Below are 55,964 nucleotides of genomic sequence, written 5' to 3'. Positions count from 1 at the left end.
GAGGCCGGTGATCAGCCCCGACTGGGTGCCGGCGGAGCCGGTGGCGGTGACGATGTGGTCGATCACCATGCCGGCGTCGTTGGCCTGACCCACCAGTTCGAAGGCACAGTTGACGTAGCCGAGCGCGCCGGTGGCGTTCGAGCCGCCGCCGGGGATGGTGTAGACCGTCTTGCCTTCCTTGCGGAACGTGTCGGCCACCGCCTCCATCTCGGCGTGCATGTCGAGATCGGGACCGCGGGTCTCGGTGGTGGCGCCGTGCAGATGGTCGAGAAGCACGTTGCCGTTGCGGTTGTAGTTGTGATCCTTGGACCCGGTGCGATCCTCGAGCAGCAGGTGGCAGCGCATCCCGAGCTTGGAGGCGAAGGCCGCGGTCTGTCGGGCGTGGTTCGACTGGGTGGCGCCCTGGGTCATCACCATGTCGGCGCCCATGGCCTGCGCCTCGGCCATGAGGAATTCGAGCTTGCGGGTCTTGTTGCCGCCGGTCGAGAGACCGGTGCAGTCGTCGCGCTTGATCCAGATCTCGGGGCCGCCGAGTTCAGCGCTCAGGCGGTCGAGCCGCTCGAGCGGGGTGGGCAGATGGGCGAGATGGACGCGGGGAAACCGGGCCAGATGCATGAGACGCTCCCGTTCAATAAATTCGTCAAACGGATGTTGCGCCCGATCAACCCCCTATGCAAATGCGAAGTTTTCAATCTAATATGCAAGATATGCATATTGTGGAGACCCTTGCATGCGGTTGGAATGGTTGGAAGATCTCGTCGCGGTCGCCGAGACCGGATCCTTCTCCGAAGCTGCCGAACGCCGTTCTTTGACGCAGTCTGCCTTTTCTCGCCGCATTCGGCAGATCGAGGACTATGTCGGGGTCGAATTGTTCGACCGAAGTCGCAAGCCGGTGCAGCTGCAGCGCACCACCGAAGCGCAGCGCGATCGAATCCTACAAATCATCCGCACGCTGCGCCAGCTGGTCGCTGATCTGCGCAGCGGCAGCCAGATGGCCGACAACCATGTCGTGCTGGCGAGCCAGCACGCTTTGACCACCTCGCGCACGCCGCGGCTGCTGCAGGGCGTGTTGGAGCGTCACGAGGCGATCTCGGTCCGTTTGCGCTCCGCCAATTTCGACGACTGCTTTGGCCAGCTGCTGTCGCGCAAGGCCGACATCGCGCTGGTTTACCGGATCGAGGGGATCGCACCCGAGGTGCAGGCCGATTATCTGGAGACGGTCGAGGTGGGACATGACCGGCTGATCCCGGTGCATGCCACGGCGCGACGGGCCGATCACCTGCGCGACCGTGCCATGGGGCAGTTGCCGATCGTCTCCTATCCGGACGAGGTGTTTCTGGGGCAGGTAATGAACCTGCTGATCTTGCCGAACCTGCCGCCGCCGCTGCAATCGGTGCAGCGGGTCGAGACCGCGCTGACCCTGGCCGCGCAGGAAATGGCGCAGGTCGGCATCGGCACCGCCTGGATCCCCGAGAGCCTCGCGCGCGACCGGATCGCCGAGGGGACGCTGACCGATCTCTCGGACGACTTGCCAAGCTGCGGGTTGGTGATCACCGCGATGCGGCTCACCGGCCCCAAGCGGCGGGCGGAGCAGACCGTCTGGACCGAACTGGTCGCAGGGTCGGATGCAGGGGCCTGACGCGACTGGGCCAGCGGTTCGCGGATCGGGCCGAATTGGATCGATGCGGGGCTGGAGTGTGACCTGAATTGTATCCGACGGACCGACCAAAAGGGGGTCAATCGAGGCAAGCGTCTCGGGCCTCTAGCCATTTCGACAAGGGGATGGTTGCCCGGGATCGGGAAGGTGAGGCCGTCGGCGCGATGTATTCGCGCATACATTTCGCGACAATTCTCGACTGTAGTCCGTGCTGGAACTGCGCCATCTCATGGCCAACCCCGGCGCGGCGCAGCGTCGCGTAAACCGGGGGTGAAGTTCCATTCGCAAGGACGGCAAGAATGAAATTCGCGAGCAAGATCAGCATCATCACCGTGATCGCTACACTATCGACCATGGCCGGAAGCGCGGCTTCGGCACAACAACAGCCGCGCGAGATGAGCCCGCTTTTGCGTGCCGAGGCGTTGCGGCAGCCGCGCGAGATGAGCCCGCTTTTGCGTGCCGAGGCGTTGCGGCAGGCAGGCGAGCGGTTCGACGCCGCCGACAAGAACCATGATCGCCGGTTGAGCGCCGAAGAGGCACGCGCAGGTCGGCCCGAAGGCCGCCCTGGCAAAGGGCAGGGGACGGGACAGCAACAGCGGCCCGCGCCCCAGCCGCAGGGTGAGTTCAAGCCGATCTCCCGCGCCGAAGCTATAAAGCGCGAGGCCGAGCAATTCGACGCCGCCGACAAGAACGGTGATGGCGTGCTCGGTGTTGCAGAAATGCGCGAGATGCGTTCGCCGCGCAGGTAAGGCGCAGCTTCGGTGAGATGCCGGTCCGGCACCAGCCGGCCCACATTCCCGGCAGGACCGCTGGAAAGAAGCTGACGGATCCTGCCTGATCGGACGAGACATCGGGCTTCGGCCTTCTGAAGCCTCGGCTCTCTCCTGTCGTCGACACTCGGTTCTTGCACCCTTGAGATGGCGGGAAACGTACTGCCAGCCTACCTCCCTCACCGCGCCCCGGACGTCGGGGAGGTGGCCGGAGGCCGTACCGGCATCTTCAGCAAGGACCAGGCCCGCTCGTGTCGCGAGCGGGCTTTTGGGTATCTTGGAAACGGATCGCTCGGCTGCGGCCCTCCCACGGGATGTTGTCGCACATCTCAAAGGCGGGTTTTGTCAGAGCCACGCTCCGCCGATCTTGGGCAGATCATCGAGAACGCAGCGCAGATGTGCGCGCATCGCGGCCTCGGCGGCGTCGGGATCTTGCGATGCGATGGCCGCGACGATGGCTCGATGCTGGCTCACGAGCCGGTCGAGCGGAAACTTGGCCGCCGTCAGGTATCGCACCCGGTCCATGTGCATCTTGATCGGTTGCAGATGCGACCAGGCTCCGGCGCAGCCCGCTGCCTCGGCGAGGGTGCGATGGAACAGCTCGTCATGCTCCATGAACCCGGTGCCGTCGCGGGCGGTCTGCTCCTGCACGACGATCTGGCGCTCCAGTTCTTCGATGAAGGAGGCGTTTGCAGTCGTGGCGGCCAGCCGCACGATGTCGGCCTCGACCGCTTCGCGCACGAAACGCGACACTTCGACTTCGCCCGCGTCGATCTTGCACACGAAGGTGCCGCGCTGGGGGCGCACTTCGACCAGCTTCTCACCCGCGAGCCGGATGAAGGCTTCGCGCACCGGCTGGCGCGACAGGCCATAGTCGGTGGCGATGTCCTGCTCGGAGAGCCGGGTGCCGGGGGCCAGTTCGCCTGTGACGATCCGAGCGCGCAGATGCGCGATCAACTGCGCACCGATCGGTGCGGTGGCGTCGAGCGTGAGCGTGCGGTCGCTGGGCGGGGGTGTCATCTCGTGTCCTCCTTCCAAACCAATTATGCATACTACCATACTTGTCAACTGGAGACGACTCACCTAGGGTCATGAGGAGATCGAGGAGGGGCGACATGCGACAGACTTGGCGTTGGTTCGGGCCTAACGACGGCGTCGGCATCGACGAGATGATGCAGGCGGGGGTCGAGGGCGTCGTCTCAGCGCTGCACCACCTGCCCACAGGGGCGGTCTGGAGCGGGCAAGAGATCGCCCGGCGGCAACGCGAGATCGCGACGCGCGTCGACGGGTCCGCCTCGGGGCTGGCCTGGGAAGTGGTCGAGAGCCTGCCGGTTTCCGAGGACATCAAGAAGCAGTCGGGCGACTGGCGTGCGCATCTTGCCGCCTACAAGCAGAGCATGGCCAACCTCGCGCAGGCGGGCATCGAGGTGATCTGTTACAACTTCATGCCCGTGCTGGACTGGACCCGCACCGATCTCGCCTATCGGGTCCGGCATGGCGGCACTGCGATGCGCTTTGATCTGCATGATTTCGCGGCCTTCGACATTCATATCTTGCAGCGTCCCGGCGCCGCCGAAAGCTTTCCCGTGGGCGTGGCCGAGATCGCCGCCGAGCGCTTTGCGAAGCTGGACGATGCGGCGCGGCAGGCGCTCACGACGAACATCGTTTCCGGCCTTCCGGGCGCAGCCGAGCACTTCTCGCTCGACGACGTGCGCGCGCATCTGGCGCAGTATACGGAGATCTCGGCCGAGACGCTGCGCGGCCATCTCATCGATTTTCTCGCCGAGGTCGCCCCCGAGGCCGAGCGGTTGGGGCTGAGGCTTTGTTGTCATCCCGACGATCCGCCGTTTTCGCTGCTTGGCCTGCCGCGTGTCATGTCGACCGAGGCCGACTACAGCGCCGTGATGCAGGCGGTCGACCTGCCGGCCAACGGCATCACGCTGTGCTCGGGTTCTCTTGGCGCACGGGATGACAACGACATCCCCGGCATGATGGAGCGCTTGGGCGACCGCGTGCATTTCCTGCATATGCGCAACGTGACGCGCGAGACCCCCGGCCTGCCTTGCTCCTTTCACGAGGCGGAGCATCTGGGCGGCGACACCGACATGGTGTCCTTCATCGCCGCGGTGCTGCGCGAGGAGGCCCGCCGCCGGGATGCAGGCCGCAGCGATGCCTCGATCCCGTTCCGCCCCGATCACGGGCAGGACATCCTCGACGATCTCAATCGACGCCCGCAGCCGGGCTATCCGGCGATCGGCCGGCTCAAGGGGCTGGCGGAGCTGCGCGGCGTGATGACGGCGTTGTGCCATGCCGAGCATGGGCTGAGGCTGTGAGCGCGCCGAGCACCGCATCGATGGAAAGCCGGGCGCGGCTAGTCCTCGAAATAATCGGGATGGGTCTCACGGATCCGGTCGATCGTCGGGATCAGTCGATCGAGGTGGCGACGGATCGTTGTCTCGACCCGCTGCGCGTCGCCTGCCAACACACTGTCGAGGATCTCGGTGTGATCCTCGACCAGCTCCGCCATTGCCGTCTGGCTGGTGAGGCTGAGCATGCACAGCCGGTCGACCTGCGCCTTTATCTTCGAAACGGTGGTAAAGGCGAAGTCCGCCCGCGCCGCTTGGCACAGAAGGGCATGGAATTCGTAGTCGAGCCGATGGAACGCGTCGGGGTCGTTATCTCTGACCGCCTCGGCCTGCCGAGCGAGATTTTCGCAAAGATGCGTGTCGATGCTGGTGTCGCGATCGGCGCAGGCCTGACGCAGAACTTCGACCTCGACGGCGGTTCGAATGTAGCGGGACTGCCGGATCTCTGTCAGCGAGAAAAGCCTGACGCAGCTCGACCGCTGGGGGCGGATGTGCAGCAGTCCTTGGTCGCTCAACCTGATGAACGCGGCGCGGACCGGCTGGCGCGACAAGCCGAAGCGCTTGGCGATCTCGACCTCGGATATCCGGGTTCCGGGCAGGATGCCCAAGGTGATGATCTCGTCGCGCAGGGTCTCGAACACGAAATCGCCGCTCGTGGCCCTGTCTCCCATCGTGTCTTTCATGCGCGCTCCCTCCGGTCAGAACCCGTGATGACGCATACACCATCGCGCGCCCGGACGATCCCCGCCAAAGCCCTTTCGGAGGCGAACGACGCGACGACAATGACCTCGCGCGGCCGATCAGACCCGCTGATCGAAGCGCTCAGTGGCCCATCAATCGAAATCTATTGCCGGGACGATACTGGGATCCTAGTGTCCCCGGCAAGAGCGCCGTCGGGCCGCGATACGGAGGGCAAAGAGGGCGAGGCCGGGGAGGCGGCCATCGGTCTCGGGGCAAGCAAAGAGAGTGCCTTCGGGCGTTCGATCCGCTTCGCATCCTGCGCGCGCGGCAGTGCCACGCCAACGGGGCCGCTCATCCGATCCCGGCCACGACAGGTGCAATCAAGACGTCACGACTCTTCCGGGAATGGCCCGGCCGCGAAGAGACCGACCCCGTTCCGAGGCCTGAAGGGAGGACCGACAATGTCACACATCACTCTGAAAGCTGCGCTTGCGACCGCAGTCACGCTGGTCACGCTGGGCACCGCCCAAGCGCAGGAAATCACGCTGCGCGGTGCCAGCATGTTCGACGAGGAACACGCCTTCACCCGAACCCTGCGCAAGTTCGAGGAACTGGTCGCCGAGAAATACGACGGTGAGCTGGAATTCGATCTTCGTCTGAACGGCGAATTGGGCGTCGAGTCCGACTACGTGACCTATCTTAACCAAGGCGTCGCGGTCGATTACACGATCCTCGCACCGTCCAACATGGCCGTCTTCGCGCCCTCGCTTCCGCTGATGGACATGCCGTTCCTGTTCCGCGATCTCGACCACTGGAACGCAGTGCTGTCCACGGACACGCTGGCACCGCTTGAAAGCGAACTGCGCGAGAAGGCGAACATCGTCATCGTCGGCTACACCGGCGGCGGCGTGCGCAACATCATCTCGGCCGATCCCATCGCGAACCTCGACGAGCTGGCGGGCTTCCGCATGCGCGTCATGGGCGCGCCGATCCAGGCCCAGACCTTTGCCGCCGTCGGGGCCGCGCCCTCGGCCATCGCCTATAACGAGGTCTACAACGCGATCCAGACTGGCGTGATCTCGGGGTTCGAGAACGAGGCCGCCTCGATCCAGAACCTCAAGTTCTATGAAGTCGCGCCCTATGTGACGCTGACCCAGCACACGATCACCGTCCGGCCCATCGTCGTGTCGGGCAAGACATTCGACGCGCTGCCCGAGGATCTGCAGGCGGCGATCATGGAGGCCGGCGAGGAAGCGGGCGCCTATGGCCGCGAGATCGAAAGCCGCGAAGACGCCGAGAAACTTCAGGAAATGGCGGATGCCGGGCAGATCACGGTGGTCGAGTTCGAGGGGCGCGACACCATGCTCGAGCAGGTGAAGCCGGTGCAGGACGCCTATGCCGAAGAGCTCGGGGCCAGCGATCTGCTGGAAACGATCCGCGGCATGTGAGCCGCACGCCGATCTCCGGGGGCGCGCTCGCGCGCTTCCGGAACGGCGAGCCTGACCCTGCGCCGACAGGGCGCGCCTTCCGACGCCAGCCCACCACAATTCTGACAGGGGACCCCCATGGTCGGACGCTTTCTCGAACGGTTCTGCAACCTGCTGCGGGTGCTGCTCGGCCTTCTGACGGCGCTGCTCGCCGTGCCGGTCGCGATGCAGGTCATCTCGCGCTACACCGGGATCATCCCGACCTATCTGTGGACCGAGGAGCTCTCGACCTTCATCTTCGTCTGGGTCGTGATGATCGGATCGATGGTCGCGGTCTGGGACGGCACCCATTTCGACGTGCGCGTCACCCCTGACGCGGTATCGCCCTTGGGACGCCTGCTGCAGGACGGGGTGGTGCAGGTGCTGATCCTGTTCTTCGCCATCCTCTTCATGATCTACGGCATCGAATATGCCGAATTCGGCGGCATCCAGCGCTCCGTGATGATGCGGGCCAACCTGATGGTCACCTACATCTCGGTGCCGATCGCGGGCTTGGTGTGGACCGTCTTCGCAGGCTACCGGCTGTGGCAGAACATCGACGCCTTTCGCGCCTCCAGGAGAATTTCATCATGATCATCGGCACCGGTCTGGCCTGCGCCCTGCTTGTCGGCGGTTTCATCCTGCTGGTGGCGATCCGGGTGCCCGTCGCCTTCGCGCTCGGGATTGCGACCGTTCCCGTCGTCCTGCTCGAACTGCGGCTGACGCCGTTCATCGTGCTGGACCGCATGTTCCAGTCCTACAATTCGTTCATCCTGCTGGCAGTGCCGTTCTTCCTGCTGGCGGCCAACCTGATGAACTCGGGCAAGGTGACGGACCGCCTGATCGAACTGGCCCGCGTCCTGACCGGCTGGATGCCGGGGGGGCTCGGCCATGTGAACGTCGCGGTCTCGATGCTGTTCGCCGGGATTTCGGGCTCCTCGACCGCGGATGCGGCGGGCTGCGGCAAGATCCTCATCCCGGCGATGGAACGCGCCGGCTATGACAAGCGGTTCGCGGTCGCGATCACCGCCTGTTCGTCGGTCATGGGCGTCATCATCCCGCCGTCGATCCTGATGGTCGTCTGGGGCGGCGTCATGCAGGTCTCGGTCGGCGCGCTGTTTCTGGGTGGGGCCATACCGGGGCTGATGATCGGGCTGTCTTTGATGGCGACGGTCTACGGATATGCCAAGCTGCGCGACTATCCCATCGCCGGGCGTCCGAGCTTTGCCGAGTTCTGGGCGGCGCTGAAGGGCGCGGCCCTCGCCATGCTGACCCCGATCCTCGTGATCGGCGGCATCGTCGGTGGCATCGTCACGCCCACGGAAAGCGCGATCATCGCTGCGGGCTATTCGTTGATCCTCGGGCTCTTCGTCTATCGCACCGTCAAGCTCCAAGACCTCGGGCATATCTTCTACGACACCGGGCGCTTTGCCTCGATCTCGCTCTTTGCGATCGGCACGGCTTCGGCCTTCGGCTGGATGCTGTCGTTCTACAACGTGCCGCGCCTGATCGTCGGCACGATGACGGCGCTGGAGTTCGGCCCCTTCGGTACCGGCCTCGTCATCGCGGCGCTGTTCCTGATCTTCGGTCTCTTCATCGACGCCATCCCGACGATCATCATCCTCGGCACGGTGTTGATGCCGGTGGCGCAGGCGGGCGGGCTGGACCCGATCTCCTTTGCGATCATCGGCATCGTGGCGCTCGCCTTCGGTCTCGTGACACCGCCCTACGGGCTATGCCTGCTGATCTCCTCAGCAATTGGGGGGCTGAATGTCGTGCAAGTGATGCGCGATGTGACGATCATCCTCCTGCCGATGCTGGCGATCCTGCTGCTTCTCATCGTCTTTCCCGAAATCTCGCTGTGGCTGCCGCGGATTCTGATGCCCGGAGCCTTCCGATGACGCGTCTCGACCTGCACCAGCTCTCCCGGCTCCCGGCGGGCGTGGGCCCGGCCTACGCCCCGTCGGCGCATGGCGTCGGGGTCCTGCACATCGGGCTCGGGGCGTTTCACCGCGCGCATCAGGCGGCCTGCACCGACGCGGCCTTGGCCGCGGCGGGAGGCGATTGGCGCATTGCCGCGGTCAGCCTGCGGTCGACCGAGACGGTCGATGCGCTCGCGGCGCAGGACGGGCTGTTCACGCTGGTCGAGCGTGGCGCGGACGGCGACCGCGCGCGGGTGATCGCCGCCATCGCCGAGACATTTGCGGCGGCGCGCGATCCCGAAGCGGTGCTCGCGCTCTTTTCCCGCGCGCCGATCCGCGTCGTGACGCTCACCGTCACCGAAAAGGCATATGGCATCGATGCAAACGCGATGGATATCGATCCCGCCCACCCAGACGTCGCGGCCGATCTGGCGGATCCGCGCCATCCCCGAGGGGTGCTAGGCTTGCTGGTCGAAGGGCTGCGGCTGCGGCGCGCGGGCGGGCTGCCATCCCCGGCGATCCTGTGCTGCGACAACCTCCCCGAAAACGGGGCGCTGCTGCGCGCGGGCGTTGTCGGCTTCGCGCACCGGGTGGACGAGGATCTCGCGGGCTGGATCGCCGAAACGGTCGCCTTCCCGTCGTCAATGGTGGACCGGATCACGCCCGCCGCGACGCAGGGGACGGCACGCCGCGCCCGTGAGTTGACCGGCGCAGAGGACGCGGCGGCGATCGAGACCGAGCCCTTCACGCAATGGGTGATCGAGGACCGATTTCCTCAAGGGCGCCCGGCCTGGGAAGCGGGTGGGGCGATCCTGGTGCCCGACGTGGCACCGTTCGAACGGATGAAGCTCAGGATGCTGAACGGCGCGCATTCGCTGACCGCCTATGCCGGGTTCCTCGCCGGTCACCGCTTCGTGCGGGATGCGATGGGAGACGCGGCCCTCGCGGCCCTCATCGACCGGCACATGGCAGCGGCGGCGCGCACGGTTGGCGCGCTCGACGGCATCGATCTCGGGGCGTACCGCGCCGAGCTGACCGCGCGCTTTGCCAACCCCGCCATCGCGCATGAGACCTACCAGATTGCCATGGACGGATCCCACAAGCTGTCGCAGCGCATCTTCGCTCCGGCGGTGGAGGCGCTCGAAGCCGGTGACGATACGGGCACCTATGCCTTCGCGATCGCGGCGTGGATGCGATATGCGATGGGGCGCGACGAGGCGGGCGGCACCTACGCGCTGCGCGACCCGCGCGAAGACGAACTGCTGGAGGCGGCGCAGGCCGCGGGTGGCGAAGCGGCCGCGCTGGTGCGCGCGCTGATGGCGCTCCCCAACCTGTTTCCAGAGGCTCTGCGCAACAGCCCGGCCTTCGTGCGCGCCGTGACAGAGCGGCTCGCGATCATGCTCGATCTCGGCATGGCCGAGGCGATCGCAAGGGAGGTGTCATGACCACCAGTTTTGATCAGGGCGATGGCCAGTTGGCTGCCTCGCGCTTTGCCGCCCACTTCATCCCGGCTTGGCTCGATATCGCATTGCCGTCGGGCGACGGCCCCGCCCCGGTCGTCGAGGCGCTCGGCGACGACGGCCCTCGCACCACGTTGGCCCAGTGCCGGACGGCCTTCATGCTCGCGCATCTGCATCTGGTCACGGGTCGACAGGATCTCCTCTCGGCGGCGGTGCGCATCTGCGACTTTGCCATGGAGCATCTGAGAGATCCGGACGGCGGGTTTCGATACGCGGTCGCACCCGATGGCGGCCCACTCGATGCGCCCGAGACACGGCTGCGGCGCAGCTATGACCAGTCTTTCGCGCTCCTCGCGCTCGCAACACTGCACCGCGCCGACGCCACCCGGTTTCCCAAATCCATGCTCGACGCCTGCTGGCAATTCATCGAGACCTCGCTGATCGATCCTGCCACGGGAGGCCTGTGGGAGGATGACCGGGGTGCCGAAGCATCGGTCCTCCGGGCCCAGAACCCGCAGATGCATATGCTGGAGGCCACGCTGCAGGCCTTCGAGATGACCTCTGATCCGGTCTGGCTCGACCGGGCGCGGGGCTTCGTGACCTTGGCCTTGGAGCGGCTGATCGACCCCGCGACCGGAGCGGTGTGCGAATTCGTCGGACCGGATCTTCGGCCGATCGACGGCGCGGAGGGCGCGCGCCGGGAGCCGGGGCATCAGTACGAATGGGCCTGGCTGCTGCGCCGCTATGCCGATTTCGCGCGAGAGTCCGCCCCGCTGGCCGCAGCCGACCGGATGCAGGCCTTCGTCGAGGCGCACGGCCTGCGTCGGGACGGCCCCCTTGCCGGAGCCCCCTTTGACGCGCTCGACGCGGCAGGCCGGGTCACGGAAGACACCCATCTGCTGTGGCCGTTGACCGAGGCGGGCAAACTCTATGCCGCGCGCGCCATCACGACGAATGATGCCGCCTGCGCAGCACGCGTGCGTCAAATCGCCGATACGATCTTCGGTCGATACTTCGCCGCAGACGGTGCCCCGATCTGGACCAACCGCCTCGACGCGGAAGGGCGCGTGATCTGGGACGCGGCGCTGAGCCGGCTGCTGTACCACGTGGCGGTCTTCGTCACGGAAGGCAGTCGCGCGGGCCTTTGGACGCTCGAAGAATAGGTCGGGCAGATCCACGCCGTGCGGCGTCCATACCATATCGGGATCAAACCAGGTCGTCAGGAAACCGCGCTTCTTTAGCGCCGCGTTGTAATCGGACCAGTTCTTGGTCTTGGGGCTCAGCTGCGTCGGTCGGCTGCTCATGCGCGCCCGCTGCCGTGCAGACTTCCAATGGTAAATCCCGTCAGTCTATTTGCGCAACAGAGTCCCATCCGATCAAAGGTAGATCTGAAGCTCAGCTCAATAACGCAGCATAGCAAGTGATTTTTGCAGCAGTACTCCTAAAAAGCCTTGACTTCTATTGGCCAGATTTTAAGGAGTTGAGGTAAGCGATAGTCAAAGATTGTGATTGAGGGCGCGTCTCGGACTGTAGCCTCGTGAATGGGTTCTCCCGCCGCTTTATGCGGATCATGCTTTTTATTGAGTATTGGATTTTTGATGCGACTCACATATATTGATGGGTTTCGGGGCATATTTTTGGTTTTCATGATGATTATTCATGTCAACGATATCCTCCATACAACTTTTGGAAAGCTGAACCATCATTACTTTGGTTGGGTCGAAGATGCTCAGGGCTTCGTATTCCTGTCCGGACTCGTCGTCGGCCTCGTATACGGTGGGCGCTATATCAACCTTGGTTTCGAAGCAATGCAGGCGGGCATATGGTCGCGCATCAAAACAATCTACTCGCACCAGCTTGGGCTGATACTCGTATTTACATTTTCCGCGTTGGTTTTTTCCTCCAGTTCAGGGTATGTTCCAGGGATACTCGGTTCGTATGATCGCGACCCAGTCGTTTTTCCGCTGCTCTCTGCTTTGATGGTGACTGGGTCAACTCACATGGGCATTTTGCCCATGTATATATTCTTTATGATCATGACGCCGTACGCACTCCGGCTACTGATACAACGCCAGTACACTATCTACATTGTGATTGTTGTCGCGAGCTGGGCGTTTGCGCAGACCCGGCTACCGGATGCGCTTGTCTTAGGCGCAGAAAATTTTTTCTCTAAAGACGGCCATGCGGTTAACCTCGGCATATTCTTCAATATCCTCGGATGGCAGGCGCTTTTCTTTGGAGGGCTTTTCATTGGATTTCTCATGGCCTCCAAGCGACTTGATATCGAATTTCTGAAGACCTCGGAGATGCGCAGTGTCTTCTTAATATGTCTATGTTTGATGTTTTTCTTCGGCATCTATGATCGGATCGTTTTTGATGCTTGGATTGGAGATGAATTTTCAGATTTAATAAAATCCGAATCTGACCGTGGCAACTTTAGCACCATCTACCTTGTTACTTTTCTAGTGGACTTGGTAGTTGTCGTGTGGATGCTAGGCCCAGGGGTGAGTGATCGGAATAACTTTATAGCCTGGGCTTCGAGGGCTCTAGGGTCGGTGGTTGCATTTCGACCGCTGGTGTTCTTAGGGCAGCACTCCCTTCATGTATTCAGCACCCATATCTTGATTACCTATGTGCTTGCCGCGCTGTTCCAAAGCGGTCCGCCTTCTGAGCCGCTAGGCATACTCATAATAATCGCGAGTCTAGGCACCCTGTACTGTGTCGCTTGTCTTCATTCTGCATACTTGTCACATAAGAAATATATGAGAGCAATGAAGTCATCCAGGTCCTAGAGTGAGGACTTCGGTGACGGGGGCGTACGGCTCTGTTGCGCAAATCAGCCCCGAGCATGACTGCTCCCTTTCCCGCATTCTTCAGCGGACGGCTTCGATCTCGGCCCTGCCAAGGGCTGAGAAGCGGTTCATGATGGCGATGCGGATCTGGATCTCGGCGACCTTACGATCAAAGTCCCGGGCCATGAGGCTTTGGCCCAGCAGCTTCTCAGGGTGCATCTTCGTCTCGCGCGGCTTCGGCGGTGATACCCACTCCAATGGCGCCATAGGGATCGCCCCAGATACTTCGACGCCCTGAGGGCTTCGTCGCGGGGCGAGCCTTGTCCGCTACCGGTTTAGGGGCAACGGCAAGCGCCCAAGCGGTGACGGGCTCTCAGGGCTTCGCGTTCTTGCGTGGCGGAAGGACCGCCTTCGCCCCTCGATCAGCGACGGCGTCTTGGCTCTTGCGTGTATCGTAGGCGCCGTCTGCCGCGTGACTAAGCCGATGTCTTGGTTGCCGGTGATCTGATCCAGCAGTTCTGGAAGCATGGGGGCATTACCAGTCCGGCTGTCCGTGATCTCGACGGCCCTGACCTCCCGCGTGGCCTCGTCGATCCCAAGGTAGAACTTGCGTCACAAACGTCGCTTTGGCCCGCCGTGCTTTCGTGCCTGCCATTCGCCTTTCCCCTCGGCCTTGATCCCAGGAGGCATCATGCTCGAACCGATGGCGCAACGATGTCGACCATGCCAAATAGCACCTTCATCGTCAGGCTCGCCCGGATAACGGCGTCGCTGTAGATATACTGGCGGCCCCCCTCTTCGCTCGGGAGCGGCGTCCAGACCATGTGGGGATAGAACTAGATCGCCAGGGAACCACGCTTCTTCAACGTCGCGTCGTAATCGAACCAGTTCCTGGTCTTGTAGCTCGGCGGCTTGGGTCTGCTGCTCATGCGCCCCAGCAAGCACACTGGATTCCGGAAATGAAACCTGCCAGTCCGTTTGCGCAACAGAGCCCTCCCCTCAATGAGCAAACGCGTCCCATAGGTGGGTTGCCACGGGCCTCATGGCCGACCTGCGCTGGCGAAAGATGAAAACCTCGATCTCGAAGTTAAGGTGAGTATGGGGCAGGACAATGTCCCGCAAGCGGTCCTGCGCCAACTCCTCGGCGATCAGATGCTCGGGCAGACGACCCCAGCCAAGCCCCGCCACCAGCAGTTGCTTCTTCATGTGCAGGTCGCTGACATACCACCGCCTCTGCCCCTTCTGGACGCCGAGCTCGCGGTCGAAAAGGCCTGAGGCCTGGCCGCTGTCCCGCGCGATCACTTGGTGGAACCGACGAAGATCGGCCAGCGTGCGGGGGGTATTCATGGCATCGAGGAGCGACGGCGCGGCGACGTTGCGCATCACCGATCCGGCCAAGGGCATGTAGTCGAAGCCTTCCTCCTCCAACATGACCGGGATCGCTGGAGCCAAGGCGAGCGCCGCGTTCCCGGACTGCACGGCCTCGATCGCGCCAGACAGAACCTCTGCGCGCAGTATGACACGGGTGTCGGGAAAGCGGGTTTGCAGCCCGGCCAACACCGGCGTCATGAGGTTCGGATCCGCCGCGGCGTCGATGGCGATGGTGATGGTTTCTTCCTGGCCTTTCTCGAAATGGCGGATGAGCTGAGTAAGATCCTCGGCCTCGGCCAGAACCCGCAGGGATTGCAGGTAGACCCTCCGGCCCACCGCTGTCAGCTCGAGCCTGTAGCCCGACCGATCGAAAAGCTCGGTCCCGGTCTGAAACTCCAACGCCTTCAGGGCCTGGCTCACCGCCGGTTGGGTGCGATTGAGGCTTTCGGCCGCCGATTTGACCGTTCCGGTTTCGACCACGGCGCGCAGCACCTTCAGTTGATCCAGCTTCATCTGCGCCTCACATTGATAAGCATTCCTAATATAGATGTGGAGAATATATAAATTTCAATCCATCACATCGGCACCTATCTCTGGATCAGCAAACGGAGTTACCCGATGAGACAGGTCACATCACAACATGACGTCCAGCCCGACCGGGTCGGAACCTTCACCATCGCCCGCGCTCTCCCCAATGCGGCGGTGCAATTCGTGGGGCCGATCATGCTTTTGGACCACCTGCCGCCGAGGGACATCGCACCGGGCGAGATCCCCGATCCCGACGGGTCCTTCGCGCATCCGCACCGCGGCATCGCCACCTTCTCCTATGTCCTCGAAGGCGCGCTGACCCATGCCGACAGCACGGGCGGGCATGGCACCATCACCGCGGGCGGCGTGCAGTGGATGAAGGCCGGTAACGGTATCGTGCATGACGAGATGATTTCTGCAGACCTGCGGACCTGGGGCGGCCGGCTGCACAGCTTCCAGTTCTGGATCAACCTGCCCGCCCGCAACAAGGCCGAGCCCGCCGAATATATGCCGGTTCCGGCTGAGGACCTGCCCGTCGTGCCACTGCCGGGCGGCCGGGCCCACCTCAAGGTGCTTCTGGGCGGATACGATGGGACCGCCTCGCCAATCCCGACCTTTGCGAATGAGTTCATTTGGCATGTCCGCATCGAGCCCATGGGCTCCGTTCAGGTGGCTCTGCCCCCCGATCTGCCCGTCGCGGGCTTCCTGCCCGGACAAGGCGGCATCGTGAGCGGAACCCAGGTTGCTGCGCAACGAACCTTGGTGCTGGGCAAAGACGGCTCGCAGATCGAGATCACCAACCCGGGTGCCGAGCCGCTCGACCTCCTGTTGTTCGGCGGTGCGCCAATCAACGAGCCGGTGGCAATGCGCGGCCCCTTCGTGATGAACACCGAAGCCGAGCTGACCGAGGGCTTCCGCGAATTCCGCGCCGGCAAATTCGGGCGCATCACCTATCCCTCCGAGACCGCCTGAGGCCTCCCACCGACCAGAACTGCGTCCTGCGTTGCGGATCATCCGCCGCCCGGGCGCCAGACAAGGAAACATCCCCATGTCCAAACGCATCGCCATCGTCGGCGGCGGCTATATCGGCGCCGAGCTTGCCAAGTCGTTCGACGACATTGCCGCCGTCACCCTGATCGAACCGCGCAGCCATTTCGTTCATGCGCCCGCGATGATCCGCGCGGTCGTCGATCCCTCGCTGCTCGACCGGGCCCTGATCCCCTATGACCGCCTGCTGAAGAACGGCCGCGTCCTGCACGCCCGAGCGAGCGGCGTTGAGGCGAACGGCGTGACGCTGGACGACGGCCAGCGGGTCGAAGCCGACTACATCGTCGTCGCCACCGGCTCGTCCAATGCCACGCCCTTCAAGCCCGTAGGCGAAGATATCGAGGGGTTGCGGCAGGCCAACCGGCGCATTCATGACCAGCTCAAGTCAGCACGAAAGATCGCCATCGTCGGTGCGGGGGCCGTCGGCACCGAGCTGGCGGGCGAGATCGCCCATGCCATGCCGAACAAGGAGATCACGTTGATCTCGGATACCGCCCGGCTGTTTCCCACCATGCCGGAGAAGCTCGGCACGGCACTGGCCAAAAAGCTGCGCGACGCGGGCGTGACCCTGATACTCGGGAAACGGGCCGAGAACCTTCAAAGCATGACCGAACCCTACGCCGGTCGCCTGACGCTGTCGGACGGGTCGGAACAGGACTTCGACCTGATCTTTCCCGCCTTGGGCTCGCGCGCCAGCTCCGAGTTGATCGACGGCCTGCCGGGCGCGCAAAAGAGCACCGCGAACCGCATCAAGGTGGACCCGTGGCTGCGCCCGTCGTCGTTGCCCAACGTCTTTGCCGCCGGAGACCTGGCCGACGCGGGCGACGGCATGACCATCGTCGCGACAAGCCGCCAGATGCCGTGGCTCAAGACGATGCTGAAGGGACTTCTGGCAGGCAAATCTCCCGAGGAGATGAAGCCCTACAAGCCATGGGGCCCCAAGGCACCGATCCTCGTGCCGCTCGGCCCGAAGCGCGGCAACTCCTTCCTCGGCCTGTTCACGGCAGGGGACCTGATGACCCGCAAGATGAAGGGCGAAGACCTGTTCGTGAAGAAGTACAACAAGCTTCTGAATCGAGCCTGAGAAGGCGGCACCGCGGCGGGCTGACCCTGCCCCCTTGGGTGGAGAGCTGCCCGTCGCGGCGGTCCGTTCGAGCGGCAGCTCAGCGGACCCGCCCGCCGTTCGCCGCACGCGCGCTGTGCCCAGCCTTGCAGGTGCAGCATTCTACAGCTCAGGCAGACAGCTGCCATTCGCTGCGGATTGTCAGAACAACAGCATTGCCGCATGAGATACCTTCAAGGAAGGGGGTCGGCCGCCCGGTCTTCGCATGCAAAATCAGACTGAATGAATGGCGTGCATTCAGTGACGGTCAAGTCGGACAGGCGGCTCCGGTCTCGATCCAAGCCCGGGTCAGGTCGCCGAACATTGCCTGCGTGCCGGGAGCCGGCGTGCGGCCTTTTCCAGGATGCCAGGCCCACCCGACAAGGCCATCCTCGGCGTTGTGCTCCTCGATCTCAGCCAACGATCGGTCGCCGTTGCGCTCGGGGTCCTTGAGTTGGGCGCAGATTTCCCCAACGCTCAGGCCAACCCACCCCATGCTGGTCGGTGGAAGGTGCCAGGGTTGATGGCCGGGGATACCACCCTCATTGCCCACGAACTCGACGTTCTCCGAGCCGTGACAGGAGGTGCAATGCAGGCCTGGAGGGCCAAAACCGCTCTCGTCCCAGCGCACCACGGGTGGCATGTGCGGCCGCATGTCGTCGCCTTGGAATGGCCGGTCGCCGACGGGGTGACAGTTCATGCAGCGCGGGTGGGTGATGACCTTGGCCATCTCTTTGAACAGAGCCTGCGAGCGGGCGGTTTCGTCTTCGATGCTCTCGAACGCCTCGGGGCCTTGCAAATCCTGCGCCGTGGCAGGGGCGGCCAGGATCGTGGCCGCCAATATCAGGTAGGTCGCACGCATTTCAGGCCTCCAATGCTTCAAGGATGTCTTGCGGACGCATCGGGATGGTCCGCAGCCGCGCCCCCGTCGCGTGGAAGATTGCGTTGCCGATCGCCGGCGCCACGCCGATGACACCCGGCTCTCCGAGCCCCACCGGCATGTGGTCGTTGGTCACGAAGTCGATGTCGAGGTCCGGCACCTGGTGCATTCGCAGCGGCGTGTAGGTGTCGAGGTTGAGATCGCGCGGCAGGCCGTTCTCGATCTCGGTGCCTTCGTGAAGCGCCATCGACACGCCCCAAAGGATCGCGCCCTCGGCCTGCGCCAGCGCCCCGTCGGGATGCGCCAGCGTGCCTGCGTCAATGCTCGCCCAGATGTTCTCGACCGTCGCCTCTCCGGTTTCGGAATCGACCCGCACCTTGGCGACGGTGGCGATCCATGTGGGCATTGAGCGTTCCTGTCCGGCGGTCACCGAGATGCCCATGCCGGTGCCCTCAGGCAGGTCGCCGCGCTCGGCCCATCCAGATTTCTTGACCACGCGGTCGAGCACTTCGCGAAGGCGGGCGGCACCGCCGACCGCATGCGGCGCTTCGCCGGCGTTACGCCCCTCGGCATTGAGCAGTGAACGCCTGAATGCGGCGGGGTCCTGGCCGGTCGCGTGTGCCACCTCGTCGATATGGGTTTCCACGGCCCAGAGCGTGTAGCCCGGCGCCACCGATCGCAGGTTGCCCGGCAGGAACGTCTCATGCACCTTCTCGTTCTTGATCGTGCGCACCCGCATTGCGTCCGCCGTATACCAGTGATCGGCGCCGCTGATCGAGAACGGGTCGACCTTTCCGCCGTCCAGGCCCTCGGCCAGGAAGTTTGGAGCGATGGGGGCCGTTGACCAGCCCGCTGCACAGGCGTGGTCGTAAAGCCGCATGGCGCCGGCGGCGTCGGTGGACGACCTGACCCGATGCACCGTGGGCGAGCGCGGACAGTCGAACTGCGTGTCGTCGGGCCTCGCCATGATCATCTTGACCGGCCGGCCTATCGCCTTGGCCGTCAGCGCAGCTGGCACGAAGAAGTCGCAATAGAGGCGGCGTCCGAAACCGCCGCCAAGGTAGGAGGTCTCGAACACGAGGTTCGCCTCGCCGATCCCCAGCGCCTTGGCCACGAGCGGCAGGGTCAGGGATTGCCATTGATTGCCGCCATGAACCCGCCAGGTGTCGCCATCCTGCCAGACCAGCGCGTTGCCCGGCTCGAGCTGCATGTGCAGCACGGTGTGGGTCTTGTAGAGGCCTTCGTGAAGCGTGTCGGTGGCCTCGAACGCTGCGGAGGGGTCGCCGTGCCGCATGAAGATCGAGCCGGCGTCATCGTCCTGAACAAGCCGCTCGCCCTCGGCCAGAAGCTCGGCCTCGCTGGTTTCACGGCCCGATCCGCCTTCCCAGGTCACAGCGAGCACTTCGGCGGCCTTCGAAGCGGCCGCCCAGCTTTCTGCCACCACGACGAGCCACCCCTGGCAGGTCTCGGTCGGGTCGTCGATGACGACGGTTTGCAGATAGCCCGGCACCTCCTTCGAAACGCTGTCGTCCCAATTGGCGACGCGGCTGCCGAAGCGGACCGGCGGCATCACGGGACGCGCGTGGACCATGCCCTCGATGCTGCGGTCGATGCCGTAAACGGCGCTGCCATTGACCTTCTCGGGCACGTCCCGCGCCACGGTGTCGCGGTTGAGCAAGCGCCGCTCGGCTGCGGGCTTGAGCTCAATTTCCTCCAGTTCTTCCTTGCTGAACTGGCGGTCGACCGCTCCACGAGAGACGAGATCGCCATAGCTGACCGACTGGTCACCATGGATCACCATGCTGTCGCGTGCCGTGCATTCCTCGGCAGGCACGCCCATCTCGCGCGCTCCAGCCTCGATCAGGGCGATCCGTCCGGCGGCACCGGCGCGGCTGAAGTTGAAGAAATTGTGGTTCACCGACCAAGAGCCGCCGGTCACCATGTAACCCCACTTTGGATCGGTATCGACGTGGACGAACTCGACGTCGTCCCAGTCGGCTTCCAGCTCCTCGGCGATGATACGCGATAATGCGGTTCCGACATGCTGGCCCATCTCGGCCATGTGGATGTGTATGGTGATCTTGCCGTCACCGGCGATCGCATACCACACAGTCGGTTGGTAACCTTCGCCCAGCGTCTGACCCACGGGGGCGAGCGCCGAAGCACCGCCCGACAACATGCCCGTGGTGACCCCGGCGCCAGCCACAGCGAGAAACCAACGCCGGGTGATCGAAAGGTTCGGATGCTGGGTCATCGCTGGACCCCCTCGGATTGGGAAGCGGCGGCGATCTTGATCGCCTTGCGGATGCGGATGTAGGCCATGCAACGGCACAGGTTGCCCGACATGCTGGCGGTGATTTCCTCGTCGCTTGGATCGGGGCTTTCCAGAAGAAGCGCCGCGGCCTGCATGATCTGACCGGACTGGCAATAGCCGCATTGCGGTGCCTGCGCCTCGATCCACGCGGCCTGCACCGGATGAAGCTCGCCTTCTGCCAGGCCCTCGGAGTCGGCAAGGCCCTCGATCGTGGTAACGTATGCCCCGTCGAGCGTCGCAATCGGGGTGACGCAGGATCGCCGGGCTTGGCCGTCGACATGCACGGTGCAGGCGCCGCATTGCGCGATGCCACAGCCGAATTTGGTGCCGGTCATGCCCAGCTCGTCGCGAAGGACCCAAAGCAGAGGCGTATCGTCCGGGACGTCGACCTCCACCTCCTTGTTGTTGACAGTGAAGCTGATCAAGTCCTGCCCTCCCGGCTGCTCGCGCCATGGGCTTGGAGAGGGCCGCAGCGACGCATTGCGATAAGCTTTTGAAGATCAGACGTTCACTTAGCGCTGTAGAGCCATCAGTCGACAGGGAAGTCGCCATATGTTGCACTACTCCACCTATGGTGTAACAGAATGTAGGTGCGAGTTTGCGTGGGACGTTGACCTGCCAGGTGCGTGGTTTTCTTCCCTTCCGCGCAGGGCTGCCGAACGCATGGCCCCCAAGATCCTTTCGTCAGAGCTTTAGTAAAAAAAACGCTCAGCGGGTACGGGGCATTCGTCACAGTTTCTTTGGGTCCATGCTGGGATCCTCACCAACGGCAACTATAGGCCGGACAAGGCGGATCAGCTTATGTTGCAATTGCAATGAACTCAGTAAGCCTGTGCTCGAAGCGGACTTCTGCGACGACCTCCAAGAAGGGCAGCTTAGCGGACCTTCCGAACCTTCGCCGCACTTGCATGATCTCCGCCGCACCTGCGAGGACTTTGAGAGTGAGGGCGCAGAGCAGATATTCGCTGCGAACCCTGCCGGTGGCCGCTTCGCCGACGCTTCCTGCCGTTCGCTGCAAGCGTGTGATGCAGCCAAGAGCAATTGTGATGGACCAACCATTCTGCCCCGTGGTGCAACGAAGCTCGGCAACACCTCTCCGACTCCCATCAGGGCCGGCCTTTATGACTGCTTCCCAAAGGTTGGCGGACGGAGTAGGCATCCCAATCTTCGCAGCTTCGGGACAAAACATGGCGCAGAATGCCACCATTCACAAAGTTGAACTTTCAGTCTCCGACATGGATCGTCACTATTACGAGACCCATAAACTCACCGTTGCCAAGCACCCCTCGGAGACGGATGAACGGCTTATGGTGCGCATTGTCGCTTTTGCGCTGAATGCCCATGAGCATTTGGAAATGACAAAGGGGCTTTCGACGGATGACGAGCCCGACATCTGGCAGAAAAGCCTGAGCGGCGAGCTTGATGTGTGGGTAGCCTTGGGGCTCCCCAGCGAGAAGGTGATACGCCAATCCTGTAGCAAAGCCGCCAAGGTGATTGTCTATCCCTATGGTGGCAGGACCGCCGAGATGTGGTGGGACAAGATCAAAAACAGCACCACCCGTTTTGATAATCTTCAGGTAATTAATCTTTCCGAGACTGACACAGGCGCGCTGGCAAAACTGGCAAGCCGGACAATGAAGCTCCAGATCAATATTCAGGACGGTGATGTGATGGTCAGTGTTGATGAGAGCATCGTTTACGTTACCCCCACAAACTGGAAGAGTGCTGCGTAATTTTCTCTTGCCCGCCGCAGCACTTGACTTGTGTTGCGCAGTGGTGGCCGTCCAAGTCGGATGATCACGCCAATATCCGCTTCGGATGAGATGCGCCGCAGCGCCACTCTTCCTGACCAGTGGCAGCTTCGGGCCGAATGCGACACCTCGCAACAAGCGAGACGAAGGCATCTCCAGAGCAGATTGATCAAACGGCGCGTTCATTGCCGAAGGAGTTGCAGGACGGATCGACGTTACAAGCAAGGCGACGTTGCCAGTACCGGCACGAGCGTCCACGCCGTACCGACCAAGGCAGCCGTGGCAAGCACCATGCTGATGCCGTGGATGGCGACACTGGGGTGGGGCCATCGTGACGATCTCAGCACGGCAAGCAGCACAATCTGAAGCGCCAAGGCGACGAGCGCCGCGCCGACAAGCAGGGCCCGGCCTGGAAGCTCCGGGGCAATCGCCGCCCACCGGCTCGAGCACAGCAGGCCGTGCAGCCCGTAGACCGCGCTGAAGGCGGCAAGCCAGAGCGTCAGCGGCAGCGACAGGCGCAGGATAGCGTTCATGTCAGTACCCCCGGCAGCCCGATCGCCGCGGTCGTCAACAGGGCGAACAAAAGGGTGTAGTCGCTCCACAGGCAGGCGATGCGCCTTGCGCCAAGCGTGGTGAGCGCCGAATGGCCCGACAGGCGGCGCAGCCCCACGACCGACCATATCAATATGCTGACGAGGCAGTGCAGCAGCCCGTATCCGACGAAGACCCAGACCGTCGCGTCATAGGCATGAAGGGTGGGGTCGGGGCTCTCGGACAGCACGGGCAGCGCCGCGCTGGCAATCAGGACGAGGCCGACGAGCGCTGCTCCTTGCCCCATGAGTGTGTCGAGGCGGGGGCCGATAAGGGTCAGGCCAGCGCCGGCAAGCACGAGGACCAGCGGAAGGATGCTTGGTTCGAGATAGGCCGGGGGCGGCCAGTTCGGGGCAATGGAGAACAGGAAGGCATAGCCGAACAGCAGCGAGCCGAAGAAGGTGCCGTTGGCCAGCAACAGGAAGACCGAGCCCCACCAGCCTGGCGGGTCGGCCGCCTCGGCGGCGGTTTCGAGCGACAGCCCGCGGCCGACGGTGAGCTTCCCCTCCGGCGCACGGCGCCCGAGCCCCCGGACCCAGACCAGTGCGCAGGCGATCACGCCGAGTGCGGAGATCGGCACGAGCCAGTAGGCCTTGAGTAGCATTCCGAGGAAGAACAGCCCCGTGATCGCCGACATCAGCATCGGAAGCGCGGTGTTGCCCGGGAAGATAACGACGTAGCGGGGCTCGCCGGTGGCGATGTCGACCGAGAGCGTTTCGCGCCGGCCGCGGGCCGGGTCGCCGAGATATCCCTCACCGCGCGCCAGCCGCACCGGCAGTTCGGGGTCCTCGTAGAGCGGCTCGCGCGAGGTGACATGCGCAAGGCTCGCGAAATTGTAGGGCGCCGCCGGCGTTGGCATGGCCCAGTCGAGCGTGCCCGCGCCCCAAGGGTCGCGCGAGCCGCGGATCGCCACCACGGCGTTCACGACTACGTCGATCAGCACCAGCGCGAAGCCGATCGCCATGACGAAGCCGCTGATCGAGGCGATGATATTGATCGTCTCCCAGCCCTGGCCGCTCTCATAGGTGTCGATCCGCCGCCGCATCCCGAGAAGCCCCGCCCAATGCAGGAGCAGGAAGGTGCCGTGGAACCCCGGCACGACCAGCCAGAAGGCGGCGTGGCCGAGCTTGAAATAGGTCTTGCGGCCGGTGAAGTGCGGCATCCAGTAATAGAGCGCGGCGATCATCGGGAAGACGAAGCCGCCGACCAGCACGTAGTGCAGGTGGGCGACGATGAAGTAGGTGTCGTGTGCCTGCCAGTCGAAGGGCACGATCGCCACCATCACCCCCGTCAGACCGCCGATCACGAAGGTGGCGAAGAATGCCAGGAGCCAGAGCATCGGCAGGTGCATCGCAGGCCGGCCCTTCCACAGCGTACCGATCCAAGCGAAGATCTGCACCGCCGTCGGCACCGCCACCAGCGTCGAGGCGGCCGAGAAAAAGGCGAGCCCCATGTGCGGGATGCCCGTGGTGAACATGTGGTGCACCCAGAGCCCGAAGCTCAGCACGCCGAGGCTCACCGCCGCTGCGACGATCCAGCCGTAGCCCATGAGCGTGGTGCGCGCCATCACCGGCAGGATGGTCGAGATCGCGCCCGCCGCGGGCAGGAAGATGATGTAGACCTCCGGGTGGCCGAACAGCCAGAATAGGTGCTGCCACAAGAGCGCGTCGCCCCCTTGCGCCACCTGGAAGAAGGGCATGCCGAAGGCGCGTTCCAGCTCCAGCAGGATCGAGCCGAGGATCAGCGGCGGAAAGCCGGTCAGGATCATCACCGCCGTGACCAGCGCGTACCACGCGAAGATCGGCATCTTCGCCAGCGACATGCCCGGCGCGCGGTAGCGCAGCACGGTCACCGTGATCTCGACCGCCGCCGAGATCGCGGAGATCTCGACGAAGGTGATGCCGATCAGCCAGAAGTCCGAGTTGATCCCCGGCGCGCCGATGGTCGAGGACAGCGGCGGGTACATGAACCAGCCGCTATCCGGTGCGATCCCCGCCAGCAGCGCGAAGATCATCATCGCGCCACCGAAGACGTAGCACCAGAAGCCGTAGGCGGTGAGCCGGGGGAAGGCGAGGTCACGCGTGCCCAGCATCTTCGGCAGCAGGTAGACCGCGAGTCCCTCGAAGAAGGGGATCGCGAACAGGAACATCATGATGGTCCCGTGCATGGTAAAGATCTGATTGTAGTGGTCGGGGCCAAGAAAGGCCGAGCGCGGGCTGGCGAGCTGCGCCCGGATCAGCATCGCGAGAATGCCGCCGATGACGAAGAAGACCGTCGCCACGACGAGGAACATGCGCCCCAGATCGGTGTGGTTCACCGTGGTGAACCAGCCCTTCCAGCCCGGGTCCGAAGCCCAGATCCGCGACAGCGCGCGGTGGCGCCTGAGTGCGTTCATGGTGCTTCCTCTCGTAGGAAGGCCTGCCAGCCCGTTTCGTCGTGCGCGATCACCGTGAAGCGGTGACCGCGGTAGCCAGCCCCATTGAACTCCGATCCCAGCCCCTTGTAGCGGCCGGGCGCATCCGCCTCGATCCGCAGCACGTTGACATGCCCCGGCACGGCGTCGAGCTTGCCCGCGAGCCGTGGCACCCAGAAGCCATGCACCACGTCGGCCGTGGTGATGGCCACGTCGACCGGGCGGTCGGCCGGGATGTGCAGCACGTTGTTGGTCTCGAGCCCCGGCAGGTCGTCGTACCGGAAGCGCCAGGCCCATTGTCGCGCCTCGGCGTGAACGCGCACCAGATCGGGTGTTGCGCGCGGCAGCAGCCGCTCGCCTACGACGATGCCGTAGGCCAGCAGTGCGGCCAACACGGTCATGGGGAAGGCGAGCCCGAGCCAGACCACGAAGCGCCGTTCTTCTGCCTCGCCCGGCGGCCGCCGCCAGGCGAGTGCGATCAGCGCCGTGACGAAGAGGAAGATCGCCGTCGCGCCGGCCAGAAGCACCCACCACAGCCGAGCGATGACCGCGGCCGCCGGGCCGGCCGGATGCACCGCCGAAAGGCTTTCCTCGCAACCCGCGAGCAGCAGGGGTGTTGAGCCGACGAGACCCCAGCGCAGGAGAGACCGGGCATGGCCGAGGAAATGGTCCAGACGAAAAAGGAAGAGCTTCACGACCCGATCGTGGAGGCTGCCGGCTACGACGAGACCGAATCCATCGTCGGCATCTGGGGGCATCCGCTGCACGCGATGAGCGTGGCCTTCCCGGTGGCGCTGACCTTCTGCACCTTTGGGGCGGACGTGCTCTACTGGTGGTCGGGCGAGCTGTTCTGGGCGCGTGCCGCGATCTGGGCAGCGGGCACGGCCTTTCTGTTCGGTCTCGCCGCCGGCGCCACCGGCACGGCCGAGCTTCTTATGGTACCGGGCATCCGCATCCGTGCTCCAGCTTGGTCGCATTTCGTGATCGCGGTGCTGCTGCTGTCGATCCTCGGCGCGAACTGGGGTTACCGGTTGCAGGGTTACGAGGCGGCGGTGCTGCCTTACGGCATCCTGATCTCGGGCTTCAGCGTGATCGTGGTGATGGTGACGGGATGGCATGGCGGCAAGCTCGTTTTCGATTATCGTCTGGGTACGTCGAAAGGCAGCTGACGCCCGAGCGGCTCGGAGAGCCAGCCCGGCACCGGGATCTCGCCCAGCTCGGGCTTGGCCAGAACCAGCGTCAGGATGCCAAGAACCGGCAGGAGCAGGAGCAGGAGCGGCAGGAGGGGTTGCGGCGCGCGGTGCGCACCGGCCCGCTCGGCCACCGCGACCAGCACGTAGCCGACCCAGACATGGAAGCTCACCAGCGCAGCCACGAAGACCAGCTTGGCGAACATCCATGTCACGTAGACCTCGCGCAGGAAGATCAGTCCCGTGCCGGAGGCGATGGCGATCACCGCGGCCGGGGTGATGAAGAAGGTATAGGCGTAATGTGTGGCCCGACGGATGCGCTCGTAGTCGCTTTGGCCAATCGCTGGATCGTGCCGCGCCAGCATCAGAGGCAGAGCGAAGAGGCCGCCGCACCACAGGATCAGCATGCCCACATGCAGCGCCTTGAGGTGCGGGACGAGACCGTAGAGCCAACTCACGCGGTGCTCCGACCGTTCGAGGCGCGCCAGCCGCGCCGCGCCGAAAGGGCGATCATCGCGGCATAAGGCAGCATTGCCGGGACCCACATAATTAGCCCGCCGAGCTGTTGATCGGCCAGCGGCGTGAGGCCCCAGGCCAGCGGCGCCAGCCCATGCGTGGCATAGAGCGGCTCGGGCGCGAAGGTCAGCAGCGCGCCGAGTGCGCCCATCTGCATCAGTCCGGCCAGCGACCACAGCACGGCGTCGATGCCGCCGCGCGCGCTCAGTACCGACCGCCAGAACCAGACGGCGGACCCCAGCAGGGTCAGCTGCATGATCCAGTAGACTGCCACGTCGCGCAGAGCGAGGTCGTAGGCGGCCGGGAGATGCCAGGCCCAGAGCAGTGCCGTCGAGACGAGGAAGGGCAGGGCGATGCCCGAAGGTCGGCGGGCGGGCAGGGCCGCGGCCAGCAGTGGCGCCGCGACCGCGACGAGAAGCACATGATGCACCACGCGGGCCGAGAACAGGCCGACCGAGATCGCGCAGAGAGGAGAGATGAAGGCGAACGCCAGCACTCCGACGGCAGCGGGCCCCGTCCTGTCACGCCGAAGAAGTATCAGCAGGAAAAGCAGGCTGACCAGTAGCAAGGGGTCAAGATTCCAGGTTCGCAGCGCCACCTCGGGCGCAGGCGCCGCGCCACAATAGCTACCCGGCAGGATTTCGACCGGCATTGGCATCTTCCTTACCGCAGTTGCGCACAGGGCCCGTCCAGCGAACTGCATCGCCGACCTATGCGTCATGCCAGTTAGACCGGTAAGGCCGCGGTTCAACGCTATGTTTCTAACTGCGAGATGTGGAATCTCACATGCGTACCGCCCACGCCCTCACGACTTACAGCAATCACAATCCGGGCGCAGGAGGTCTCGACGGCAATCCGGGTCCATGACGGCCCCAGGAGGCGATAACGTGGACCCCAAGCTCCAACTTCGCGTGCAGCGCTATGGCTGGGACGAAGCCGCCCCGCGCTATGAGGCGGCTTGGCAGGCCCCGCTGCGCCCGGCGCATGACACGCTTCTGGCGATGGCGGAGCTGCGTCCCGGCCATCATGTGATCGAGACCGCCTGCGGCACTGGCATGGCGACCTTTCGCGCGAGTGATGCCGTGGGCGAGGACGGGCGGGTTCTGGCGACTGATCTGTCGCAACGTATGATCGACGAGATCACCCGCCGTGCCATCGAGGCAGGCCGAAGCAACATCACCGCCGCCCGCATGAGCGCCGAAGAGCTTTCGGTCGAGCCGGGTTGTTTCGACCGGGCCCTATGCGCCTTGGGCCTGATGTATGTGCCCGACCCCGCGCGGGCGCTGGCCGAGCTTTACCGCGTCCTGAAACCGGGTGGCCGCGCGACCGTCACCGTCTGGGGCGAGCGCAGGAACTGCGGTTGGGCCGAGATCTTTCCGATCGTCGACGCGCGGGTCGCCTCGGAGGTCTGTCCGCTGTTCTTTGGCACCGGTGCTCCGGGGGTCCTCAAGGGGCTCATGGAAGGCACCGGCTTTGTTTCGGTCGAGGAGCGCAGGCAAAGAGAGGTTCTGCGGTTCGCCACTGGCGAAGACATCGTTGATGCGGTGGTCCGCGCCGGTCCCGTTGCACTTGCCGTAAAGCGCTTTCCGGATGCCGTCATGGCTGACGTTCGAGACGAGTTCCTCGAATCCGTGAAGCCCTATCGATCGGCCGATGGGGTTCATCGATTGAACGGGGAGTTCGTGACGGTTTCCGGCCTTGCAGCCTCCTGACTTCGTGAGTCATTCCCCGATCATTGAAGGGCAGGGGCCTCATGGCTGCGGCATGCAACGCGCCAGGCATGGAGGTCCAAGGGAGCGCTCACTCGAGAAATGTCATGAGCGACGCTTCGAGCCGTTTGAATGTCGAAGGGGAAACCCGACACTCCGGCTTGAGCCATGTGCGGCAAGGACAGGTCAGCCAACAGCTGTCGACTTTCAGATAGTGATAGGTTCTTCGGTCGCTCGACACCGATAGGTGTCGGTTCGCTGTACAGTGATCAGAAATCTGCGGCAGTATCTGGCCGAGCGGGGCCGGAATGCCGAAGTTGGACCGCGTCTGGCTGCCCTTCTGTAGCGACCCTGTCCACCGTCCACCGTTCAGCGGAGCGCTGTGGTATTCGGACATGAATTGGATACACCGATCTGCCGAGGCGCTCTTTATCAAGAGACCATTAGGCGAAGGGGCATCCACAAACATGATTTCTGCAACAATCTCCGTGCCAGACCATCTCGGGATCGAACCAGGCCGAAAGCGAGCCGCGCTTGCGCAGCGCCGCATTGTAGTCTGACCAGTTCTTCGTGCGGTAGCGGGTCGGAGAAGGCTTCGGCATGTCCCCGAGCTAACCGTCAGGACCCGCTCAGCGAATCCCCCTTTCCGAGATGTGCAACAAGGTCCTACCAGGTCAGGAAAGTTGAGAATGGAAGCTTTCTGTCGATACATACCGTGGCTGCTCGCGGCCCTAAGCCGACCTTGAACGGGCACGTAGCGAAAGCCCGCTTTGGATCTACATTCTCGACTATGGCGGAACGCGTAGGCATCCGATATCCGAAGCGTCGCAAATTAGGACCGATCAGACTTCAAATTGAAGCACCTACGCCGGCCTATGATAGAGCCCACGATGCGAACTCGATATCCGCGTCATGTGACAGACCTTGACCCCCGCTTCCGCAGAAAGATCGGCATCAGCACAACCAGTATCAGGATGCGAGCGAAGTGATGCGCTGCGACGAAGGCCGGGTCATAGCCCAGTGCGAGGCCGATCGCTGCCATCGCTTCGACACCGCCCGGCGCATAGGCGACCCATATCTGACCAAATGGCAGGCCGGTCAGGAGATACGTCAAAAATGCGAAGCCGAGCGATAGGCTGAGTGCCGTGGCCACTACTGCCGCGCCCGCAGACGAAAGGCGCCGAAGCTGTGGGAGGCTCACCGAGGAGAGCCGCGTGCCGAGCACGGTGCCGGTGATCGCGAAGCCGATGAATATCGCCCAGTTGGGCGCGACCCCCGTGGCAAGGCCCGTCACATGCGCGCTTGCGCTGATGATCATGCCGGCCAGCAGGCAGGCCGCCGGGATGCCGCGAGAGGCACCGAGCTTGCCAAGGATCAAGGCCAGGCCGACCAGTGGAACGAGATAGACGAGCAACATGTCCTCGGCGGGGGCGATGGCCGCGTCGGGCGTGTCGAACATGATGGCAAGCGGCGGCACCAGGAGCACGAGGATCAGCAGGCGCATCAGTTGCAGCACCGTTACGGCGGTGGCATCGCCGCGCCCTTCCAGGGCGATGGCGATGGCGTTGGACATGGTGCCGGGTGAACTCGCGAGGACGGCCGTTTCACCGTCATAGCCGAACAGGCGCGACAGCAGGTGCTGCCCGGTCAGAACCGTCGCCACCAGCGCGACCGCGAGAATGGCGAGGCTGACCGACCAAGCCGGAAGCTGCGAGAGGATCTGCGCGTCGACCCCCGCCCCGAGGGAAACACCGATCAGGGCAAAGGCCAGGTCGCGCAGGCGCGGTGATACGGCCAGCCGCCTCCCCATCGCCGCCGCCGAGGCGACTGCAACGGTCGCGCCGATCAGCGAACCGGCCGGCAAGCCAAGGAGGGCGGCGATTGCCGCCCCCCCGAGGCCCAGCCCGGCCGCTGCGAGATGCGGCCGGATCGTGTCGAAGACAGACATGCGCGCCTCAGTCCTCGACGCCCACCGGTGCGCCTTCGGGACGCGGCCGGTTGCGCCGCGCCAGCCACAAGGGCAGCACCACCACCAGGGCCGCAAGCCCGTAGAGCGTCACGCTCTTCCAGTCGGCGACGAGGATGCCCCAGTCGCCGCCCGAGATCGACAGTGCCCGGCGCAGGTTGTTCTCGAACAGCCCGCCCAGCACGAAGCCGAGGATCACGGGCGCCAGCGAGAAGTCGAGCTTGCGCAGGAACCATCCGAACAGGCCAAGACCGGTGATCAGCAGCAGGTCGAACGGGTTGCCGACGATGGTATAGATGCCGATGAAGGCCAGGATCGCGATAAGTGGCGTCAGGTAGTGCTGCGGGATCGTCAGCATTCGGGCGAACAGCCCGACGAGAGGCAGGTTGATCACCAGAAGCGCCACGTTGCCCACATACATCGAGGCGATCAGTCCCCAGGCGATGTCGGGCCGCTGCGTGAACATCATCGGGCCCGGCTGGATATTGAACATTAGGAGCGCGCCCAGAAGGATCGCCGTGGTGCCGGAGCCGGGAATGCCCAGCGTCAGCATCGGCACCATCGCGCCGCCGGCAGCGGCGTTGTTGGCCGCTTCGGGAGCCGCGAGACCGCGCATGTCGCCTTTGCCGAAGGTGCCTTCGGTGTCGCAGATCCGCTTTTCGGTGCCGTAGGCCACGGCCGAGGCGACCGAGGCGCCGGTTCCCGGCAACACACCGATGAAGAAGCCGATGATCGAGCAGCGCAGGATCGTCCACTTGGTCTTCGCGATGTCGCTCATCCGCACGAAGCTGTTGTCGACCGGCAGCGCCTTGAGCTTGCCCGAGACCTGATGCTCGACCAGCGTCAGCAGCTCGGCCATGCCGAACAGGCCCACGACGACGATCAGAAAGTCGATGCCTGCGAGAATGTCGGGAATGCCGAAGGTGTAGCGCGCGATGCCGGTGTTGGCGTCTATGCCGATGGTGGCAAGCATCAGGCCGATCAACGCTCCCAGAAGCGTCTTGGTCGGGTTCTTGCCGACCAGCGAGGCCAGCGACGCGAAGGCGAAGACCATCAGCGCGACATAGTCGGCAGGCGAGAAGGTGACGGCGAACTTCGCCAGCAGCGGCGCGAAGAGCGACATCAGGATCACGGCGAAGGTGCCGCCGATGAAGCTCGCCACGGCCGAGAGCGACAGCGCGCGCCCGGCTTCGCCGTTGCGGGCCATCGGGTTGCCGTCGAGCGTGGTCATCACCGCGCCGGCGTCCCCCGGCACGTTAAGCAGGATCGACGAGATCCGGCCGCCATACTCGGCGCCGTAATAGATCCCCGCCAGCAGGATCAGCGCCGATTCCGGCGGAAAGCCGAGCCCGTAGGCGATCGGCAACAGGATCGCCACGCCGTTGATCGGGCCGATCCCCGGCAACGCGCCTATCAGTGTCCCGAAGAAACAGCCAAGCAGGACCAGCATGAGGTTGAACGGGTCGAGCGCGACGGCAAAGCCGGTCGCGAGGCCCGAAAATACGGCATCCATCAGTTTGCCCCTTCGGTTTCGGTGGTGGCAATCATCGCCTCGACGACCTCGCCGAGCGGCAGGTTCAGCCCCATCAGGCTGGCGCAGACCAGATAGCCGATGAGCCCGGCGGCAATGCCGAAGCCGACCGCGCGCAACCGCTCGGCGCCGAGCATCAACGCCATCACCGTGCCGTAGAGCGCAGTCGAAAGAACGAAGCCCAACGGCTCGTAGAGCTCGGCATAGGCGATCAGCGCCAGCACCGATGCCGCGAGCCGGAACCACACCTGCCGGGTGAGGCCGAGCGCTCCGGTATCGGGCTTCCACAGGATGCCCGCGATGCAGGCCAGCGCCACGACCGACAGGATGCGCGGCCAGCTCTCAGGGCCCAATGGGTCGTATTGAAACGGAGCGCTGATGGCGGTGAAGGCGATGGCCGCATAGGCCAAGGTCACGGCCAGAAGCACCCCGGCGAAGATGCGGTCGGCCATTGGGGCCTCCTCTTCGTTGCGGGTTGGCTGGAAAGGGTCAGGGGCCGGCGCGATGCCGGCTCCCGTTCCGGGGAGGAACTCAGTTGATCAGGCCAGCCTCGGTGGCGATGCCGCGCAGACGCGCCACACGCTCGTCGATGCTCTGTTCAAGCACTTCGCCTGCGAGATTCAGCGGCAGCAGGCCCTGGGCCTTCTGGATCTCAGCCCATTCGGGCGTCGCATAGGCAGCCTCGAAAGCGTCGACCCATTTCTGGTAATCGGCGTCGGAGACCTCGCCGCCCATGTAGAAGCCACGCATGATGGTCCATTCCAGATCGAAGCCCTGCTCGATCGCGGTCGGGATCTCGGCGAAAGGCTCGTCGAGCCGCTCGGGCGACATCACCGCGAGAATGCGCATCTGGCCGCTTTCAAGATGCGAGACCATCTCGCCGACATCGCCCATGTAGACCTCGATCGATCCGCCGAGCAGCGCCGCGATGGCATCGCCGCCGCCGTCAAAGGCGACGTAGCGCATGTCCATTGGCAAGGCGCCGGTCTCGCGCACCAGCAGCGCGCCCTTCATCCAGTCCTGCGAGCCGACCGAGCCGCCGGCGCCGACGACGACGCTCGAGGGATCGCTGCCGAGGTCTTCCATCAGCCCGGCGAGATCCTGATACTCGCTGTCGGACCGGACCACGACCGCCCCGAAGTCGGCGCCGGCGGTGCCGACCCAGCGCACGTCGTCTTCGGTGAACTCGCCATACTTGCCGGTGACAATGTTCAGCAGCGATCCGGTCGAGAAGGCGACGATGGCCGAAGCGTCGTCGGTGCGGGTGGTGTTGAACATGTTGTAGGCCACGGCGCCGATGCCACCGGGCATGAAGGTGACCTGGATCGGCGCGTCGACATGGGGATCGAGGCCTTTCTGCGCGACTCGGCAGGTAAGGTCGAAGCCGCCGCCGGGGTTGGCGGGGGCCACGCATTCGGGCTTGCGGATGTCGCTCTGGGCCAGTGCGGGCGCGGCGATGCTCATGGTCACGGCCAGCGCCGTGCCGATGCGGGCAAATCTCATTCGGTTGTCCTCCCTCGGAACCTTGTCATCGCGGGGTCCTCTTCCCCGGATGACCTCATCATGACGCCGATCGCTGAGCGGTCCCTGACGCGAAGCTGACCGGACGCTGACCTGCGCGCGCGACCGCTTCTCGCCGCGCTCCGGGACGGCTATCGTCGCGCCATGAGAATGCTTCTGGTCGAAGACAATGACGATCTGGCAGAGACGATCATGGATCGGCTCAGGGCCGAAGGGCATTCGGTCGACCGCGAAAGCGACGGTGAGGAGGCCAACGTGCTACTACGCCACGCCGGCTTCGACATCGTGCTGCTCGACGTGAACCTGCCGGGCCGCAGCGGCTACGAGGTGCTGCGCTCGCTGCGCTCACGCGGCGACACCACGCCGGTGATGATCCTGACGGCGCGCAGCCAGATCGACGACCGGGTGATCGGGCTCGATGCGGGCGCCGATGACTACATGGTCAAACCAGTCGATTTCCGAGAGCTTTCGGCTCGCTGCCGCGTGCTTGCGCGGCGTCGCGCTGGCAGCGCCAGCAACCTGTTCACCGCCGGCCCGCTGAGCTTCGACCGCGCCGCCAAGCGCGCGACGATCAACGGGCAGGACGCGCAGCTTCGGGCGCGTGAGATCCAGCTTCTTGAAATCATGATCGACAACATGGGCCGGATGCTGACCAAGGAGGATGTGGCCGACCGGCTCTATACCTTCGAGGAAACGCCGAGCCTGAACGCGATCGAGCAACTCGTGACCCGCCTGCGCCGCCGGCTTGAAGGCACGCCGCTGGTCATCAAGACCGCCCGCGGTCTCGGCTACATGGCCTACATCACCGATGACGACTGAGCCGGGCGGCCGATCGTTGCAGCGCCGCCTGCTCGCCAGCATGGCGGCGGGCTTCGCCGTGCTGTTGCTGCTGATTTCGCTGCTGCTCTGGGCCTATGCACGCGGTGCCGCGAACCGCACCTACGATCTGCTGCTCGCCGGCGCGGCGCTGGCGATCCTCGAGCGAACCTCGTTCGCCCCCGAGGGCCCGACCGTCGATCTGCCGCATTCGGCCATGGAGATCCTCGCGCTCAACCCCCACGACCGCGTCGCCTACCGGGTCTTCTCACCGCGACACGGCGAGATCACCGGCACCGAGACGCTGCCCGAGCCCGGCCGTGCGCTCGACGACCTTCCTTACTTCTATGACGCCAATTTTGGCGGGGCGTCTTTCCGTTTCGTGTCGCAGGGCCGCCGGCTGACCGCGCCGGAGGGGCGCGAATGGGTCGGGGTTCAGATCGGGCAGACCGTCGAAGCGCGCCGCGCGCAGCAATGGTCGCTGTTTCTCAACGGCATGGCCGGGCTGGCCGCCGTCTCCTTGATCGGTCTGGGCTTCGTCTGGCTGGCGATCCGCCGGTCCCTGGCGCCGCTGCGCCAGATCGAGACCGAACTGCGCCACCGCGAACCCGCCGATTTGTCGCGGGTTGAAGGCACGCCGCCGCGCGAAATCCGCGGGTTGTTCGACGCGATCAACGGCTTCATTGCCCGGCTGGGCCAGAGCCGTGCCCTGACCGAGAGCTTCATCGCCGATGTCGCGCACCAGACCCGGACATCGCTTTCAGCGCTACAAGGTCACCTGTCACTCGCAACCGACGCGCCGAACCTCGACCAGATGCGTGCGCGTGTGTCCAAGGCCGACCGGCAGGCGCAACGCACCGTGCGGCTGACCAACCAGCTTCTTGCCAACGCCATGGTCATCCACCGCTCCGACCAAGGCAGCCTCGCGCCGCTCGCCCTGCGCTCGCTGGTGCGCGACACGTTGGCCGAGCAGCTGCGCGACAGCCGGTTGCGGCACATCGCCCTGAGCTTCGAGGATGAGGGGCTCAGCGACGGCCACGACCGGATCATGGGCGACCCGGTGTCGATCCGCGAGGCGCTTCGCAACTTGATCGACAATGCGGTCCGGCATGGCCCGGCGGAAAACACGATCACGGTCGGGCTGACCGAGCACGGTGACGAAGTCTGGCTGAGTGTTGAGGATGCCGGTCAGGGGATCTCCGAGGCGGATCTGCCCCGAGCCACCCAGAGGTTCACCTCGATCTCGACCGAGACCGCCGGCTCGGGCCTGGGTCTTTCGATCGTCAGCGCCGTGGCCAAGGGCCATTCCGGTCGGCTGGAGCTTGGCCGCTCGCCGCTCGGCGGTCTGCGTGCCGCGATCGTATTTCCGCGCCTGATCGCGCTACTGCTTTGCCTCCTTGGGATCTCGCTCGCTCCGCCAGCCGCGCGCGCTGAAACCCTGAGCATTTTCAGCGCCACGGACGGCCCAGCCATGGCGCCGCTGATCGCGGCTTTCGAAGAGCGCAATCCGGGCGTCCGGGTGAACTACAGCGAGTTCCAGACCGTGGGGCTGCACCGTGCGCTCCTCGATATATCGCCCGGACTGGTACCTGACCTGGTGGTATCTTCGGCCATGGATTTACAGGTAGATCTGGTCAATCGTGGGCTGGCACGCCAGCTCGACATCCCTGACGAACTGCGCCCGCCCGACTGGGCGACATGGCGCTCCGAGCTTTTCGGCTTCACCTTCGAGCCCGCCGCCATCGCCTATGATCGACGCCTGTTCGACGAGGAGGATTTGCCGCGCAGCCATCGCGACCTCGCCAGCTTCGTGCGCGATAATGAGACCAAACTTGCGGGGCGGATAGGCGGCTATGACCTGCGCGGCTCGGGGATCGGCTACCTCTTTGCCACGCAGGATTCGATCCAAGGCCCGCAGGCCCAGCGTCTTACCGAAGCATTCGGGCGGGCCGGCATGCGCCGCTATTGCTGCACGTCGCAGATGGTCGCCGCCACGGCCTCGGGTGAGATCGCGCTGGCATTCAATGCAATCGGCTCCTACGCTGCGGCCTTCGCCTCAGATACGCCGGAGGTGGGTCTGCACTTCCTTGACGATTACAACCTTGTCATGACCCGAACTGGCTTCGTTCCAAAGGCCGCCACCCGCCCTGATCTGGGCGCGCGCTTTCTGCTCTTCATGCTGTCTGATGACGGCCAGCGCCTCCTTACGGAAAGCACACCCCTCATCCCGATCCGTCCGCCCGGGGAGGCGACGGCCCTCATCCTGCAAAAGATCGACAGCCAGCGGAGCAGTTTTCTCCCGATCCGGCTCGGGCCTGGGCTGTTGACCTACCTCGACGAGCTGAAGCGCGAGCAGTTCCTCTCTGGCTGGGAGGCTTCGCTTGGAAAACAATGAAAGGAAACTTTCTCACGATCCGGCATAGGCTGTAGCCGCCGGCCCTTTCGAAAACCAAGTTGAAAGCCTACTCCGGACAGCCACAGTCGGTGGCGCGGTTGTCCGAAAGACACGCGTATTCGCCACTATCAATGCCTCATGTTCGATAGCGGACTTTCTTGGAAGCCGCAGCGAATGACCGCTTCCCGCCCTTCCTAACCTCGAGCACTCCCGGCCCATAGTTGCCCCTCGGCTAGGTTGCATCGAACGTCGGCTTACTGAAATGACAGACCTGTTGCGCGGCAGGTCTACCGCCTTATGAGTCACACGTTATATAGGGCGATGCTCCCGGGTTCGGGTCAGTTCTGCGCTTTGAAGGGTCATCATGCTCGACGCTCCCATCCTGTCCGGCAGGGCCATCCTGCACGCGATCCCGGTGCCGGCGATCATCATGTCGACTGATCTTCTGATCATCGACGTCAACGCGCCCTTTGAGGAAGCCGTTGCGCGACGCAGGGCCACGCTGCTCGACCGGCCCTTGTTCGACGAGTTCCCCCCGCGTCCCGACACGCCGAACCTTGAGGCGACGATCCGCGCCTCGGTTGCGCGCGCGGTCGACACGCGACAGACCGACGCGCTGGAGCCGGGCCGGCACGACATCGTCATGCCCGATGGCGGCTTCGAGACCCGCTACTGGCGGCTGTCGCATTCCCCGGTGACCGAGAACGGCGAGGTCACCTGCATCCTTCAGCTGGTCGAGGACGTGACGGCAGAGGTGACGCAGCAGTTGCTGCTCGAGGCACGGGAGCGCACGGCCGCCGAGGGGGCGTCCCTTTCCTTCTGGGACCTTAATCTCGTCACGGGCAAGCTGATCCGCTCCGCCGGCGTCGATTCGATGCACGGGTTCGCGCCAGACGAGGCCGGCGACGAGATCGAGCCGTTCTTCGAGCGCGTTCATCCCGAGGATCGTGAGCGCGTGCGCATGGAGCTTTTCTCGGCCGCCGAGCGTGGGCCCGGGCCGACAATCCTCGAGCATCGGCTCCTGCTGCCCGACGGCAGCGTCCGCTGGATCTCGGCGCGGGGTGAGATCTTGCTCGGCCCCGTGAACGGCGAGCCGCATCTCGTAGGCATGGTCGTCGACATCACCGAGTTCCGGCAGAACGAAGAGCAGCTGAAAGCCGCGCTCGCCAACCAGAAAATGCTGCTCGACGAGGTCAATCACCGGGTCAAGAACTCGCTCCAGATGGTGGCGAGCCTGCTCAGCCTCGAGAGCGGGCGGGCCTCGCCCGAGACCCGCGAGAAGCTGCTCTCGGCCAGTACCCGGGTCAATGCGATCGCCACCATCCACGCCAGCCTTTACCAAGATGGCGATGTGACCAGCGTGGCCGTCGACCAGCAGCTGCGTGATCTTTGCGACCACGTCGCCGCCTCGTCTGGCTGCGACGTTCGGGGCATTTCAATCGACCTCGACGTGACGCCGATCCGGCTGTGCCCGAACAAGGCCATCAGCCTCTCGATCATCGTTAACGAGCTGATCACCAATGCCCTGAAGCACGCCTTTCATGGGCGGGAGGAAGGACGCGTGCGCGTGCGCCTCGCGCGCGACGCCAAGGCGGGCGAGCTGGTGCTGACGGTCATCGACGACGGCACCGGCTCGTCCGAGGCAGTCGAAGGCCAAGCGTCGCGCGGCTCGGGCCTTGGTCAGCGGCTGATCCAGATGTCCGCTCGCCAGATCGGTGGCCGGATCGAGCAGCCGTGTTCGTCGGAAGGGTGGTGCACCATCCTCCGGTTCCCGGTTTCGGTCTAAGCCCGGTATGCGCATTCTTATCGTCGAAGACGAGGTTTTCATCGCGCTCGACCTCGAAATGCAGCTCATGGACATGGGATACGAGGTCGTAGGCATCGCAGGGACGAAGGTGACGGCGATCGAGATGGCCTGCGCATATGTGCCGGATCTGGCCCTCGTGGACCTGCACCTGGCAGGCCCATCAAGCGGCGCGGAGGCTGCGGCTTTCATGCGGGCCGAGCTGGGCGTTCCTTCGATCATCGTCAGCGGCAGCCTGCACGAGTTGACGGAGGCAGACATCGCTGCCACCGCTCCGGTCGCTCTGCTTGGCAAGCCATTCAGCCCGGTGAAACTGCATGCTGTGATACGCGATGTGGACGCGGCCCGCGATCGATAACGGGCAGGGACAAGCCAAACCCATACAGTTCGTCTCGACTTAGCCTCATTTGGCGGATAGTTGTCCTACTTTGAGAATTGGAGGGGCTGGATGAAGCACTTGGAGTCCCTCTTTGACCGCGCGCTCGATGCCGTGGTGGGAATGGACGAAGCAGGGTTGGTCGTCGCCTGGAACGGCGCGGCCGAGGAAATGTTCGGCTGGCCTCGCGCAGACGCGATGGGGTCTTCCATGGGGGATCTTATCGTGCCCCCTCAGCATCGCGAAGGCCATGCGCGCGGCTTGGAGCATTACAATCGCACGGGTGAGGGGCCGGTTCTCGAACAACGGGTCCGTATCACCGCCCTGCACCGTGACGGTGCCGAGTTTCCCATCGAACTGTCGATCTTTCCCATGCCAGGCGGTGGCGGCGAGCGGATCTTCTACGCCTTCATCCGGAGCATGGCCGCAGAGGAAGCTGCCCGGCGCGCACAAGACTTGCGGGCCCGCGAAGGAGAGGCGCTACTCGCCGTCGCGCAAAAGCTTCTGGAAGACGTTTCGCTCGACGAATTCACTCAGTTCTGTCTCGACAGTGTCTGTGCCGTATCCGGCATGGAGGCAGGCCATTTCCATGTCGTGCGCGGGCGAGGCCCCCATGCGCGCCTGCACCCTACCGGCATCTGGCACTTGGCGGACCCGCGTTTCCAACCGGTGGTCGAGGCCACGAGGGTGGTTCGGTTCGGCCTCGGAGAGGGCCTGCCGGGACGCGCTTGGCAATCGGGACAGCTGCAAGCACTTTTCGACCTTCCCGCGTCCTGCCAGTTCGTTCGCCGCAGCGCATTCGAAGAGGTCGGGTTGACCCGCGCAGTTGCCTTGCCGGTGCGGCAAGGCGGAGAAATACATGGTGTGCTCGAGTTCTTCGGAACCCTCCACGCGCGGCTGGATGAGGAGGTTCTGCGGATGCTCCAGACAGTCGGAAGCCAGATCGGCGTCGCGCTTCACCGCAAGGAACATGCGGAGCACCGCGAGACGCTGCGCCGCGAGATGAGCCACCGGGTGGGCAACAGCCTCTCGGTGCTGGCCTCGATCTACCGCAGCTGTTCCCGGGAGGCCCGGACCAAGGATGAGCTGGACGAGGCCTTCCTGGGGCGCCTCGTGGCCGTGGGCCAGGCCAACCGCATGGCTGTTGAGGACGCCAGCGAGAGCGTGGCTTTACCGGCGCTGATCAAGGAAGCGATCAGCATTCTCCCTGAACGAGACAGGATCTCTATCGAGGCACCTGACATGGCGGTCGACAGGGACAGCGTCATGCCGTTGGCACTGGTCCTGAATGAACTTGCCACCAACGCGCTGAAACATGGCAGCTCCTGCGAGGACAGCCGTCTCGCCGTCAGGGCCCGGTTCGATGGGTCACACGAGAACCTGGTTCTGGAATGGCGCGAACATCGGGCTGTCCCGCTGGCTGCCCCGCCGCCGACGCCCGAGCGTGTCGGATTCGGCACGAAGCTCATGCAGCACATGGTCGAGGGACGGTTGGGAGGCATCTTTGAACGGTGCCTCGATGAGGCCGGTTTCCGGGTGATGCTAATGCTGCCGCGAGAGCGCCTGGAGGCCCAGACTGAACTGGCCCCAGCTACCATCCAGTCGGGTGCAGCGGGCAGTTGATCCCTTCTGAGTTTCGATCGGAAGAAAGAGCGGGCTTTCGCGTCGTGGGTAGCAAAGGCCTGCTTCCCGGCCTTCCCTGCCTTGGCGCTCAAAGCTCAAAGCGACCGTTAGTCGCTCTTGGCTTTCAGGTCTGCTTCCCATTCGAATTGCCGAACCAACACCGACAGCAACAGCCCGTTGGGCTTGAGGGCGCGGCGCGTCTCATGGAAAGCGCTCTCACAGTTCCCTGCGAGAGCGCGTGCATGGTTCGCTGGCCACCGATATCTATCAGGCCTTGGCGGTCGTTTTCCGCGTCTTCGCGGCATTGATTTCGCCAACTGCGAGTGCGGTCAGCTTGGCATTCGTTGCCTTTTCCTGGTCGAGGATCTGCGTCAGAAGATCATGGGCCTCGTCCTGCCCGAGCTGCCGCGCCCATTCGCGTAGCGTGCCGTAGCGGGCGATCTCGTAGTGCTCGACGGCCTGAGCCGCACCGATAAGCATCGCATCGAGGGCATTGCCCTCGGCCTCCTCGATGATGCCCTCGGCCTCCTTGATCAGCCCTTCGATGGCATCGCACTTTTCGCCCTCGGCCTTCTTGCCGATGGCCTTGAAGACCTGATCGAGCAGTTTGATCTGCTCCTTGGTCTCGGTCAGGTGCGCCTTCAGGGCCTCCTGAAGATGGGCATCGCCTGCGGCCTTGGCCATTTTCGGCAGCGCCTTCGTCAGTGCATTCTCGGCGTAATAGATGTCTTGGAGCGTATGCTCGAAAGCGTCGTTCAGCGTCTTCATGATGAGCCTCATCACTGGCGGGCACCATGCCCGCGATGCCCAGAAACGAGCAGCTGCGCCCCTACGTTCCCTGCGTCCAAGACCAGAAGCGGCAATCAGCGCAATCATGGATGGGCGAGCCCGGTCCGCTATATGGTTCATCGACTGCGCAGCCATGGGAGGACCACCGATGCCCGGCAATGACACCGCTTCACCCGCAATGGAAACCTATACCTCCCCTACAGGTGCGACCCTGTCCTACGAAGTCGAAGGATCGGGTCCTCCGCTGGTGCTCGTGCATGGAAGCTTCAGCGACCACCGCTCGAACTGGTTTCAAGCCCGGCCGCGCCTTGCGAAACACTTCACCCTCTACGCCCTCGCCCGGCGGGGCCGTGGAGAGAGCGAGGCCACAAAGGGCCATGAGGTCGAAGACGAGGCCAAGGATGTCGAAGCGTTGCTCGAGAGGATCGATGAGCCGGCCTTCCTGCTCGGCCATTCCTACGGCGCGCAAGTTGCGCTGGCCGGGGCATTGCTCTGCCCCGGCCGGGTCCGCAAGCTCATCCTCTACGAGCCGCCCCGCCCGGAGGGACCGCAGCCGATCGTGCTCGAGCGGATGCGCGAGGCTGCCGAGGCGCAGGACTGGCTGGGCGTGGCGAGGGCCTTCTACGAAGGCGTATTCGAACTGCCGCACGACATCCTCGGAAGCCTGATGGCGTCGAGCGACTGGCAGCACATCGTGAAAGACGCCCAAGCCTCCGTGCAGGATGTCTTTGCGCTGAGCCGACACGAGTTCGACACAAGCCGGTACGGCGCGCTTCGCATGCCCGTGCTGCTGCTGACCGGATCCGAAACGCCGCCGGAGATGTTCGTTACGGTCGAGCTCGCAGATGTTCTCGCGAATGTCCGCCACAGGCAGTTCGACGGTGAAGGGCACGAGGCGATGAACACCGCACCGGACGCCTTCGTCGAGGCGGTTGTCGCGTTTCTGTCCGGGGATGCCCCGACGCACCGACCGTAGTGACAGCGTAAAGAATACCGATCTGCCCGCGGGAGTGTCGCCCGGGTGTCCATGTCTGAGAACCGGGGGCGTCCGTTTCTGGCAGGCCTTGCCGAAAGCTGATGCTCGGTGCAGCGCAGGTTCAGACACGGCATCGATCAGAAGTCATCCGACACCGACGACACTGGTCGCTATAATTAAAAACCACGGGGTTTCGGACGTCTTCGCGATACCCCCACTCACGCCTTATATACGGGCCGAAGCATCCATTCGAGCATGGAGGGAAGCATGGAAAGGACATCCCATCTTTTACCGCTTGCGCAGATGTCGCTGCGAAGCCAGGTCACTACTGATGCCGAAGAACGCGGTGCGCCCGAGACTTCTACGCCCCATGACGCGCCCGTTGTCATTCTATACCGGCCATCCGGCACGCCGACCCAATCCGGACCGGTGCCGCGTCAGTGGGTTCTCCGCGTCGAACCGCACAACCCTCAGGAGCGCGAGCCGCTAATGGGCTGGATCAGCGATACCGATCCGGACCGCCAGATCGAGTTGCGGTTTCCGGACCGCGAAACGGGGCTTCGTTATTGTAAGCAACGCGGCTGGCAACCGATCGTGCTGCCCGCGCAGGACCGCGAACCGGTCATGAAGAGTTGCGCAGATCGTTTCGCCAGCAAGCATAAGCCGAGATCCGAGCCAGGCCCTTTGGCACGAGGCGATGATACTCGGGCCAAGTTCGAGCCGCTCGATGAAGCGCTGATCGGCAACTTTCCGGCCAGCGATCCGCCGCCGCTCTGGGCGGGCCGGATCGGCCCGCCTTCGCGCCTCGACACCGCGGCTGCCTGATCAGGCGGTCTCGCGCATCGTTTCTGGCTCGCGCTGCAACTCCTCGCGGTAGCGGGCCAGGTCCTGATCCGTCAGGGTTTCGCGCTCCAGAAGTTCATGAGCGGAGCGCTCGAGGAGCCCGAAATTGGCTTCGAGCAGCGCCAGCACCCGGTCGTGGACGCAGGCAATGATGTCTCGCACCGCAGAGTCGATCCGTTCGGCTGTTTCGGGGCCATAGCGCGCCTCCGACACGCCGGGTCGCTGACCGAGAAAATCGCGCTGCGAGGGTTCGTAGCTGACGAAGCCGAGATCCTCGACCATGCCGTAGCGGGTCGCCATAGCGCGGGCGATTTCCGTCGCGCGGGCAAGGTCGTCGGCCGCGCCGGTGGAGAGATGATCGAAGACCAGGAGCTCCGCGGCCCGACCGCCGAGCAGCACCGCGATCTTGTTCTCAAGCTCTGCACGGGTCATCAGGAAGCGGTCCTCGGTCGGCCGCTGGATCGTGTAGCCAAGCGCGCCGATGCCGCGCGGGATGATCGAGACCTTGTGCACCTCGTCCACCCCCGGCAGTGCCATCGCCGTCAGCGCGTGGCCCATCTCGTGATAGGCGACGATCTCGCGCTCGCGCGGGTTCAAGAGCCGATTGCGCTTTTCCAGCCCCGCCACGATCCGTTCGATTGCGTTGGTGAAGTCCTCCATCGCCACCCGGCCGGCACGCCTGCGGGTGGCCAGCAGCGCCGCCTCGTTGACGAGGTTGGCGAGGTCCGCGCCCGAAAAGCCGGTGGTGAGGCCCGCCAGCTGACCGATCTCGACATCAGCCCTGACGCGGATCTTCCTCATGTGGACCTTCAGGATCGCCTCGCGACCCGGCCGGTCGGGGCGATCGACCAGCACCTGCCGGTCGAAGCGGCCTGCACGAAGCAGGGCCGGGTCGAGGATCTCGGGGCGGTTGGTCGCCGCAAGCAGCACCAGCCCGCTCGAGGGGTCGAAACCGTCGAGTTCGGTCAGGAGCTGGTTCAGCGTCTGCTCGCGCTCGTCATGGCCGCCGACCCCCGGCATGCTGCCGCGGGCGCGGCCCAAGGCGTCGAGCTCGTCGACGAAGATGATCGCCGGAGCCTTGGCACGCGCCTGCTCGAACAGGTCGCGCACCCGGGCGGCACCGACACCCACGAACATCTCGACGAATTCCGAGCCCGAGATCGAGAAGAACGGCACCCCGGCCTCGCCGGCCACGGCACGCGCCAGCATCGTCTTGCCGGTGCCCGGCGGCCCGACCAGCAGTACCCCCTTGGGCATCCGCGCCCCAAGCGCGCCATAGCCCTCGGGGTCCTTCAGGAACTCGACGATCTCCTGCAACTCAGCCTTGGCCTCATCGACCCCGGCCACGTCTTTGAACCGGGTCTTGGTATCGGTTTCCACGTAAACCTTGGCCCGACTCTTGCCAATCGACATCATGCCGCCGAAGCCCTGCTTTTCGGCGAACTTGCGGATAACCAGAACCCACAGACCAACGAAGACCGCCGCCGGCACCACCCAGGACAGGACGGCCCCGAGCCAAGTGTTCTCGACCGCGCCGGTGAAGGTCACGCCGCTGTCGCGCAGCCGCTCGGCAAGCCTGGGCTCAACCGGTGTCGTCACGAACTCGGTATGGCCGTTCTGCGGCACCACGTAGCTGCCGGTAATTCTGCCCGAGCCGATCACCACTTGCTCGACGAGCCCGTCATCGACCAGCTGCTCGAACCGGCTGTAGGGGATCGGATCGATCCGCTGAGCGCCAGCCCAAAGGTCATGCAGCAGCACGACCCCGAAGAAGGCCAGCGCAAAATACCAAAGATTTATCCTGTCTTTCTGGCCCATCGTCTCCTCCTTTCTTTGACCAGAGTCTGCATTCGCCCCGGATGTGGGCCGTCGCCTGCCAAATTTCCAGATCCGGTCTTGACAGCCTATTTCAGGATTCCCACATCCGGCTCGGGGATGCCGGAGGCGGGTCCCCGGGTAGTGGAGAGACGGAGGACCGGCGTATCGCGGCCCTCCCATCGGCTGCCGATCCGGCGGCAGCGCCGATGCGGCGCGCCGGCCGACAGCAGTGCTCTGCCCTGCAACCTGCCTTTCCGGGACATCCTCGCATTGATCGATCGTGTGCCGCCGCGGTGTGTGCCGCCGCGGCCCCGCGATCCGACAGATGGACGTCACGAGGAAAGGAGGACACCAATGCTTCAGACATCCTTTGCGCCCTATGGCATGCCGGACCCCTTTTCCGACATGCGGCGGATGCAGCGCGACATGAACCGCATGTTCGACGGGTTTGGCACCGCGCCGCGCGACAGCCAGCCCGCGATCAACTTCTGGGCCGGGCAGGACAGCATTGTGCTGACCGCCGAGCTTCCAGGGCTCTCGCAGGACGATATCGAACTCACCGTGAAGGACGGCATCGTCACGCTGTCGGGCCACTATGCCGAGCCACAGGTTGGCGAGGACGCGACCTGGCACCGCCGCGAGCGCCCGCAAGGCCGCTTCTCGCGCAGCATCGAGCTACCGTTCCGCATCGCCCCTGACCGGGTCGAGGCCCGTTTCAAGGACGGTGTACTGACGGTCGAGATGCAGCGCCCCGAAGAGGACAAGCCCAAGCGCATTGAGATCAAGACATCCTGAGATTCAGGAGAAAGGAGGAGATCATGGCACAGGAAGTTGCGCGTCAGGACGGACGCGACGTGGCCGAAACCGGCAAGGACCGCATGGCGATGAACTTCACCCCCGCGGTCGACATTCTCGAAACCGGCGGCACCACCGTGATCATGGCCGACATGCCGGGCGTCGCGCCCGATGATGTCGACGTGACGCTCGAGCGTCATGTGCTGACGCTTCAAGGCAAGGTGCGCCCGCATGTCCCCGAGGGCTACCGCCAACTGTCGGCCGAGTATCGGATCGGCGACTACGTCCGCGTTTTCACCCTGTCGGACGAGGTCGACCAGTCGAAGATCAAGGCCGATTTTAAGCATGGCGTGCTGCGGCTCGAACTGCCGCGCGCGCCAGAGGCCAAGCCGAAGAAAATCAAGGTCAGGGCGAACTGACGCCCTGGCCGCAGCCAAAGGAGGAAACACGACATGCAGATCAGCGATCTCATCCCGTGGGGTCGTGAAAAGACCAGGACCCCCGCGAACGGAGCGGGCGGCACGACAAGCCCTCTCGCCATGCTCCAACGCGACATCAACCACGTCTTCGAGGAATTCTGGCACAAGGTCGAGAATGGTCGCAGCGGCCCGCGCGGCCCGATCTCGCTGTTCGGCCCCAGCGCTGACGTCACCGAGACCGATGACGGCATCGAGGTGGCGGTGGAACTGCCCGGCATGAACGTCGAGGATATCGACATCTCGCTCTCTGGCGACGTGATGACGATCCGCGGCGAGAAGAAGATCGAGCACGAGGAAAAGCGCCGCGGCGTCTACTTGTCCGAGCGCTCCTACGGTGCCTTCGCGCGCACCATCCCGCTGCCGCCGGGGGTCGATGCGGACAAGGCCGAAGCGCGCTTCGAGAGAGGCGTACTCAAGGTCGGCCTGCCCAAGACCACCGAGGCACAAGCGCGCGTCAAGCGCATCTCCGTCAAGGCCGCCTGAGCCCACCCGGGCGGCCGGCGGCGACCGGTCGCCCGATGCTACATCAGTCAAGGAGGAGACGATGCCCGGTCCTGTGCCTAACCGATTTCTCGACCTGCGCCGCTTTCTGGCGGCGCTCTGCGTGGTGCTGCTGGCTGCCCACCCCATAGCGGCTCAGACGCCCGACCGCCCGCTGTTCCTGAACGACGACGGCCTGCCAACCCTCGCGCCGCTTCTGGCCGAGGTGACGCCCGCCGTCGTCAACATCTCGGTCGAGACGCGACAGGACGTGGAGAGCAACCCGCTCTTCGCCGATCCTTTCTTCCGGCGCTACTTCGACCTGCCCCCGATGCCCCAGCCCTCGCCACGCCAGCAGATGAGCGCAGGCTCGGGCGTCATCGTCGATGCCGAGGAAGGCTACGTGCTCACCAACCATCATGTGGTCGCGGAGGGCGACAGGATCGTGGTGACGCTGAAGGACCGCCGCCGCTTCGAGGCGGAGCTGGTCGGCAGCGATCCCGGCACCGACATCGCGCTTTTGCAGATCGAAGCCGAGGACATCGCCGAGCTGGAACTGGGCGACAGCGACCGGCTGGAGGTCGGGGACTACGTGCTCGCCATCGGCAACCCGTTCGGGCTGGGCCAGACCGTTACCTCGGGCATCGTCAGCGCGCTCGGGCGCAGCGGTCTCAACGTCGACGTCTACGAGGACTTCATCCAGACCGATGCCTCGATCAACCCGGGCAACTCGGGCGGCGCTCTGGTGACGCTCGACGGGCGGCTCGTTGGCATCAACACCGCGATCATCGCGCCCTCGGGCGGTAATGTCGGCATCGGCTTCGCCGTTCCGGCCGACATGGCGTCGGCGGTGATGGATCAGCTTGTCGAGTTCGGCGAGGTGCGGCGCGGCCAGCTTGGCGTCATGATTCAGGACTTCACCCCGGACCTCGCCGAAGCGCTGGGGATTGAGTCCGCCCTCGGCGCAGTGGTGACGCAGGTGGAGCCAGGCAGCGCCGCCGAAGAGGCAGGACTCGAGCCCGGCGACTTGATCATCTCGGTCGACGGCCGCCCGGTTGCGGGCTCTGCGGACCTGCGCAGCCAAATCGGCCTGAAAAGGATCGGCAGTGAGGTCGAGTTGGAGGTGATCCGCGACGGCGATGTCGTGACGCTCAAGGCCGAACTGCGCGAGAGCGGGCTGGTCGCCTCGCTCACGGATGATCGGGCGATGGATCGGCTGTCGGGTGCGGAGCTGCGTGATCTGGAGCCGGGTGATCCGATGTTTGGGGGTGAACCGGGCGTCCTGGTGGCACGGATCGATCCGGGCAGCCGCGCAGCGCGGTCAGGACTGATGGCGGGCGACGTGATCCTCGCGGTGAACCGTGCGCCGGTCGGATCGCTCGCCGACCTGCGCCGGCAACTGGCAGGGGTCGACGGCGCGCTCGCACTGACGGTTCAGCGGGGCTCGGCCCGGATCTTTCTGGTGATGCGCTGAAGCGCAGCGATGGAAAGGAGGTAGGAGATGGAAGATTTCGAAGACAGGAAGAACAAATTCGAGAGCGACCCGCTCGACCCCGAGACTGCGATCGCATCGCAGCCGCAGGTCGGCGATGGCGGCGATGGCCACGTGACGCATGAGGCAAGGATCGCCAAGCTGACCGATCGCTGGAAGCGGGCGCTGGCCGAGGCCGAGAACGCTCGCAAGCGCGCCGAGTTGGCCCGCGTCGAGGGGCGTGACCACGGCATCGCGCTTGCCATTGAAGCGCTGGCGCCCGGCTTCGACGCCTTGGCGTTCGGCATTGAGGCGGCCCGGTCGGGACCGAATGCGAACGACAAGCGTGTCGCCCAGCATCTCGAGACACTGGAGCGGATCCGGAGTTGCTTCGACACCGCCATGAAGGCGCTCGACGTGCGGATCATCGCGCCCAATGACGCCGCCTTCGACCCGGCCCATCATGAGGCGATCGACACGCAGGTCAGGGAGGACGTCGGGTCGGGTCGGGTGCTCGTGCTGCACCGCCCGGGCTATGCCATTGGTCGGCGACTGATCCGCCCCGCCCGGGTGACGGTCAGCGCCGCGCCCGAGCCGCAGGAAGGCTGAGATATGCTGCGGCTGGTGTTGCTTCTCGGCACGAACCTCGCGGTGCTCCTCGTGCTGTCCTTGGCGTTTCGGGTGCTGGGAATCGAAGGGCTGCTCGCGGCGAACGGCGTTGATCTAAACCTGACAGCGCTGCTGATATTCGCCGCGGTGATCGGCTTCGGCGGCGCGCTGCTCTCGCTTATCCTGTCCAAGCCGATGGCCAAGGCCGCGATGCGGGTGCGGGTGATCGAGGTGCCGCGCAACGCAGCGGAGCGTTGGCTGGTCGAAACCGTGCGGGATCAGGCGCGGCGCGCCGGGATTGGCAGGCCCGAGGTCGGAATCTTCGACCATCCCTCGCCCAATGCCTTCGCCACCGGCTGGCGGCGCGACGCGGCGTTGATCGCGGTCAGCACCGGCCTGCTCGCCCATATGCGGCGGGACGAGGTGGAGGCCGTGCTCGGCCACGAGGTCGCCCATGCCGCGAATGGCGATATGGTGACGCTGGCGCTGATCCAGGGCGTGGTGAATACCTTCGTAGTGTTCCTGTCGCGGCTGGCGGGGTTCCTGGTCGACCGACTCGTGCTGCGGGTCGAACGCGGCCATGGGCCGGGCTACTGGATCGTCTCGCTGGTGGCCGAGATGCTGCTTGGCGTGTTGGCGACGGCGATCGTCATGTGGTTCTCGCGCTGGCGCGAGTTCCGCGCCGATGCGGGCGGGGCGGCGCTGGCAGGGCGCCAAAACATGATCGCCGCACTGGAGCGGTTGCGGCACTTGCGGCACGCCCCGCCGTTACCCGACGAGATGCGTGCCATGGCCTTCGACGCGGGCCGCGTGCAGGCGCTCTTCGCCAGTCACCCGCCGCTGGACGCGCGGATCGCGGCGCTGCGCGCACGCGACCGTGGCGCATCGGTCCACCAAGGCGGAGGACGACGTGCTCGGCTTTGACGAGGTGTTCAGTCTGTTCGGCCGTGCGGAGCTCTAATGCATGACACACGATCCCTATGACATTCTCGGCGTCGACCGCGACGCCACGCAAGTCGAAATCAAGAAGGCCTATCGCCGGCTCGCAAAGAAGCTGCATCCGGATCTGTCGCGAGGCGACGCCATCACGCAGGGCGAGTTCCAGCGCGTAGGCGCGGCCTATGACATTCTCGGCGACCCGGAAAAGCGCCGCCGTTTCGATGCAGGCGAGATCGAAGCCAACGGTCAGGAACGGCCGCGCCCCGACCCCCGCCGGAGCTATGCCGGTGCCTCGGCAGGTGCCACTGGTCAGAGCGACACGCCCTTCGGAGGCTTCGAAGATGTCTCCGACATCTTCGCGGACCTATTCGGCGGGCGCGGTCGTCGCTCAGCACCTTTTGGCGCGCCGGGCGCGGATCTGCGCTACAGCATCGAGGTCGATTTCCTCGATGCCGCTTGCGGCACGATCCAAGACGTCACCCTGCCGAACGGACATGCGATCGAACTGCGGATACCGGCCGGCTTGCGCGACGGGCAGGTGCTCCGCCTGAAGGGCAAGGGCGCGCCGGGCCTCCATGGTGGGCCTTCGGGCGATGCCAACGTGGAAACGCGGATCCGGCCGCACCCGCTGTACTCCCGCGATGGCGATGATATCGAGATCGAGCTGCCCATCACTTTCGACGAAGCGGTGCTCGGTGCCCGGGTGGAGGTCCCGACGATCTGGGGACCGGTCTCGATGAAGCTGCCGGAAGGCGCTTCGTCGGGTCAGCGCGTGCGGCTCAAGGGAAAGGGCATCCGCTGTGCGAAGCGGCCGGCTGGCGACCAATATGTCCGGCTCTCGATCCAGTTGCCAAAGAAGGTTGACGCCGAAATGAAGTCCTTGGCGAAGCATTGGAAAGAGAATGTCCGGCACGAGCTCCGAGATGGGACCAGCCGGCTTTGAAAGACACAATCTTGGGTAGCTCAGATTATCAACGCCTTGCCCAACTGCATGATGCAAACTCATAAGCAGCAGCCGTGAGTAGTCAATAAGGCTGAGATGCTGCCGGTCCCGTGGGCACGACGATAAGATCGTGACCATGAAATTGGAGACCTCAGATGAAGAGACGAACGTTCAGCCGCGAGTTCAAGCCTGAGGCTGTGAAGCCGGTGGCGGAGCCGGTGTAGGCATGCCGGGATCTGGAGCTGTCCGAGAGCGTGCTGCGCCGACGGATGCGCGAGGTGGGAGACACTCCGCTTGGAGCACTCCCCGGCCACGGGCGGGTCAGCCAAAAGCAGGCCTAGATCGCGGCCTTGCGCAAGGAGGTCGCCCGTCTCAAGGCGGAGCGTGACATGTTAAACTGAGGAGGAGCAGGAAACGGTCCGGGGGACCGTTTCTCCGACGAAGGCGACCGCGCTCTTCGCGCGGGATACGACATGAAGTTCGCTTTCGTCGCCAAGCACCGGCATGTCTGGCCCGTGAGCTGGATCTGCGCCGCTTTGCGGGTATCGCGCTCAGGCTTTCATGCCTGATTGAACCGGCCCGCCAGTGCCCGGTCCATCTATGACGAGAAGCTGAGCGAGGTCATGCGTCTGAGCTTTCAAGCCAGCGATCGGACCCGACGCGCGCCCGGCGCGTCTGGCAGGACGCGCTCGAGGAAGGACTGCCCTGCGGCCTGCATCGGATCGAGCGTCTGATGAAGCGCACTGGCCAGTGAGCACGGTCCCGACGACGCGGCTTGTCGAAGGACCAAGGGGCGCGCTCCGTCATCGCCGAAAACCTTCTAGCCCGAGACTTCCGCGCGGACGGACCGAACCAGAAGTGGCTGGCCGACTTCACCTATGTCTGGACAGCCGAGGGCTGGCTCTACGTCGCCGCCGTCCTCGACCTGTTCTCACGACGCATCGTGGGCTGGTCGATGAAGGCGGAGCGCGATGCCTCGCTCGTCATGGACGTACTGATGATGGCCGTCTGGCGGCGCGGCAAGGCAGACGCTCTGCTGCATCATTCGGATCAGGGCAGCCAGTATGCGAGCGACCAGTTCCAGAGGCTTCTGGCCGATCGCGGCATCACCTGCTTGATGAGCCGGGCCGGCAATGTCTGGGATAATTCCACGATGGAAGAGCTTCTTTTCCTTGCTGAAGACCGAGCGCACCGCCCGCAAGGTCTACCGCACCCAAGACGCCGCGCGCAGCGACGTCTTCGATTACATCGAGCGCTTCTACAACTCGAAGCTGGGCTGCATCAGCCCGATGGAGTTCGAGGCCCGCGCAATGCTACCTTAACTTGCTGTCCATGGGACCAGCAGCAGCCCACATGGCCGAAGCCCGCGCGCCGGGCCGGGCGGTAAAGCTCGAACCCGGGGCGCGCCGCGCCTTCGGCATCGGCAATTCCACCGGGCTGGGCATGGCGCCGTTCCTGCTCAACCACCCCATCCTGCTCAACAACTGGATCGAAACATGTGAGATCGCGCTGGCGCGGGTCCGGGCGCTGCCAGCGATCACCGCCGCCGAGGCGCAGGCGTTCCGCATCATGCTGCGGCGCGGACGCCGCAACGTCGACGACTGGCATTCCGAGCATCCGATCCAGTGCGACAAGATCGCCGGGCTGAAATCCGACCTCGACCGCCTTGCGGCGCACATCGAGGCGGGCGCGCTCGACGCGGCACAGCCGTGGGATCGCCTCTATCGTTGGGCCGAGACCTCGCTGAGCCTCAAGGGGCAGGAGCTCCTCGTTGCGCTAATGATGGAGCCCTATGGCGCGCTGGTCGACGATCTGCCGATGCGGATGAGCGCGGATGAGAACGCTGGTTTCCGCATCGAAGGCGGCATGACCGTGGCGCGCCTGCGCGATATTCTCAAGAGCGACTATGCTTGGGCGCTCGGGATCGATTGGGACAGCCCCGAAGCTCAAGCCCGCGCATGGTATGTCTCGGCTGAGAAACTCGAGCCGCGGCTCGGCGAACGGCATCTGGAGCCCGTCGCGGCCTACGAGCAGCCCCTTGCACCCGGTCGCGATGCGGCTCTGCTGTTCGAGGCGCTCAAGGGTGAGGATGCGGACACCCGCGTCGCGGATTTCCTGCTGCGCCGCCCGGAGCACCGCTACATCCTGCGGCGGGTGCAGATCTCGGCCCGTCATCCCTATGCTGAGATCCGCGATAACACGGTCGGCGCCGACGTCCTGCCTATCGATCTCCTGCGGGCGAAGCTGTCCTTCTTCGGCGCGTGCCATTTCGACCCGCGCTCCGACCGCTGGGTGCGGATCAACATGTTCCGCAATGCGCCGTTCCCGCACGAGCTTGCCGAGATCGAGTTCGCGGGCTGGACCTATCCAGATCTTCCGGAGGGGCTGTTGTGATTTGCTCGCTCAACGAGATCGAGGCGCTCGCCCGCAAGGCGGCGCGGGGTGGCGCCATGAGCTGGGGGTTGGCCGAGGAGGCGGGCAAGGCCGTGCGCTGGCTCAGCGACAACGGCTTTCCCGGCCCGTGGCTTCTGGCCGAATTGCTCCGCCAGAATGACGCAAAACCCTATTCCGATCTCGCACCGCTTCAATCGGACGGGATCTGGCGGGCGCGGCGCGGCCCGCTGTGCCCGATCATCGCGGGGGCGCTGATCTGCGACCGGGCCGATGAGCTGAAGGAGGGGGCGCCATTGAATCTGGGCGAGGTGGCGGTTCCGCTGCTTCTGGCCCCCTTCGCCGCTGCGGCCTCCCGCTCCGCCGGGGTGGCCCTGGCCCTCGAATGGGATGGGGTCTCGCTCGTCTTCGACAGGGGCGCGCCGAAGCTGAACGGGGCCACTGCGGCCATGATCGTGGCGGGGACTGGATCGGTCACCTTGTCCGCGCGTGAGGCACAGGCTCCCGGGTGGGGCCCGACCGCCCCCGACCGTCATGTCACCGCCGAAACCTTTCGGATCTTGGAAAGCTTCGCCTTTCGCACCTATGCCTTGGCCACCGAGGAAAGCCGCGCAGGTGCGGGAGCCAGACGCGAGACCGACTGATCCCCGGCGCGCCGCACCCTCGGGCAAGGTCATCCAGTGGTCGCGCTCCGTAGCGCATCAGTCCAGTGCCGCGGGACGAGCCGATGGACGCGGCGATCCTGTCGGACGGAACGCATGCGACGCGCCGAGGCTTCGCGCCGATTGAGACGGGAGATTCGGCTCCTGCCTTGCCCTCAGTCGCTCTCAAGCAACCCCGCCCTTTGCGCCTGCTCCAGCAGGTGCGCCACCGATGAGGTCGCCCATTTCGCCCGGCCCCGCGGGGTCGGCTCCCGCATAGCCTCGAGCCGCGCGGCGATCTGCTTCAGCGTCATCTCAGGCGCCGAGCTCTTGATGCCCACAACGATCGCGAGGATGCGGTCGTCCTTCTGCGCGGGCGGGGCGCGGTCGAGCACAGCCCTGTCCAGCAGCCCGTCCTTCACGAAGCGCCCGGCGGCGCGGCGCAGCCGCTCGACGGTCCAAGGTTTTGCCCCGGGATGGCGGCTGTTGACGATCCGCACGACGTCTTCCCAGGGCAGCCGGGGCCGGAACTGCCGGACGGCGGGCAGCCACTGCTGGGCTTCCTTGTTGAGCTTGTCGAAGTAGCTGCGGTTGCGCGCCCGGCAGACCGTGGCGATCGCCTCCGGGTCGCGGTCGCGCAGCCCCGGATTGCCGCCGACGCAGCCTTTCTCCCGCGCCGAAGCGAGGCCCGCCATGTTCCGCTCGCGGATCAGGGCGCGCTCGAACTCCGCCGTGGCTCCGAGGATCTGCAGCGTGAACTTGCCATGCGGCGAGGTGGTGTCGATCGGATCGCCCAGGGACCTGACATGCGCGCCCTTGGCTTCCAGCGTCTCGATGACCTCAAGGAGGTGCGACAGCGAGCGGGCGAGGCGGTCGATGCGCACGACGACGAGCACGTCGCCGCGCCCTAGGCTCGCCACGAGCTTCGCGAGCACCGGCCGCGCACGCATGGTGCCCGAGGCGAACTCCTCTCGGATCTCGGTGCAGCCCGCCGCCTTCAGTTCACGGCGCTGCGCAGCCGTATCCTGTAGGTCGGTCGAGACGCGGGCGTAGCCGACAAGGGACATGGACCTCCGCATGGGGTGCCAAACGCCCCCATCTAATTTAATACGTCTAGGGAATACGATCGATAGCCTGCTCATGGAAGCGACCGCGGACATCGAAGACATTGCAGCTTAGGATGTGAAGCCAATCCGTCAGCATCTTTTCTTGATCTGAATGGCGCGGGTTTAACCGCCCTCATACAGGAACGCCGCAGCCACTTCTTTGGCGGCTTCGTAGAGCCGGCCATTCAGCCGGACAGGTTCCGCATATTGCCCTAAATTCGGACAGATACGTCCATCCATACTTTGCGGCACGCGATGGACTTCCACGGGGCAGTCCGGATCGGCACCAACCTGCCCGACAAGCGCGTGTTCATGAACATGCGCCGCATGGTCGCCGAGATCCAGGCCAAGAACTGCCGCATGCCGATCACCGACGCCGACCGTCAAACCATCGCCGACCGGCTGCGCGTCAAGCTCGACGCGGTCAAGCGGATGGAGCCGCGGATCTTTGTGAATGACCTGGCGATCTCCCATACGGCAACTTTCCCCGGCGAAGCCGCCGACCGCGCGGTCGCGAACTCCGGTACCTTCGCAACCGAGGGCGGTCAGTCAGCCGTCGAAGCCAACTTGGATCAGCGCGAGATCATGTCCCGTATCGCCTCGGTCGTGCGCGCCAACTACAAGGATCGCGACCTCGAGATCGTCCAAGCTCGCCTGAATGGCGACATGACCCGCGAGAAGTTCGCTGCGCTGGTCGACAGGCACGGTATCTCGGCGGAACGCATCCGCCAGATCCAGCGCGCCGCGCTGAGAACAATCCGTGAGGACCTCTCGCGCAGCGGGATCAAGGGAATGAGCTGCGTTTCAGTGTAACGTAGGTAGGGCGATAGAAAACGGGTTTAAGCGCGAGAGCTCGGGCTTGAATCATACCGGTAAAATGCACAAAAACATAAGGTATTACATAATGTATATTACGAGGAATCTACTTTCGCAGCGGCGCGCGCTGCTTCCAACTGCGACTCTTGTTTGAAAACAATTCCCTATCAAGCAGGAGTTTTCCAGTATGGGACGTGTTTACGCGCAGCTGACGCTCGAGGAGCGCCACAAGATCGAGCGTTGGCGCCATGCCAAAGTGTCCGTGAACGAGATGGCGCGGGTGCTGCGCCGCCACCGCTCGACCATCTTC

General features: G+C 64.6%; 50 protein-coding genes and 4 pseudogenes (1 of these 54 running past the window's edge). 32 read left to right on the top strand and 22 right to left on the bottom strand.

Going from position 1 to position 55,964, the window contains the following annotated elements:
- Nucleotides 1-615 carry the 5' portion of a D-cysteine desulfhydrase gene (locus AADJ02_RS10520; protein WP_341212961.1) on the bottom strand. Its footprint begins 411 nt before the window's first position, so only the first 615 of its 1,026 coding nucleotides appear in the window; the start codon lies at nt 613-615; the stop codon falls past the left edge of the window.
- Between the two features lie 115 nt (nt 616-730).
- Between AADJ02_RS10520 and AADJ02_RS10515 the strand changes: the two genes are divergently transcribed.
- On the top strand, nt 731-1,639 hold the full coding sequence (locus AADJ02_RS10515; protein WP_341212960.1) for a LysR family transcriptional regulator: 909 nt from the start codon (nt 731-733) through the stop codon (nt 1,637-1,639).
- A 317-nt stretch (nt 1,640-1,956) separates the two neighbouring features.
- Complete coding sequence (locus AADJ02_RS10510) at nt 1,957-2,406, top strand: hypothetical protein (RefSeq protein ID WP_341212959.1); 450 nt, start codon at nt 1,957-1,959, stop codon at nt 2,404-2,406.
- A gap of 366 nt (nt 2,407-2,772) precedes the next feature.
- Here the strand turns inward: AADJ02_RS10510 and AADJ02_RS10505 are convergent, their stop codons facing one another.
- Nucleotides 2,773-3,447 (bottom strand): GntR family transcriptional regulator, encoded by a 675-nt coding sequence (locus AADJ02_RS10505; RefSeq protein WP_341212958.1) that lies wholly within the window; start codon nt 3,445-3,447, stop codon nt 2,773-2,775.
- A 95-nt stretch (nt 3,448-3,542) separates the two neighbouring features.
- On the opposite strand from AADJ02_RS10505, the gene uxuA reads away from it, so the two are divergent.
- The gene (gene uxuA / locus AADJ02_RS10500) at nt 3,543-4,760 is read left to right on the top strand and encodes a mannonate dehydratase (RefSeq protein ID WP_341212957.1); all 1,218 of its coding nucleotides are present in this window, start codon (nt 3,543-3,545) and stop codon (nt 4,758-4,760) included.
- A 38-nt stretch (nt 4,761-4,798) separates the two neighbouring features.
- Here uxuA and AADJ02_RS10495 read toward each other — a convergent pair whose 3' ends face one another.
- Entirely contained in the window at nt 4,799-5,476 is a 678-nt protein-coding gene (locus tag AADJ02_RS10495; protein ID WP_341212956.1) for a GntR family transcriptional regulator, read from the bottom strand.
- A gap of 459 nt (nt 5,477-5,935) precedes the next feature.
- On the opposite strand from AADJ02_RS10495, the gene AADJ02_RS10490 reads away from it, so the two are divergent.
- The 5 genes from AADJ02_RS10490 to AADJ02_RS10470 all read left to right on the top strand — a co-directional run bounded on the left by AADJ02_RS10490 (nt 5,936) and on the right by AADJ02_RS10470 (nt 11,485).
- A complete protein-coding gene (locus tag AADJ02_RS10490; RefSeq protein WP_341212955.1) occupies nt 5,936-6,922 on the top strand; it encodes a TRAP transporter substrate-binding protein in 987 nt (328 codons plus the stop codon).
- A gap of 117 nt (nt 6,923-7,039) precedes the next feature.
- Entirely contained in the window at nt 7,040-7,534 is a 495-nt protein-coding gene (locus AADJ02_RS10485) for a TRAP transporter small permease subunit (RefSeq protein WP_341212954.1), read from the top strand.
- A complete protein-coding gene (locus AADJ02_RS10480) occupies nt 7,531-8,841 on the top strand; it encodes a TRAP transporter large permease (protein WP_341212953.1) in 1,311 nt (436 codons plus the stop codon). Before AADJ02_RS10485 ends, AADJ02_RS10480 begins: the two co-directional genes overlap by 4 nt.
- Nucleotides 8,838-10,307 (top strand): mannitol dehydrogenase family protein, encoded by a 1,470-nt coding sequence (locus AADJ02_RS10475; protein WP_341212952.1) that lies wholly within the window; start codon nt 8,838-8,840, stop codon nt 10,305-10,307. The genes AADJ02_RS10480 and AADJ02_RS10475 overlap by 4 nt, the downstream gene beginning before the upstream one ends.
- Entirely contained in the window at nt 10,304-11,485 is a 1,182-nt protein-coding gene (locus AADJ02_RS10470; RefSeq protein WP_341212951.1) for an AGE family epimerase/isomerase, read from the top strand. Before AADJ02_RS10475 ends, AADJ02_RS10470 begins: the two co-directional genes overlap by 4 nt.
- 27 nt (nt 11,486-11,512) lie before the next feature.
- On the opposite strand, the pseudogene AADJ02_RS10465 reads toward AADJ02_RS10470, so the two are convergent.
- A pseudogene (locus tag AADJ02_RS10465) lies at nt 11,513-11,626 on the bottom strand (IS5/IS1182 family transposase); the annotation flags it as partial.
- 237 nt (nt 11,627-11,863) lie between these two features.
- Between AADJ02_RS10465 and opgC the strand changes: the two are divergent.
- The gene (opgC, locus tag AADJ02_RS10460; RefSeq protein ID WP_341212950.1) at nt 11,864-13,114 is read left to right on the top strand and encodes an OpgC domain-containing protein; all 1,251 of its coding nucleotides are present in this window, start codon (nt 11,864-11,866) and stop codon (nt 13,112-13,114) included.
- 81 nt (nt 13,115-13,195) lie between these two features.
- Here the strand turns inward: opgC and AADJ02_RS10455 are convergent.
- A pseudogene (locus AADJ02_RS10455) lies at nt 13,196-14,043 on the bottom strand (IS5 family transposase).
- Between the two features lie 70 nt (nt 14,044-14,113).
- Nucleotides 14,114-14,998: a LysR family transcriptional regulator gene (locus AADJ02_RS10450; RefSeq protein ID WP_341212949.1), complete on the bottom strand. Its 885-nt coding sequence runs from the start codon at nt 14,996-14,998 to the stop codon at nt 14,114-14,116.
- A gap of 105 nt (nt 14,999-15,103) precedes the next feature.
- Between AADJ02_RS10450 and AADJ02_RS10445 the strand changes: the two genes are divergently transcribed.
- Nucleotides 15,104-15,985 (top strand): pirin family protein, encoded by an 882-nt coding sequence (locus tag AADJ02_RS10445; RefSeq protein WP_341212948.1) that lies wholly within the window; start codon nt 15,104-15,106, stop codon nt 15,983-15,985.
- A 31-nt stretch (nt 15,986-16,016) separates the two neighbouring features.
- The gene (locus AADJ02_RS10440) at nt 16,017-17,144 is read left to right on the top strand and encodes an FAD-dependent oxidoreductase (protein ID WP_341212947.1); all 1,128 of its coding nucleotides are present in this window, start codon (nt 16,017-16,019) and stop codon (nt 17,142-17,144) included.
- Nucleotides 17,145-17,430: 286 nt separating this feature from the next.
- Here AADJ02_RS10440 and AADJ02_RS10435 read toward each other — a convergent pair whose 3' ends face one another.
- Genes AADJ02_RS10435 through AADJ02_RS10425 form a run of 3 tightly spaced genes read right to left on the bottom strand, consistent with a single transcriptional unit; the run spans nt 17,431 to nt 20,781 of the window.
- Nucleotides 17,431-18,024: an Isoquinoline 1-oxidoreductase subunit gene (locus AADJ02_RS10435; protein WP_341212946.1), complete on the bottom strand. Its 594-nt coding sequence runs from the start codon at nt 18,022-18,024 to the stop codon at nt 17,431-17,433.
- A gap of 1 nt (nt 18,025) precedes the next feature.
- Entirely contained in the window at nt 18,026-20,296 is a 2,271-nt protein-coding gene (locus AADJ02_RS10430) for a molybdopterin cofactor-binding domain-containing protein (RefSeq protein ID WP_341212945.1), read from the bottom strand.
- Complete coding sequence (locus tag AADJ02_RS10425) at nt 20,293-20,781, bottom strand: (2Fe-2S)-binding protein (RefSeq protein WP_341212944.1); 489 nt, start codon at nt 20,779-20,781, stop codon at nt 20,293-20,295. Before AADJ02_RS10425 ends, AADJ02_RS10430 begins: the two co-directional genes overlap by 4 nt.
- Nucleotides 20,782-21,543: 762 nt before the next feature.
- On the opposite strand from AADJ02_RS10425, the gene AADJ02_RS10420 reads away from it, so the two are divergent.
- On the top strand, nt 21,544-22,089 hold the full coding sequence (locus AADJ02_RS10420) for a YaeQ family protein (protein WP_341212943.1): 546 nt from the start codon (nt 21,544-21,546) through the stop codon (nt 22,087-22,089).
- Nucleotides 22,090-22,322: 233 nt separating this feature from the next.
- Here the strand turns inward: AADJ02_RS10420 and AADJ02_RS10415 are convergent, their stop codons facing one another.
- The 3 genes from AADJ02_RS10415 to AADJ02_RS10405 are packed head-to-tail and all read right to left on the bottom strand — an operon-like array spanning nt 22,323 to nt 25,806.
- Nucleotides 22,323-22,640 (bottom strand): hypothetical protein, encoded by a 318-nt coding sequence (locus AADJ02_RS10415; protein WP_341212942.1) that lies wholly within the window; start codon nt 22,638-22,640, stop codon nt 22,323-22,325.
- Nucleotides 22,637-25,093, bottom strand: a complete 2,457-nt coding sequence (gene ctaD / locus AADJ02_RS10410) for a cytochrome c oxidase subunit I (RefSeq protein WP_341212941.1) — start codon at nt 25,091-25,093, stop codon at nt 22,637-22,639. The genes AADJ02_RS10415 and ctaD overlap by 4 nt, the downstream gene beginning before the upstream one ends.
- Entirely contained in the window at nt 25,090-25,806 is a 717-nt protein-coding gene (locus AADJ02_RS10405) for a cytochrome B (RefSeq protein WP_341212940.1), read from the bottom strand. The genes ctaD and AADJ02_RS10405 overlap by 4 nt, the downstream gene beginning before the upstream one ends.
- Here AADJ02_RS10405 and AADJ02_RS10400 point away from each other — a divergent pair.
- Nucleotides 25,765-26,280 carry a DUF2231 domain-containing protein gene (locus AADJ02_RS10400; RefSeq protein WP_341212939.1) on the top strand — a complete coding sequence of 172 codons (516 nt, stop codon included), beginning with the start codon at nt 25,765-25,767 and terminating at the stop codon, nt 26,278-26,280. The two genes, AADJ02_RS10405 and AADJ02_RS10400, sit on opposite strands and share 42 nt — an antisense overlap.
- On the opposite strand, the gene AADJ02_RS10395 is transcribed toward AADJ02_RS10400, so the two are convergent.
- Both AADJ02_RS10395 and AADJ02_RS10390 read right to left on the bottom strand, forming a co-directional pair.
- On the bottom strand, nt 26,250-26,759 hold the full coding sequence (locus AADJ02_RS10395) for a CopD family protein (protein WP_341212938.1): 510 nt from the start codon (nt 26,757-26,759) through the stop codon (nt 26,250-26,252). The two genes, AADJ02_RS10400 and AADJ02_RS10395, sit on opposite strands and share 31 nt — an antisense overlap.
- Nucleotides 26,756-27,469 carry a cytochrome c oxidase assembly protein gene (locus AADJ02_RS10390; protein ID WP_341212937.1) on the bottom strand — a complete coding sequence of 238 codons (714 nt, stop codon included), beginning with the start codon at nt 27,467-27,469 and terminating at the stop codon, nt 26,756-26,758. Before AADJ02_RS10390 ends, AADJ02_RS10395 begins: the two co-directional genes overlap by 4 nt.
- 235 nt (nt 27,470-27,704) lie before the next feature.
- On the opposite strand from AADJ02_RS10390, the gene AADJ02_RS10385 reads away from it, so the two are divergent.
- Nucleotides 27,705-28,529: a class I SAM-dependent methyltransferase gene (locus AADJ02_RS10385; RefSeq protein WP_341212936.1), complete on the top strand. Its 825-nt coding sequence runs from the start codon at nt 27,705-27,707 to the stop codon at nt 28,527-28,529.
- A gap of 485 nt (nt 28,530-29,014) precedes the next feature.
- On the opposite strand, the pseudogene AADJ02_RS10380 reads toward AADJ02_RS10385, so the two are convergent.
- The 5 genes and pseudogenes from AADJ02_RS10380 to AADJ02_RS10360 form a co-directional block, all read right to left on the bottom strand.
- A pseudogene (locus tag AADJ02_RS10380) lies at nt 29,015-29,128 on the bottom strand (IS5/IS1182 family transposase); the annotation flags it as partial.
- A 308-nt stretch (nt 29,129-29,436) separates the two neighbouring features.
- Nucleotides 29,437-30,474, bottom strand: a complete 1,038-nt coding sequence (locus AADJ02_RS10375; protein ID WP_341212935.1) for an AbrB family transcriptional regulator — start codon at nt 30,472-30,474, stop codon at nt 29,437-29,439.
- A 7-nt stretch (nt 30,475-30,481) separates the two neighbouring features.
- A complete protein-coding gene (locus AADJ02_RS10370) occupies nt 30,482-32,005 on the bottom strand; it encodes a tripartite tricarboxylate transporter permease (RefSeq protein ID WP_341212934.1) in 1,524 nt (507 codons plus the stop codon).
- On the bottom strand, nt 32,005-32,475 hold the full coding sequence (locus tag AADJ02_RS10365) for a tripartite tricarboxylate transporter TctB family protein (protein ID WP_341212933.1): 471 nt from the start codon (nt 32,473-32,475) through the stop codon (nt 32,005-32,007). The genes AADJ02_RS10370 and AADJ02_RS10365 overlap by 1 nt, the downstream gene beginning before the upstream one ends.
- 79 nt (nt 32,476-32,554) lie before the next feature.
- Nucleotides 32,555-33,526, bottom strand: a complete 972-nt coding sequence (locus AADJ02_RS10360; protein WP_341212932.1) for a tripartite tricarboxylate transporter substrate-binding protein — start codon at nt 33,524-33,526, stop codon at nt 32,555-32,557.
- Nucleotides 33,527-33,688: 162 nt separating this feature from the next.
- On the opposite strand from AADJ02_RS10360, the gene AADJ02_RS10355 reads away from it, so the two are divergent.
- From AADJ02_RS10355 to AADJ02_RS10335, 5 genes are all read left to right on the top strand, one after another.
- Complete coding sequence (locus AADJ02_RS10355; protein ID WP_341212931.1) at nt 33,689-34,363, top strand: response regulator transcription factor; 675 nt, start codon at nt 33,689-33,691, stop codon at nt 34,361-34,363.
- Nucleotides 34,353-36,755, top strand: coding sequence for an extracellular solute-binding protein (locus AADJ02_RS10350; protein ID WP_341212930.1), 2,403 nt, complete (start codon nt 34,353-34,355; stop codon nt 36,753-36,755). The genes AADJ02_RS10355 and AADJ02_RS10350 overlap by 11 nt, the downstream gene beginning before the upstream one ends.
- Before the next feature lie 364 nt (nt 36,756-37,119).
- Nucleotides 37,120-38,541 carry a histidine kinase dimerization/phosphoacceptor domain -containing protein gene (locus AADJ02_RS10345; protein ID WP_341212929.1) on the top strand — a complete coding sequence of 474 codons (1,422 nt, stop codon included), beginning with the start codon at nt 37,120-37,122 and terminating at the stop codon, nt 38,539-38,541.
- Between the two features lie 7 nt (nt 38,542-38,548).
- On the top strand, nt 38,549-38,917 hold the full coding sequence (locus AADJ02_RS10340) for a response regulator (protein WP_341212928.1): 369 nt from the start codon (nt 38,549-38,551) through the stop codon (nt 38,915-38,917).
- Between the two features lie 90 nt (nt 38,918-39,007).
- Nucleotides 39,008-40,558 carry a GAF domain-containing protein gene (locus AADJ02_RS10335; RefSeq protein WP_341212927.1) on the top strand — a complete coding sequence of 517 codons (1,551 nt, stop codon included), beginning with the start codon at nt 39,008-39,010 and terminating at the stop codon, nt 40,556-40,558.
- A gap of 267 nt (nt 40,559-40,825) precedes the next feature.
- Here the strand turns inward: AADJ02_RS10335 and AADJ02_RS10330 are convergent, their stop codons facing one another.
- Nucleotides 40,826-41,434, bottom strand: coding sequence for a ferritin-like domain-containing protein (locus AADJ02_RS10330; RefSeq protein WP_341212926.1), 609 nt, complete (start codon nt 41,432-41,434; stop codon nt 40,826-40,828).
- 61 nt (nt 41,435-41,495) lie between these two features.
- Between AADJ02_RS10330 and AADJ02_RS10325 the strand changes: the two genes are divergently transcribed.
- A complete protein-coding gene (locus tag AADJ02_RS10325; protein ID WP_341212925.1) occupies nt 41,496-42,323 on the top strand; it encodes an alpha/beta hydrolase in 828 nt (275 codons plus the stop codon).
- Nucleotides 42,324-42,590: 267 nt separating this feature from the next.
- Nucleotides 42,591-43,148, top strand: a complete 558-nt coding sequence (locus AADJ02_RS10320) for an NADH dehydrogenase ubiquinone Fe-S protein 4 (protein ID WP_341212924.1) — start codon at nt 42,591-42,593, stop codon at nt 43,146-43,148.
- Here AADJ02_RS10320 and ftsH read toward each other — a convergent pair whose 3' ends face one another.
- The gene (ftsH, locus tag AADJ02_RS10315; protein WP_341212923.1) at nt 43,149-44,984 is read right to left on the bottom strand and encodes an ATP-dependent zinc metalloprotease FtsH; all 1,836 of its coding nucleotides are present in this window, start codon (nt 44,982-44,984) and stop codon (nt 43,149-43,151) included. It abuts the gene before it with no gap.
- Nucleotides 44,985-45,338: 354 nt separating this feature from the next.
- Here ftsH and AADJ02_RS10310 point away from each other — a divergent pair, with 354 nt between their 5' ends.
- From AADJ02_RS10310 to AADJ02_RS10265, 10 genes and pseudogenes are all read left to right on the top strand, one after another.
- On the top strand, nt 45,339-45,779 hold the full coding sequence (locus AADJ02_RS10310) for an Hsp20/alpha crystallin family protein (RefSeq protein ID WP_341212922.1): 441 nt from the start codon (nt 45,339-45,341) through the stop codon (nt 45,777-45,779).
- 23 nt (nt 45,780-45,802) lie between these two features.
- Nucleotides 45,803-46,198: an Hsp20/alpha crystallin family protein gene (locus tag AADJ02_RS10305; protein ID WP_341212921.1), complete on the top strand. Its 396-nt coding sequence runs from the start codon at nt 45,803-45,805 to the stop codon at nt 46,196-46,198.
- 120 nt (nt 46,199-46,318) lie between these two features.
- Entirely contained in the window at nt 46,319-46,741 is a 423-nt protein-coding gene (locus tag AADJ02_RS10300; protein WP_341212920.1) for an Hsp20/alpha crystallin family protein, read from the top strand.
- 61 nt (nt 46,742-46,802) lie between these two features.
- Nucleotides 46,803-48,212: a DegQ family serine endoprotease gene (locus AADJ02_RS10295; RefSeq protein ID WP_341212919.1), complete on the top strand. Its 1,410-nt coding sequence runs from the start codon at nt 46,803-46,805 to the stop codon at nt 48,210-48,212.
- Between the two features lie 27 nt (nt 48,213-48,239).
- On the top strand, nt 48,240-48,818 hold the full coding sequence (gene grpE / locus AADJ02_RS10290; RefSeq protein WP_341212918.1) for a nucleotide exchange factor GrpE: 579 nt from the start codon (nt 48,240-48,242) through the stop codon (nt 48,816-48,818).
- A gap of 3 nt (nt 48,819-48,821) precedes the next feature.
- The gene (htpX, locus tag AADJ02_RS10285) at nt 48,822-49,742 is read left to right on the top strand and encodes a protease HtpX (RefSeq protein WP_341212917.1); all 921 of its coding nucleotides are present in this window, start codon (nt 48,822-48,824) and stop codon (nt 49,740-49,742) included.
- A gap of 40 nt (nt 49,743-49,782) precedes the next feature.
- Nucleotides 49,783-50,700, top strand: coding sequence for a DnaJ C-terminal domain-containing protein (locus AADJ02_RS10280; RefSeq protein ID WP_341212916.1), 918 nt, complete (start codon nt 49,783-49,785; stop codon nt 50,698-50,700).
- A gap of 155 nt (nt 50,701-50,855) precedes the next feature.
- A pseudogene (locus AADJ02_RS10275) lies at nt 50,856-52,022 on the top strand (IS3 family transposase).
- 31 nt (nt 52,023-52,053) lie between these two features.
- A complete protein-coding gene (locus AADJ02_RS10270; RefSeq protein ID WP_341212915.1) occupies nt 52,054-53,094 on the top strand; it encodes a hypothetical protein in 1,041 nt (346 codons plus the stop codon).
- A complete protein-coding gene (locus tag AADJ02_RS10265) occupies nt 53,091-53,735 on the top strand; it encodes a DUF3726 domain-containing protein (protein ID WP_341212914.1) in 645 nt (214 codons plus the stop codon). Before AADJ02_RS10270 ends, AADJ02_RS10265 begins: the two co-directional genes overlap by 4 nt.
- Nucleotides 53,736-53,908: 173 nt before the next feature.
- Here the strand turns inward: AADJ02_RS10265 and AADJ02_RS10260 are convergent, their stop codons facing one another.
- Nucleotides 53,909-54,799 (bottom strand): recombinase family protein, encoded by an 891-nt coding sequence (locus tag AADJ02_RS10260; protein WP_341212913.1) that lies wholly within the window; start codon nt 54,797-54,799, stop codon nt 53,909-53,911.
- A 282-nt stretch (nt 54,800-55,081) separates the two neighbouring features.
- Here AADJ02_RS10260 and AADJ02_RS10255 point away from each other — a divergent pair, with 282 nt between their 5' ends.
- A complete protein-coding gene (locus AADJ02_RS10255) occupies nt 55,082-55,651 on the top strand; it encodes a hypothetical protein (protein ID WP_341212912.1) in 570 nt (189 codons plus the stop codon).
- The last annotated feature ends 313 nt before the right edge of the window (nt 55,652-55,964 follow it).

It is taken from the genome of uncultured Limimaricola sp., from assembly GCF_964022235.1.
GTDB lineage: Bacteria > Pseudomonadota > Alphaproteobacteria > Rhodobacterales > Rhodobacteraceae > Limimaricola.
This window is presented reverse-complemented; position numbering and strand designations above follow the sequence as displayed.

What these genes read in the sequence shown, in the direction of transcription:
- AADJ02_RS10370 (WP_341212934.1), bottom strand. Translation starts at nt 32,005, where the DNA reads ATGGATGCCGTATTTTCGGGCCTCGCGACCGGCTTTGCCGTCGCGCTC.
- AADJ02_RS10430 (WP_341212945.1), bottom strand. Translation starts at nt 20,296, where the DNA reads ATGACCCAGCATCCGAACCTTTCGATCACCCGGCGTTGGTTTCTCGCT.
- AADJ02_RS10375 (WP_341212935.1), bottom strand. Translation starts at nt 30,474, where the DNA reads ATGTCTGTCTTCGACACGATCCGGCCGCATCTCGCAGCGGCCGGGCTG.
- AADJ02_RS10280 (WP_341212916.1), top strand. Translation starts at nt 49,783, where the DNA reads ATGACACACGATCCCTATGACATTCTCGGCGTCGACCGCGACGCCACG.
- AADJ02_RS10355 (WP_341212931.1), top strand. Translation starts at nt 33,689, where the DNA reads ATGAGAATGCTTCTGGTCGAAGACAATGACGATCTGGCAGAGACGATC.
- AADJ02_RS10445 (WP_341212948.1), top strand. Translation starts at nt 15,104, where the DNA reads ATGAGACAGGTCACATCACAACATGACGTCCAGCCCGACCGGGTCGGA.
- AADJ02_RS10450 (WP_341212949.1), bottom strand. Translation starts at nt 14,998, where the DNA reads ATGAAGCTGGATCAACTGAAGGTGCTGCGCGCCGTGGTCGAAACCGGA.
- AADJ02_RS10480 (WP_341212953.1), top strand. Translation starts at nt 7,531, where the DNA reads ATGATCATCGGCACCGGTCTGGCCTGCGCCCTGCTTGTCGGCGGTTTC.
- ftsH (WP_341212923.1), bottom strand. Translation starts at nt 44,984, where the DNA reads ATGGGCCAGAAAGACAGGATAAATCTTTGGTATTTTGCGCTGGCCTTC.
- AADJ02_RS10515 (WP_341212960.1), top strand. Translation starts at nt 731, where the DNA reads ATGCGGTTGGAATGGTTGGAAGATCTCGTCGCGGTCGCCGAGACCGGA.
- AADJ02_RS10475 (WP_341212952.1), top strand. Translation starts at nt 8,838, where the DNA reads ATGACGCGTCTCGACCTGCACCAGCTCTCCCGGCTCCCGGCGGGCGTG.
- AADJ02_RS10270 (WP_341212915.1), top strand. Translation starts at nt 52,054, where the DNA reads ATGGCCGAAGCCCGCGCGCCGGGCCGGGCGGTAAAGCTCGAACCCGGG.
- AADJ02_RS10365 (WP_341212933.1), bottom strand. Translation starts at nt 32,475, where the DNA reads ATGGCCGACCGCATCTTCGCCGGGGTGCTTCTGGCCGTGACCTTGGCC.
- AADJ02_RS10260 (WP_341212913.1), bottom strand. Translation starts at nt 54,799, where the DNA reads ATGTCCCTTGTCGGCTACGCCCGCGTCTCGACCGACCTACAGGATACG.
- AADJ02_RS10320 (WP_341212924.1), top strand. Translation starts at nt 42,591, where the DNA reads ATGGAAAGGACATCCCATCTTTTACCGCTTGCGCAGATGTCGCTGCGA.
- opgC (WP_341212950.1), top strand. Translation starts at nt 11,864, where the DNA reads ATGGGTTCTCCCGCCGCTTTATGCGGATCATGCTTTTTATTGAGTATT.
- AADJ02_RS10360 (WP_341212932.1), bottom strand. Translation starts at nt 33,526, where the DNA reads ATGAGATTTGCCCGCATCGGCACGGCGCTGGCCGTGACCATGAGCATC.
- AADJ02_RS10295 (WP_341212919.1), top strand. Translation starts at nt 46,803, where the DNA reads ATGCCCGGTCCTGTGCCTAACCGATTTCTCGACCTGCGCCGCTTTCTG.
- AADJ02_RS10310 (WP_341212922.1), top strand. Translation starts at nt 45,339, where the DNA reads ATGCTTCAGACATCCTTTGCGCCCTATGGCATGCCGGACCCCTTTTCC.
- AADJ02_RS10470 (WP_341212951.1), top strand. Translation starts at nt 10,304, where the DNA reads ATGACCACCAGTTTTGATCAGGGCGATGGCCAGTTGGCTGCCTCGCGC.
- AADJ02_RS10325 (WP_341212925.1), top strand. Translation starts at nt 41,496, where the DNA reads ATGCCCGGCAATGACACCGCTTCACCCGCAATGGAAACCTATACCTCC.
- AADJ02_RS10505 (WP_341212958.1), bottom strand. Translation starts at nt 3,447, where the DNA reads ATGACACCCCCGCCCAGCGACCGCACGCTCACGCTCGACGCCACCGCA.
- AADJ02_RS10400 (WP_341212939.1), top strand. Translation starts at nt 25,765, where the DNA reads ATGGCCGAGGAAATGGTCCAGACGAAAAAGGAAGAGCTTCACGACCCG.
- AADJ02_RS10390 (WP_341212937.1), bottom strand. Translation starts at nt 27,469, where the DNA reads ATGCCGGTCGAAATCCTGCCGGGTAGCTATTGTGGCGCGGCGCCTGCG.
- AADJ02_RS10415 (WP_341212942.1), bottom strand. Translation starts at nt 22,640, where the DNA reads ATGAACGCTATCCTGCGCCTGTCGCTGCCGCTGACGCTCTGGCTTGCC.
- AADJ02_RS10490 (WP_341212955.1), top strand. Translation starts at nt 5,936, where the DNA reads ATGTCACACATCACTCTGAAAGCTGCGCTTGCGACCGCAGTCACGCTG.
- AADJ02_RS10335 (WP_341212927.1), top strand. Translation starts at nt 39,008, where the DNA reads ATGAAGCACTTGGAGTCCCTCTTTGACCGCGCGCTCGATGCCGTGGTG.
- AADJ02_RS10485 (WP_341212954.1), top strand. Translation starts at nt 7,040, where the DNA reads ATGGTCGGACGCTTTCTCGAACGGTTCTGCAACCTGCTGCGGGTGCTG.
- AADJ02_RS10495 (WP_341212956.1), bottom strand. Translation starts at nt 5,476, where the DNA reads ATGAAAGACACGATGGGAGACAGGGCCACGAGCGGCGATTTCGTGTTC.
- grpE (WP_341212918.1), top strand. Translation starts at nt 48,240, where the DNA reads ATGGAAGATTTCGAAGACAGGAAGAACAAATTCGAGAGCGACCCGCTC.
- AADJ02_RS10435 (WP_341212946.1), bottom strand. Translation starts at nt 18,024, where the DNA reads ATGCGTGCGACCTACCTGATATTGGCGGCCACGATCCTGGCCGCCCCT.
- AADJ02_RS10350 (WP_341212930.1), top strand. Translation starts at nt 34,353, where the DNA reads ATGACGACTGAGCCGGGCGGCCGATCGTTGCAGCGCCGCCTGCTCGCC.
- AADJ02_RS10345 (WP_341212929.1), top strand. Translation starts at nt 37,120, where the DNA reads ATGCTCGACGCTCCCATCCTGTCCGGCAGGGCCATCCTGCACGCGATC.
- AADJ02_RS10300 (WP_341212920.1), top strand. Translation starts at nt 46,319, where the DNA reads ATGCTCCAACGCGACATCAACCACGTCTTCGAGGAATTCTGGCACAAG.
- AADJ02_RS10340 (WP_341212928.1), top strand. Translation starts at nt 38,549, where the DNA reads ATGCGCATTCTTATCGTCGAAGACGAGGTTTTCATCGCGCTCGACCTC.
- AADJ02_RS10305 (WP_341212921.1), top strand. Translation starts at nt 45,803, where the DNA reads ATGGCACAGGAAGTTGCGCGTCAGGACGGACGCGACGTGGCCGAAACC.
- uxuA (WP_341212957.1), top strand. Translation starts at nt 3,543, where the DNA reads ATGCGACAGACTTGGCGTTGGTTCGGGCCTAACGACGGCGTCGGCATC.
- htpX (WP_341212917.1), top strand. Translation starts at nt 48,822, where the DNA reads ATGCTGCGGCTGGTGTTGCTTCTCGGCACGAACCTCGCGGTGCTCCTC.
- AADJ02_RS10420 (WP_341212943.1), top strand. Translation starts at nt 21,544, where the DNA reads ATGGCGCAGAATGCCACCATTCACAAAGTTGAACTTTCAGTCTCCGAC.
- ctaD (WP_341212941.1), bottom strand. Translation starts at nt 25,093, where the DNA reads ATGAACGCACTCAGGCGCCACCGCGCGCTGTCGCGGATCTGGGCTTCG.
- AADJ02_RS10330 (WP_341212926.1), bottom strand. Translation starts at nt 41,434, where the DNA reads ATGATTGCGCTGATTGCCGCTTCTGGTCTTGGACGCAGGGAACGTAGG.
- AADJ02_RS10510 (WP_341212959.1), top strand. Translation starts at nt 1,957, where the DNA reads ATGAAATTCGCGAGCAAGATCAGCATCATCACCGTGATCGCTACACTA.